This window comes from Rathayibacter sp. AY1F8 (genome assembly GCF_002932165.1).
In the GTDB taxonomy this organism is placed as follows: Bacteria; Actinomycetota; Actinomycetes; order Actinomycetales; family Microbacteriaceae; genus Rathayibacter.
Map to the genome: position 1 here is coordinate 286,846 of NZ_PSVB01000002.1, position 56,483 is coordinate 343,328.

Sequence of the window (56,483 nt, forward strand, 5' to 3'; positions counted from 1 at the left end):
CCCTCCTCCGCCCCCGTCACACATCGAGGAGGAGCATGGCTCGCAGCGGCCAGCGTCAGTCCGGTCAGACGCGACGAGCGTCGAACGCCGCCGGGAGCCGACCCCGATCGCGCTCGCGCGGCGTGGACAACGCGGGGATCATCCCGATCCTCGCCCGCCGCGTCCGCGAGGTGGAGGCGAAGGCCCAGACCGGCAAGGTCGGGCCGACCAACCGGACGAAGTTCCTGGTGATCGCCCTCCTGATGCGCGAGGAGCGCAAGCGGGTCAAGGTCGATCCCTCGCTCAGCGACGCGCAGCGCGCCGAGGAGATGAAGCGCCTCGACGGCATCGCCACGATCCTGGCCAAGACGGCCGCCCGCGACACCAGCCTGATCGCGCTGCTCGAATCGGAGGCCGGCGTCACGGCGGCCGCGCAGAAGCTCCGCCGCGACTGGCTGCTCGAGGCGGGCGCGGAGCTCAGCCCCGACGAGCTGCTCATCGTGACCGAGCCGGAGCCCAAGCCCGAGGTGCCGGTCAACCAGGTCGTGCCGCAGTCGGTGCGCGCCCGCCAGCTGGCGAACCCCTTCCTCCCGCCGGACTTCTCGATCGCCGAGGCCTCGGCTCCGGCGCCGCGCCGCAGGCTCGACGACTGGGAGCTGCTCGGGCCGCTCTTCAAGGCGTTCGAGTACGGAGCGGGCGGACGGGCCGCGAGCATGGAGCTCCCGGAGCCGCCGAAGCTCGACCGGGTCTCGCCGCGCGGCCGCGAGCTGATGCCGCACCAGGCGCGCTTCATCGAGAGCGCCCGCGAGGGGCACCGCAGCTTCCTGCTCGCCGACGAGCCGGGTCTGGGCAAGACCGCGCAGAGCCTCCTCGCCGCCTCGGTGGTCGGGGCGTACCCGCTGCTCGCGGTGGTGCCGAACGTGGTCAAGATGAACTGGGCGCGCGAGGTCGAGCACTGGACCCCGCAGCGGCGCGCCACGGTCATCCACGGAGACGGCGGCACGCTCGACGCGTTCGCCGACGTGGTCATCGTCAACTACGACATCCTCGACCGGCACATCGGCTGGCTCGGGAGCCTGGGCTTCCGCGGCATGGTCGTCGACGAGGCGCACTTCATCAAGAACCTCCGCTCGCAGCGCTCGCAGAGCGTGCTCGCGCTGGCGTCGAGGATCCGCGAGACCACTCCGGGGCACGATCCGCTGATGATCGCGCTGACCGGCACCCCGCTGATCAACGACGTCGACGACTTCCGCGCCATCTGGCGCTTCCTCGGCTGGATCGACGAGACCAAGCCGGGGCCGGAGCTGATGGGCCGCCTCGAGGAGACGGGCCTCACCCCCGCCGACACGGGCTTCTACCCGGAGGCGCGCGAGGCCGTGATCGACCTCGGCATCGTCCGGCGCAAGAAGATCGACGTCGCCGCCGACCTGCCGTCGAAGCGGATCGTCGACCTGCCCGTCGAGCTGGACGACGACCTCGGCCGCTCCATCCAGAAGGCCGAGCGCGAGCTCGGCGCCCGCATGCTGCAGCGCTTCAGGGCGGTCACCTCCTCGATCACGCACGAGCTCGACGACGACGAGCGCGAGCGGTTCATCCGCATCGTGGCGCAGAGCGAGCTCGAGGAGTCGAAGTCGGCCAAGACCGGCGAGAACGTCTTCACCATGGTGCGCCGGATCGGCCAGGCCAAGGCGGCGCTGGCCGCCGACTACGCCTCGCAGCTGGCCCGCTCGGTGGGCAAGGTCGTCTTCTTCGCGAAGCACATCGACGTGATGGACCAGGCGGAGGACACGTTCGAGAAGCGCGAGCTGACGTCCGTCTCCATCCGCGGCGACCAGACCGCGGCGTTCCGCCAGACGCAGATCGACGCCTTCAACGAGGACCCTGACGTCTCTGTCGCCGTGTGCTCGCTCACCGCGGCGGGAGTCGGCGTGAACCTGCAGGCGTCCTCCAACGTGGTGCTCGCCGAGCTGTCGTGGACCTCGGCCGAGCAGACGCAGGCGATCGACCGCGTGCACCGCATCGGCCAGGAGGAGCCGGTGACGGCGTGGAGGATCATCGCGGCGCACACGATCGACGCGAAGATCGCCGAGCTCATCGACGCCAAGGCCGGTCTCGCCGCCCGGGCGCTCGACGGCGCGGACGCCGAGACGGCCTCGGCCGACACGGTGCAGCTGGACGCCCTCATGCACGTCCTGCGCGAGGCGATCGGCTGAGCGCACCCGACCGGGCCGGCTGAGAGCTCAGCCGGTCCGGGCGAGCGGTGCGGCGAAGAAGTCCTTCTCGAACGAACTCGACCGCAGGAACGCGTCCCTCATCGCGGCGCGCTGCCTCGGTGAGGCGTCGCGGGCGGCCTGCTCCGTGAACTCGATCGCCCGCTCGGTGGCCGTCGCGAAGACCGGGTCGCCGTACGTGAGCAGCCAGTCCGCGTAGGGGTGCTCGGGGTGCCCGGAGGCGGCGAGGCGCGACCCGACGTCGGCGTAGAGCCAGAAGCAGGGGAGCAGGGCGGCGACGATCTCGCCGTAGCCGCCCCGCGCGGCGACCGCGAGCAGGTGGTCGGTGTAGCCGCGGGTCACGGGCGCGGGAGCCGCGTCCCTGGTCCCGAGCCGGTCGCGGTGCAGCTGCGCCTCCGCCGCGAGGGCGGACGCCGAGCCCTCGGCCCAGAAGACCTGCTCGGCGGTGGTCGGCGCGCGCTGCGCCGCCACGGCCAGGACGCGGGCGTACTCGGTGAGGTAGAGAGCGTCCTGCTCGAGGTACCACTCGAAGTCCTCCCGCCCGAGGGAGCCGTCGCCGAGGGCCCGCACGAACGGGAGCGCGTCGATCTCGTCGCGGAGGGTCCGGGTCCTCTCCCAGACGTCCGCGCAGAACGCCGGAGGACGTTGCCGGTGGAAGTGGTCGATCGGGCCGTTGCCGGTGCCGACCTCGAGAGCGTCGGCGGCGCGCAGGGCGCCGGTCAGCCACTCCTTGGCCTCCGTCAGCGCCTCGACCAGGGCGTCGGAGGAGGCGTCGCGCCCGGCCAGGAGCGTCGCCATCGCGGACGAGAGCGAGCACCCGGTGCCGTGCGTGTTCGAGGTGGCGACGCGCTCGCCGGGGACCTCGCGCACGAGGCCGTCGGGGGTGACGATCGCGTCCGGGGTGGCGGGGCCGTCGAGGTGGCCGCCCTTCACCAGCACGGCGGCGTCGAGGGCGCGGGCGAGCATCGCCCCCTGCGCGAGCGCGGCCGGCCAGTCGGAGGCGGTCGGCTCTCCGGCCAGCACGCCCAGCTCGGGGAGGTTCGGCGTCACCAGGTCGGCGCGGCGGAGCAGGTCGCGCACGGCGTCCTCCGCCTCGGGAGCGAGCAGCAGGTGACCGCTGGTCGCGACCATCACCGGATCCACGACCACGACGGGCGGGCGGAGCTCGTCGAGCCACTCGGCGACGACTCCGGCGTACTCGGCCGTGGCGAGCATCCCGATCTTCACCGCGTCGATCGTGACGTCGTCGCTCACCGCGTCGAGCTGCTCGCGGAGGAACGCGGCGGGCGGCAGGTGCACGGAGCGGACCCCGTGCGTGTTCTGCGCGACGAGCGCGGTGACGACCGCCATGCCGTAGCCGCCGAGCGCGCCGATCGACTTGAGGTCGGCCTGGATGCCGGCACCGCCGGTCGGATCGGTGCCGGCGATGCTGAGGACACGGGGGACGCGGGCGCCGGCGGTCATCGGTCCCACTCCGCTCGGATCAGGCGGGCGGCCGCCGCGGGGTCGGCGGCCGTGCAGAGCGCCGACACGACCGCGAGCCCGGCCGCTCCGGCGAGGCGGAGTGGCCCCGCGTCCGCGGCTCCGACTCCGCCGATGGCGACGCAGGGCAGCGCCGCGGCCGCGGCGAGGGCGGCGAACCCGTCGACACCGAGGGGAGCGGGGTGGTCGGGCTTGGTCGCGGTGGGCCGGATGACGCCGACGCCGAGGTAGTCGACCGTCCCCGCGGGCAGGGCGCGGACGGCGGCGAGGTGCTCGGGGGTGTTCGCGGTGAGCCCGATCACCGCGTCGGGTCCGAGCAGCGAGCGGGCGGCGGTGACGGGGAGGTCGGACTGCCCGAGGTGGACGCCGTGGACGCGGGCGCCCGCGAGGCGGGCGGCGAGGGCGACGTCGACGCGGTCGTCGACCAGCAGGGTCGTGCGCTCGTCGAGGACGGCGGCGACGGCCCGGGTCAGGGCGACGAGCTCGGCGGCGGGGGCGTCGTGATCGCGGATCTGCACGGTCGTGACTCCGCCCCGGACGGCGGCGGCGACCACCGCGGGCACGCCGCGCGGGCCGCACTGGGCGGTGTCCGTGACGAGGTAGAGCGAGAGGTCGAGGCTCATGCGATCCGCGCCCCGGCCTCGGCGTCGGCCGGCTGGAGGGCAGCGAGGGCGTCGAGGAGGCCGACGGCGAAGGACCCGGGACCGCTGCTCGCGGCGGCGGCCCGCTCGGCGGCGAGGCCCCAGACCGCGGAAGCGCTGACGGCCGCGTCGAGCGGGCGGGCGCCCGCGCCGAGGAACGCCGCCATCACGGCGCCGAGCGCGCAGCCGCCGCCGGTCACGCGGGTCAGCAGCGGGTGGCCCCCCGTGACCCGGACGATCCGCTCGCCGTCGGTGACGAGGTCGACCGCTCCCGAGACGGCGACCACGCCGCCGGTGCGGCGGGCGAGGTCGCGGGCGGAGTCGAGCGCCTGCTCGGCGGTGTCGACGGCGTCCACGCCGCGGCCGCCCGCACCGGCTCCCGCGAGGGCGAGGATCTCGGAGGCGTTGCCGCGGATGATCGCGGGCCGCGCCTCGAGCAGCTCCACCGCCAGAGCGGTGCGGACGGGCAGCGGGCCCACGGCGACCGGATCGAGCACCCACGGGGTGCCGGCGCGTCCGGCCGCGGCGACCGCCTCGCGAGCACCCTCGCGCTGCTCCGCTCCGGGCGTGCCGAGGTTGACGAGCACCGCGGAGGCGAGGCCCGCGAAGACGCCCGCCTCGCCGGGCAGGTCGCACATCGCCGGGCTGGCGCCGAGGGCCAGAAGGCTGTTGGCGGTGAAGCCGGTGACGACCGCGTTCGTGATGCACTGCACCAGGGGCCCGGCGGCGCGGAGCTCGGCGAGATCGCGACCCACGGACGCCGGGTCGGGCGCCGTGTCGGCGGGGAGGGTCGGGTGGACAGGCGTGCGAATGCTCATTCGCGACATCCCTTCGCTAGTACGAACTAGATCAGGTTCAACGGGTCTTCTCTCAGCCCTGGCGGGCACCCCGTGTCACTGCGCACGACCCTAGCAGCGGGCGCGGGCGCGCTCGCTGCTGCAGTGCGAGAGGAGGGAGCGGGCCGTCGCCGCCCCTTCGCCCGGGAGCGGCCGCTCAGCCGGTGAGGATCGTCGAGTCGCCGCGCGGCCCCACTGCGACGCGGAGGCCGATCGGCAGCCGCTCGCGCATCGCGTCGACGTGGCTGATCAGGCCGATCGTCCGACCGCCCGACCGCAGCTCGTCGAGCGTGCTGAGCGCCGTCTCGAGCGTCTCGGCGTCGAGCGAGCCGAAGCCCTCGTCGATGAACATGGTCTCGAGCGAGATGCCGCCGGACTGCGCCGTCACCACGTCGGCGAGGCCGAGGGCGAGGGCGAGCGAGGCGAGGAACGTCTCGCCGCCGGAGAGCGAGGCGGGCTGCCGGCGGACGCCGGTGAAGGCGTCGAGCACGTCGATCCCGAGGCCGGAGGCGGCGCCGCGGTAGGCGAGCGAGTCGTCGTGGGCGAGGGCGTAGCGGCCGCTGGTCATCGCGTCGAGGCGGAGGTTCGCCGCGGTCACGATCTCCTCCAGGCGTCCGGCGAGGGCGAAGGCCTCGAGGTCCATCCGGCGCGTGTTCTGCCCCCGGCCGGAGACGGTCTCGGCCAGCGCGCGCAGCTCCTCGTGGCGGTGGAGACGCTCACCCAGCACGGCGAGGCGGCCCGCGGCCGTCGCGGCGAGCTCGGCCAGGCGCTCCGAGCGGTGCTCGAGCACGGAGAGGCCGGCTCGCGCCTCGTCGCGACGGGCGGAGGCCTCGCGCGAGCGCTCCTCGGCGGCGGCGAGGTCGACGGCCGTGCCCGGCAGTCCGCGGAGCTCCGGGTCGGACAGCACCGCCTCCGTCGCGCTCCGCCGTCGCTCGTGCTCGGCGACGACGGCCTCGGCCCGAGCCCGGTCCCCGCTGGCGAGCGCGGCCGACTCGGCCTCCTCGGCGGTCGTGAAGCCGCGCTCGGCGAGGACCTCGGCGAGCTCCTCCCGGGCGGCGGCGGCGGCCTCGGACCGCGAGACGGCCGCCTCCTCGGCCTCGACCAGGGCGACGGCACGGCGGCGCTGGGCACTCAGCTGCTCGACCCGCGAGGCGACGCTCGTCGCGCCGTCGCGGAAGGCCTCGACGCGCTCCCGCAGCAGCCGCAACGCTTCAGCGGCGAGGGCGGACTCGTCGGCGCGGGCGCGGTGCTCCTCGCGAGCGGCGTCCCGTCCGGTCGTGAGAGCGTCGATCCGGGTGCGCAGCCGGGTGCGCTCGCGCCGCAGCTCCTCCATGCGGGCGGCGGCGCGGCGCGCCGAGGCGAGCCGCTCCTCGTGCGCCGGGCGGAGCGACTCCGGATCCGCGTCCTCGCCCACACGCTCCTCGAGCGCCGCGAGAGCCCGAGCCGCGGCTCCCTCGCGCTCGCGGGCGCCGTCGAGGGCGGCGGCGGCGCGCTCCACCGCGACGCGGGCCCGGTCGAGGTCGTCGGTGCCGACCGTCGTCGGGCCGTCGTGCTCGGCCGGGCGGGGGTGCTCGCACGAGCCGCAGACGGGGCAGGGCTCGCCCGGCTCCAGCCGCTCGGCGAGCTCCCCGGCGAACCCGGCGAACCGGCGCGCGATCAGGGCGGCCTGCTCCGCGGCGCGCTCGCCGTGGACCCGCGCCGCGTCGGCGTAGGCCGTGCCGAGCCGCTGCAGACCCGCCGCAGTGAGATCGCGCTCGAGGGCCGCGGCGATCCTCCGCTCGAGCGCGGCGAGCTCGTCGACGCGCGTGGGGACAGCGGCGGCCTCCCCGGCCAGGGACTCCTCCTCGGCGGCGAGCGCGTCGACGCGGGCGGGCAGCTCGCGCAGCTCCGCCTCGATCCCCGCGAGCGCGGTCGCCGCCGCCTGCTCGGCGCGTGCGGACCGCTCGGCGACGCGCTCCGCGTCGGGGAGCCGGCGCTCCTCTGCCAGCGCCTCGGCGAGGGCGCCGAGGACAGCGGCGAGCCGTTCGGCCGTCTCGGCGGCCGGGCCCCCGGACGCGTCCCCGTAGGCGTCGGCGGCGAGGTCGCGCTGCTGCCGGGCGGCCCGCTCCTTCTCGGCGGCTGCCCGGGCGGAGCGGAGCAGCGGCAGCACGCCGTCGGCCCGGCGCGCGCGCTCGATCGCGGCCCGCTGCTGCTCGACGTGCGCCTCGGCGACCACGAGCTCCTCCGCCTCGATGAGGGCGCGCCGGCGCCGCTCCTGGCCCCGGGCGGTGCGCCGGGCCTCGTCGAGAGCGGCGCCCGCGGCCTCGTGCGCCGCGTCGGCCGCGGCGGAGCCGGCCCGGGCCGCCTCGAGCGGAGCGGCGAGCCGCGCCGGCAGCCCGGCGAACCAGGCGGCGTCCGGCAGAGGCGGCTCGGCTCCGTCATCGAGGAGCCGGACGGCCTCGTCCGCGAGCGCCGTCACGGCCGCGCGCTCCTCCTCGAGCTCGACGGCGCTCGCGTCGCGCTGCTCGAGCAGGCGGCGGCGGAGCAGATCGAAGCGCTCGGTCGCGAAGAGCGTGCGCAGGAGCCGCTGCCGGTCGTCGTTCTTCGCGAGCAGGAACTCGTGGAAGCGGTTCTGCGCCAGCAGGATCACCTGGAGGAACTGGTCCTTCGTCAGGCCGACGATCCGGCCGATGTCGGCGCCCACCTCCTTCGCGCTCGACGAGAGCCCGACCCAGGTGCCGTCGACCTGCTCCAGCAGCTCGACCTTCGCCGGCTGGGTCGTGGTGCCGGTGCCGCGCCGTTTCGGCCGCTCGTACTCGGGCGAGCGCCGGACGCGGTAGACGCGCCCCGCCGCCTCGAAGTCGAGCTCGGCGAAGGTCTCGTCCTCGGGGCCGCTGTGGTCGCTCCGGAGGCGCGAGGCGGTGCCGTCGAAGCGGGGGACCGAGCCGTAGAGCGCGAACGCGATCGCGTCGAGGATCGTCGACTTGCCCGCTCCAGTGCGCCCGGCGATGAGGTACACGCCCACGTCCTCGAGCCGGTCGAAGTCGACGCACTGCTCGGCGCGGAACGGTCCGAGTCCGGCGAAGGCGAGTCGGCGGATCCTCACCGCAGAGCCTCGGCCTCGACGGCCGCGAGCGCGTCGAGGGTGAGGGCGCGCTCGGTCTCCGTGGCGCCGTGACCGCCGCGGACGTGGGCGAGGAAGTCGTCGACGACCTCCACGTCGCTCCGCCCGCGGATCCGCTCGGCGTACGCGCGCGGCTCGGCCGCGGCGTGCGGGGGCCGGTGCTCGAGCGTGGCGCAGCCGGGGAAGCGCGACTGCAGGCGCGCCATCGCGTCGAGCGGGCGCACGGGATCGGTGAGCACCGCCGAGACCCAGTCGCCCTCCACCTCGGCCAGGGAGGGATCGCGCAGCAGCTGCTGGAGCTCGCCCTCGATCACGCTGAGCCTCCTCGGCACGGGGAGCGGCGACCACTCGACGCCCTCGAGCCCCTCGGGCCCGATCGTCACCAGCCAGGCGCCGCGCGGCTTCGACGCCTCGCCGAACGAGTAGTGCAGCGGCGCTCCGGAGTAGCGCACTCCCGGCAGCAGCTCGGCGCGTCCGTGGATGTGCCCGAGCGCCGCGTAGTCGGCCGCGGCGAAGTGCTCGACCGAGACGTAGTCGAGCCCGCCCGCCGTGATGTCGCGCTCGAGGACCGCGGCCGGGGCTCCGACCGCGAAGCAGTGCGCGAGCACGACCCAGGGACGGCCCGCCGCCTCGGCGGCGGCGCGCACCCGCGCCATCGCGAAGGCGAGCACGTCCTCGTGGCGGCGCAGCTGCTCCTCCGGGTGCCGGTGGCGGTAGAGGGCGGGCTCGAGGAAGGGGATGCCGTGGACGCCGACCTCGAGCCCGGACGCGTCGCGCAGCACGACCGGCTCGGCGTACGCCTCGGGGTCGGTGAGGACGTGGACGCCCGCTCCGCGAAGGAGCCCCGCCTGGAAGCCGAGCCGGGCGGGGGAGTCGTGGTTGCCGCTGGTGAGGACGACCTCGGCGCCGGCCGCGCGGATCGCCTCGAGCGTGCGGGTGAGGAGGGTGTAGTGCTCCGCGGCGGGCACGGCGGAGTCGAAGACGTCGCCGGCGATCAGCACCGCGTCCACGCGCTCGGCCCGCACCGTCTCGACCAGGGCCTCGAGCACGGTCGCGAGCGCCGCCGTCGTGGAGTGCCCGTGGAAGGTGCGGCCGATGTGCCAGTCCGAGGTGTGCAGCAGCTTCACGGTCGTCCTTCCTCTGCGTCGTCCGGGGGAGCGACTCCAGGCTAGTGAGGCCCTCCGACACCGGCGGCGCAGCGGACACCTCCCGTTCACCGGGAGGTGCACAATAGGGCGTCGGTCGAGCAGAGGAGATGGTCGTGAAGCTGCCCCGCGTCCCCGCGACGATCCTGGGTCTGGGCTCGCGCACCCGCGCCGCCGCCGAGGACACCGCTCCCATCCAGCGTCTGCGCCCGGACGACGAGCCGGTCCGCACCAGCACGGTCGACAACGCGATCTACCAGGACGGCCGCCGGGTCGTCTCTCCCGGCAGCATCCCGGAGGCGCTCGCCGCCCTGCAGAAGCTGCCCGACGCGATGGCGTGGATCGGGCTGTACCGGCCGAACGCGGCCGAGCTCGCCGCGCTCGAGGACGAGTTCTCGATGCACCCGCTCGCCCTCGAGGACGCGATCAGCGCGCACCAGAGGCCCAAGCTCGAGCGGTACGGCAGCGACATGTTCGTGGTGCTGCGCGCCGCCAGCTACTCCGACCAGCGCGAGGAGGTCGACTTCGGCGAGCTCCACCTGTTCGTGGGGTCGAACTTCGTCGTCACGGTCCGCCACTCCGAGAAGCCCGACCTCTCGCTGGTGCGGCGGCGGATGGAGGCCGATCCGGAGCTGCTGCGCGTCGGCCCGGTCGCCGTGCTGTACGCGATCCTCGACGCCGTCGTGGATCAGTACTCGCCCGTCGTCGCCGGTCTCGAGAACGACATCGACGAGATCGAGGCGCAGGTCTTCGAGGGCGACCCGGCGGTGTCCCGCCGCATCTACGAGCTCAGCCAGGAGGTGCTGGACTTCCAGCGCGCGGTCGCTCCGCTGACCGGCATGCTCGGGCGGCTCGTCACCGACTTCGAGGTGTTCCAGTCGGATGTGGAGCTGCGCCGCTACATCCGCGACGTCGCCGACCACGTCGCGCTCGTCACCGAGCGGGTCGACGGCTTCCGCACCACGCTGCGGGAGATCCTGGCGGTGAACGCGACCCTCGTCGCCCAGCGCCAGAACGAGGACATGAAGAAGCTCGCGGAGGTGGGCAACCAGCAGAACGACGAGGTCAAGCGGATCTCCGCCTGGGCGGCCATCTTCTTCGCGCCGACCATGATCTCGAGCATCTACGGCATGAACTTCGACGTGATGCCCGAGCTGCACGTGGCGTGGGGGTACCCGGCGGCGCTCGCGGCGATGCTCGCCTCGAGCGTGGTGCTGCACCGGCTCTTCAAGCGGTGGGGCTGGCTCTGAGCCCGCGTCCCGCGACGTGTCAACACCGTGACGGTCCCGGAGGCTCCGCGTAGCGTCGCTCGCGGGCCGTCCGGCCCCTGAACGGAGGGACTCCCGATGACTCCGGAGGACACGACCACGACGGCCCCGCGGCCCCGCTCCCTCTGGCGGGCGGGCGCGGCTCCGATCCCCTCCGACGAGTTCGTGCCGGGCGCGCACTACGACGACGTCGTGGTCGGCGCCGGGCTCACCGGGCTGGTCACCGCGCTCCTCCTGCAGCGGACCGGCCGGCGCGTGCTGGTGCTGGAGGCGCGGGAGGTCGGCGCCGTCACGACCGGGAACACGACGGCGAAGCTCAGCCTCCTGCAGGGAGCGCACCTCTCCCGGATCGCGGAGCGCAACATCCCCGCGGTGACCGAGGCCTACGTCGCGGCGAACCTCGCGGGCTTCCGCTGGCTGCTCGACTACTGCGAGGGCGCGGGCGTGCCGGTGCAGAGGCGCACCGCCTACAGCTACGCGCAGACGCCCGAGGGCGTGGACGCCGTCCTGAAGGAGCATGCGACCGCGCGCCGCTTCGGCCTCGCGACCCGCCTCGTCGGCGAGCTCGACGTGCCGTTCCCCAGCACGGCGGCCGTCGCCCTCGACGACCAGGCCCAGTTCGACCCGATGGACGTCCTCACCGCGCTCGCCGCCGACTTCCGCGCCGCCGGGGGCAGCCTGGTGCAGGGCGTCCGGGCCCTCGGGATGCGAGCGACCGCTCCCGTCCGGGTCCGCACCAGCGCGGGCCCGGTGACCGGGGACCGGGCCTACCTGCTCACGGGGGCGCCGATCCTCGACCGCGGCCTCTACTTCGCCAAGATCGCCGCGCTGCGCTCGTACGCGGTCGCGTTCCGCACCGACGCGCCGATCCCCGACGGCATGTACCTCTCGGTCGACGAGCCGTCCCGCTCGGTGCGCGACGCCGAGCGCGACGGCGAGCGGCTCCTCCTGATCGGCGGCAACGGCCACCCGGTGGGGCGCAGGCCCGTCACCTCGGAGGCGGTGGACGACCTGGTCGCCTGGACGCGGCGGTCCTTCCCGGGGGCGGAGCCGGTCGCGCAGTGGAGCGCCCAGGACTACGAGCCGTTCCACCGCGTGCCGTTCGTGGGCTGGCTGCCGCGGGGCCGCGGACGGATCTTCCTGGCGACCGGCTACGACAAGTGGGGGATGACCAACGCGGTGCAGGCCGCGCTGACGCTCGTCGCCGACCTCGAGGGCGCGACGCCGGCCTGGGCGAGGACGCTGCACCGCCGGCCCACGCTGCCGCGGGTGATGGCGGAGGGGCTCGGCGCCGGGCTGGCGGTGGGCGCCTGGTACGCCCGCGGCTGGTCGGCAGCGCTCCGCGCGCCCCGCTCGGCCGGGGTGGTGCCGGCGGAGGGCCAGGGCTCGCTCGCCCGCGACGGCCTGCAGCCCGTCGCGGTCTCCACCGTGGAGGGGCGGCGCTGCGCGGTGTCGGCGGTGTGCCCGCACCTGGGCGGGATCGTCACCTGGAACGACTCGGAGCGCAGCTGGGACTGTCCGCTGCACGGCTCCCGCTTCGCAGCCGACGGGACGGTGCTGGAGGGGCCGGCGGTCGAGCCGCTCGCCCCGCTGCGCTAGTCCGGCCGTCGGCTCCGCGGAGCCGAGCCGACGGCCGGCCCCGCAGAGCAGGCGGCTCAGTCCTCGTTCGCTCCGGGCTCCGCGACCTCGTCGCCGTCCGCGCCCGAGGCATCGCCGGTCGTGTGCAGATCGGTGTCGCCCGGGATGCTGAAGTCGCTCAGCGGGTCCAGGGGCTTCTTGTCGTCGGTGTCGTCGCTCATGCCTGCCACCCTACGAGCGTCCGGCGAGGCGCTGCACCGCGGCGACCGGGATCGACAGCCACTCCGGCCGGTTGCGCGCCTCGTAGATCGCCTCGTAGACGGCCTTGTCGAGCTCGAACGCGTCGAGCACCGCCCGGTGCGCGGTGACCGCGTCGCCCGCCTGCTCGGCGTAGCCCTCGAGGAACGCGGCACGGCTCGCCGCCGCCCACGCCGCCCTCGAGGCGCCCGGCTCGGCCTGCTCGTGCGCACCCGCCGCGTAGTCGAAGGAGCGCAGCATCCCCGCCACGTCGCGGAGCGCCACGTCGGGAAGACGGCGCTCGTGCATGGGCCGCAGCGGCTCGCCCTCGAAGTCGAGGAGCACCCAGCCGCGATCGGGCACGGACAGGACCTGCCCGAGGTGGTAGTCGCCGTGGATGCGCTGGAGCCTCGGCCACGGCGCGGTCTCGGCGGCGCGGAACACGGCCTCGATCGCCTCCGAGTCCTCGGCGATCACGGGGACCTCGGCCGAGGCGATGCGCAGGCGACGGCGCATGGCCGCGACCATCCGCTCGACGACCTCGGACGTGGTGTCCTCGGTCGGCATGACCTCCGCCAGCGTCGCGTGCACCTCGGCGGTGGCGCGGCCCAGCTCGCGGGCGGGTCCGGTGAAGTCGGAGTCGGCGGCGACCGCCTCGAGGGCGACGCGCCACGCGTCCTGGACCCCGGGGAGGAACTCCTGCGCGAAGGCGAGGTGCCCGAAGGCGCGGCCCGTCTCCTCGCCCTCGTCGTCCCACTCGCCGGTCACGTTGCCGATCACGGGCGGGACGAGGGCGCTCCCGGCGGCGTTGAGCGCCGACTGCACCGTCACGTCCGGATTGTCGCCGTGGTGGAGGGCGCGGAAGACCTTGACGATCACCGGGGTCGCGTCGGATCCGTCGTCGGCGGTGGTGCGGACGATCACCGAGGTGTTCGACTGCTCGCCGCTGAGCACCTTCGAGGACGCGAACGCCCCGATCGCGGCACCCGGCTGCCGGTGGCCCTCGGCGCGGGCGCCGCCCTGGGCGCCGTCCTCGTCGGAGCGGCCGCCGTCGGCGATCATGCCGAGCAGGGCGCGGGCGAACACCGGGTCGCGCGGAGCGTCGTACACGTAGTGCGCGTCGTCGGAGTAGACGAGGGCGTCCTCGAGCCCGGGCACCGGAGCCGCGTGGACGGTCACCGGCACCTGGTACAGCACCGGGCTCGTGCCTGCCCGGTCGATGAAGAGGTGGTCCACCACCTCCGCCTCGCCGGGGTGCAGCGACCAGGCGCCGCGGACCTCCAGCTCGGGGCGCCGCCCCTTGCTCGCGTACCACCTCTGGTCCGCCACCCATGCGGCGATGCGGTCGATCGACAGGCCTGCGCTCATGCTCTTCCCTCCGTCGGCACCCCGAACCCTACTGGCCGCGGACGACGGGCGGAGGGGCTTGCGGCGGGGCGCTCAGGCCAGCTCGAGCACGTCCAGCGTCCAGGCGTACTCGAACGCGATCTCGCGCCAGCGCTCGTAGCGTCCGCTCACTCCGCCGTGTCCCGCTGTCATCTCGGTGCGCAGCAGCGCGGGAGCGCCGACCTCGCGGAGCCTGGCCACCCACTTCGCCGGCTCCACGTACAGCACCCGGGTGTCGTTGAGGCTCGTCGTCGCGAGGATCCGGGGGTACTGCACGCCCTCGCGGACGTTCTCGTAGGGCGAGTACGACTTCATGTAGGCGTAGACCTCGGCGTCGTGCAGCGGGTCGCCCCACTCGTCCCACTCGATCACCGTGAGCGGGAGCGACGGGTCGAGGATCGAGGTGAGCGCGTCGACGAACGGGACCTGCGCGAGGACGCCGGCGAACGCCTCCGGGGCGAGGTTCGCGACCGCGCCCATCAGCAGGCCGCCGGCCGACCCTCCCTGCGCGACCAGGCGGTCCGGAGTGGTGAAGCCCGCGTCGACCAGGTGCCGCGCCGCGGAGACGAAGTCGGTGAAGGTCGTCCGCTTCGCCAGCGTCTTCCCGTTCTCGTACCAGGAGCGGCCCATCTCCCCGCCGCCGCGGACGTGCGCGACGGCGAAGACGACGCCGCGGTCGAGCAGCGAGAGGCGCGCGATCGAGAAGCCCGGGTCGATGCTCGCCTCGTACGAGCCGTAGCCGTAGAGGAGGAGCGGCGCGGGGGCCGAGTCCGGATCGGCGGCGTCGCGGCGCCAGACGAGCGAGAGGGGCACCCGCGTGCCGTCCTCCGCCACGGCCCACTCCCTCCGCTGCACGTAGAGCGCGGGGTCGTAGTCGCCGAGCACCGGCTGCTGCTTGAGCACCGTGCGCTCGCCCGTCGCGACGTCGAGCGCGAGCACGGTCGAGGGGGTGACGAACGAGGTGTAGGCGAGGCGGAGGGAGGGCTGCTCCCACTCCGGGTTGCCCGCCAGGCCCGCGTCGTAGAGCGGCTCGTCGAAGACGATCTCCTCGAGCCGCGCTCCGGCGCCGTCCTCGCGGAGCAGCCCGAGCCGGGTGGCTCCGTCGGCCCGGTAGGAGACGACGACGTGCCCGGCGAAGGCGTCGACGCCCTCGATCCGGCGGCCCTCGCGGTGCGGCACCACCACGCGGCGCTCGCGGGCCCGGGCGTCGGCGTCGAGCGACAGGTCGGCCGGCTCCTCGACGATCTCGAAGTCGAGGGCGCCGTCGTTGTGCACGATCAGCAGGCGGTCGCGTCCGTCGACGACGGCGTGCTCGACCTCGTACTCCACGCCCTCGCGGCGCGGCCACACCGAGCGGAAGGAGCCGGTCGGGTCGGACGCGTCCAGCAGCAGGCACTCGCTCGTGATCTTGCTGCCGATCTCGATGACGAGGAAGCGGCGGCTGCGGGTGAGGCCCACGCCGATCCAGTAGCGCTCGTCGGGCTCGGCGAAGACGACCTCGTCCGGGGTCCCGGCGCCGACCTCGTGCCGCCAGATCGTGTCGGGGCGCCAGGACTCGTCGACGGTCGGGTAGAAGACGAAGCGCGCGTCGGCGCCGAAGGTCGCTCCGCCGCCGGTGCCCTCGATGACGTCCGGCAGATCCTCGCCGGTCTCGAGGTCGCGGATGCGGAGGGTGTAGCGCTCGTCGCCCTCGACGTCGGTGCCGAAGAGCAGCCGTCGGCCGTCGGCCGAGACGTCGAAGCTGCCGAGCGAGAAGAAGTCGTGCCCCTCCGCCTCCGCGTTGCCGTCCAGGACGACCTGCTCGCCCTCGAGCGGACCGCCCTCGGCGATCGACGGCGGCGTCCAGTCGTCCGGCCCGCTGATCGGCGCCCGGCAGTGCACGGCGTACTGGCGGCCCTCGTAGGAGCGCGAGAAGTACCACCAGGAGCCCTCCCGGACGGGCACCGAGAGGTCGGTCTCCTTCGTCCGCGAGCGGATCTCCTCGAACAGGCGCTCGCGCAGCGGAGCGAGAGGAGCCAGCACCGCCTCGGTGTACGCGTTCTCAGCCTCGAGGTGCGCGATCACCTCGGGGCTCTCCTTCTCGCGCAGCCACTCGTAGTGGTCGACCACCACGTTGCCGTGGTGGCGGCGCTCGAGGGGGACGCGGCGGGCGACGGGCGGAACGGGCGCGGTCATCGCTCCAGCCTAGGGCGAGGGCGCCCCTGGCCGCCCGGGGTGCCGCAGCGGCGCCGGGCGTGATCACAATGGAGCATGGCCAGCGGTGCGGAGAACGAGTCGGCGACGTCCCGGGCGGGCGGTGCGCGGAGAGTGCAGACCGAGGTCGAGCGCAAGTACGACGTCGACGCGGGCACCCGGCTGCCCGACCTGACCGGCACCGGGAGCGTCGCGAGCGTCCGCACCGAGGAGCCGGTGACCCTCCGCGCCGAGTACTTCGACACCGCCGAGCGCGCTCTGTCCCGGGCGCGGATCACGCTGCGCCGCCGCGAGGGCGGATCCGACCAGGGCTGGCACGTCAAGCTGCCCGGCTCCTCCGGCCGCACCGAGATCCACGCGGAGCTCACGGCCTCGCGCACGGTCCCGTCCGCCGTCCGCGAGCCGGTGCTCGGGCAGGTGGGGCGCGCGCCGCTCGAGCCGCTGGCGCTGCTCGAGACGGTCCGCTCGATCACCCGCGCCCTCGACTCCCACGGGCGGGAGCTCGCCGAGATCGCCGACGACCTGGTGACCGCGCGCGACCAGCGCACCGGCCGCGAGCGGCGCTGGAGGGAGTGGGAGGTCGAGCTCGTCGACGTCCCTGGGGACGAGGGCGAGCGGGTCCTCGACGCGATCGAGCAGCGCCTCCTCGCCGCGGGCGCCCGCCCGGCCGCCAGCGCCTCGAAGCTCGCCCGGGCCACCGGCGGCCCGATCGAGGAGACGGTCCCGGATCCGCGGAACGGCGGGGAGGCGGCGCTCGCCGCGGTCCGCTCGCTCCTGCGCGAGCTGCGCGCCGTCGACCCGCGGGTGCGCCTCGAGGCCGACGACGCCCTGCATCGGATGCGCGTGCTCGCGCGCCGGCTCCGGTCCGTCCTCGCCGCCTCCCGCTCCGTGCTCGACCGTGCGGCGACCGACCCCGTGCGGGACGAGCTGCGCTGGCTGGGAGGGGTCCTCGGCGCGGCTCGCGATCAGGAGGTGCTCGCCGAGCGGTTCCGCGCCTCCCTGGCGGCCGTCGAGGGCGCCCCGAGCTCCCCCTCCGCCCTGCTGGAGGAGATCGAGCACCGGCACGCCGCGGCGCTGCGCCGCGTCGACCGCACTCTGCGCGGCGGCCGCTACCTCGCGCTCCTCGCCTCGCTCGACGCCCTGCTCGCGGACCCGCCCCGCACCGCGCGGGCGGGCTCGAGCGCGACGGCGCTGGTGCGCCGCTCCGTCGCGAAGGACCTCGCGCGCATCTCCGCAGCGGGCTCCGCGGCGGCCGGCGGCTCGCTCGAGGCCAGACACGACCTGCGGAAGGCGGCGAAGCGTCTCCGCTACACCGTGGAGGCGTGGCGGGCGGTCGTCCCCGAGGCCGTCGGCGCCCGGCGCCGCTCGCTCGCCGAGGCGGGCGAGGACCTCGCCGACGCCCTGGGGGAGGAGCGCGACGCGCTCGCCGCCCGTGCGCTGATCCTGAAGGAGGCCGATCGCAGCGGGGAGGGGGCCTTCGCGCTGGGGGTCGTCGCCGCCGAGGAGCGGCACCGCGCCAGGCGGGCCGCGAAGGCCGCGAAGAAGGCGGGGGACCGTCTGGGGTCGCTCTCGCGCTGACCGTGCGGCCCCGCGGTCGCTGTCAAGCCGACGGCCCGGTCACACGGACGAAATCCACGGCGGATAATGTGAATCATGCCTTCCGTCCGTGCTCTTCCGTCACCGCTCCTGCGCCCGCGCCACTTCGACCGCGACGACGTCGTGGTCCATGCCGGCCTGTTCTCGCTGGTGAACTCGAGTACGACGCCCCGCGCGGCCTGGACCGAGGACCTGATCGCCATCGGCGAGGTCCTCGACGCCGCCGAATTCCCCTACCGCCTCATCCGCGGCACCGACGGCTCGCCCTTCCTCGCGGTGGACCGCGTGCTCGGCGCCGAGCTGGCCACGCTGCTGGCGCGTGCCTTCGCGACCGAGCCCTTCTACGCCAAGACGGTCGACAAGCGGGGCACCCCGCCCCAGCTCCTGGCCGAGGGCGTGCTCGCGCCGTACCCGCGCGCCTCCGTCTTCAAGCTCTTCCGCCCGCGCGTCTCCTCGACGGGATCGCTGCGCTACGGCGCCCGCAGCGGCGTCCGCCTCGAGCTGTGGAAGGTGGGCGAGGAGGAGATCATCACTCCCGCCGAGAACGCGCTCATGCGCAACAGCCTCCCCGTCGCCGAAGCCATCGACGCCCACGTCGAGGCGTACGGCCGCACCTGGCCGACGTTCGAGGGCATGTTCGAGCCGCTCGTCAGCGACATCCGCTTCGAGGTGGACATCGTCTTCTCGTGGGTCGACGGCACCGACCTGGAGTTCCAGCGCGCCCGTGCGGCCCGCATGGCGAGCTACGTGGTGGGCGAGGGCGACGACGCTCCGGCGCGCTTCCGCCAGATCGACGAGCTCAAGTACGCCCTGCGCAGCGTCTACATGTACGCGCCGTGGATCCGGCACATCTACATCGTCACCGACTCCCCGCGCCCGCGCTGGCTGGACGAGCACCCGGACGTCACCCTCGTGCGCAGCGAGGACCACTTCCGCGACCTCTCGGTGCTGCCGACGCACAACTCCCACGCGGTCGAGAGCCAGCTGCACCGCATCCCGGGGCTGGCGGAGCACTTCCTCTACTCCAACGACGACATGTTCTTCGGGCGCCCGGTCGACCCGTCGATCTTCTTCTCGCCCGGGGGCATCACGAAGTTCATCGAGGCGACGACGCGCATCGGCATGGGCGACTCCAACGCCTCCCGCAGCGGCTTCGAGAACGCGGCCCGCGTCAACCGGCGCCTGCTCCGCGAGCGCTTCGGCGCGATGACGACCCGTCACCTCGAGCACGCCGCCACGCCGCTCCGCAAGACCGTGATGGCCGAGCTCGAGGCCGAGTTCGAGCCGGAGTTCACCGCGACCGCCGCGAGCCGCTTCCGCTCCGCGAGCGACGTCTCCGTCACCAACTCGCTCTACCACTACTACGCGCTGATGACCGGCCGCGCGGTCGTGCAGGAGAACGCCTCGGTGAAGTACGTCGACACGACGATGCACCAGGGGCTGAAGGACATGCGCAAGCTCCTCAAGAACCGCGGAGTCGACTTCTTCTGCCTCAACGACGGCAGCTTCCCCGAGATCTCGGCGGAGGCGCGCACCAAGGCCGTCATCGGGTTCCTCGAGGAGTACTACCCGATCCCGGCTCCGTGGGAGCGCGAGGACTGACCGTGGGCTGGGCCGTCGGGGGAGCGGTGGCCGGGCTGCTGCTCGGCCTGGCGAGCTCGCTCGTGTTCCCGGGCATCGGAGTGGGAGCGGGCGTCGGCGTGGGCGTCGCGCTGGCCGCGGCGCTGGCTTTCGCCGGATGGCTGTTCGCGCGGGACCGCGCCGGCGGGCGCTGACACCGCCGGCCGTGTCCGAGGACGCGGTCGACGCGGCGCCCGGTGGCGTCGGGGCGACCCCGACGCCCCGTCGCGTCGCTACGCGCTGACGCCCACCCGCTCCACGAGCGGCGGGTAGAGCTCCTCGTCCCGGGCGACCGGGGCCGCCGTCGCCGCGGCGATCTCGACGCCGTGGTCCGCGAGGATCCGCTGCGTCTCGTTCGCCGAGACGTAGGACACCTCGGTCGAGGCGCCGATCGGCACCACCGAGTGCAGCACCGTGCCGTCGTAGACGTGGATCAGGTTGAACGCCTGGGCGCCGTTGCGGGCGCGGGTCGCGCCCACCGGCACGTTGAGGTCCTGGGTGTAGCAGGTGGCCGACGCGACCGAGACCGGGATGCCGGCGAACATCGCCGTCGACGAGTAGTGCAGGTGGCCCGCGATGATGCTGCGGACGTCGGAGCCCTCGAGCACCTCCGCGAGGGCGGGCTGGTCGCGCAGCTCCACGAGGACCGAGAGGTCGAGCACGCTCGGCACCGGCGGGTGGTGCAGCGCGAGGATCGTGCCGTGCGGGGCCGGGCTGGAGAGCTCCTCCGCCAGCCAGTCGAGCTGCGCGTCCGAGATCTCGCCGTAGTGGGCGCCGGGCACGGTGGAGTCCAGCGCGATGATCCGGAGCCCGTTGACGTCGTGCACGCGGTCGATCGGCTGCGTGGTCGGGAGCTGGTCGAGCAGCCCCGAGCGGAACGCGCCGCGGTCGTCGTGGTTGCCCATCACCCAGATCACCTCGGCGCCGAGGCGTGCGGCCGCGGGCTCGACGACGGCGCGCAGCTTCGCGTACGCCTCCGGCTCGCCCTTGTCGGCGAGATCACCCGTGATGACGATGGCCTCCGGACGTCCGCCGGACGCCTCCAGCTCGTCGAACAGGAGCCGCAGCTGGGCCTCGCTGTCGACGTCGGAGCCGTACAGGCCGCCGTCTCCGGCGATGAAGTGGGTGTCGCTCAGGTGAAGGATGAAGTGGTTGGGCCGGGGGTACTCGGCCTGGCGGAGGGACATGATCCTCGGGTTCCACGATCGGCGGGAGCCGGATCACGCGACCCGGCGTCGGCACTTGCGCACTGCTCCAGCGGAGGCGACCCCGCTGCGACCAGTCCATCATCGCGGGGTGAACTCCGGGCCAACACCGGTCGGCGCGTCATCGAACGGTTCTCCCAGGTTGCCGGTCGCTGCGCGGTCCTCCCGGACCCCGGAGGACCGCCGCGATCAGAGCCGGGCGAGCAGGCGCGCGTAGAAGGCGATCGCGCGCTCGAACTGGTCGGCCTCGACCGACTCGTCGACCCCGTGGATCCCGAGCTGCTGCCGCGGGCTGATCTCGAACGGGATGAAGCGGTAGACGTGGTCGCTGATCGCGTGGAAGTGCCGCGCGTCGCTGCCGCCGGTCTGCACGTAGGGGGCGACGACCGCGTCCGGGAACGACTCCTGGACGACCGCGCGGAGCAGGTCGTACGGCCCGCCGTCGCCGCGCTCGCCGGTGGGGGAGACGGGGGAGGGCTCGTGGGCGACCTTCACCTCGACCTCGACCTCCGGGTCGTCGATGACGGCGCGGATGCGCTCGACCACGCCCGCCACGGTGCCGCCCGGGTTGATCCGCACGTTCGCGGTGGCGCTGGCGCTGGAGGCGAGGACGTTCGCTCCGGTGCTGCCGCGCAGCTCGGTGATCGCGACCGTCGTCCGCAGCATCGCGGCCGAGCGGTTGGAGTGGGCGGCGAGCGCGCCGACGACGGCGTCCGGGTGCTCGTGCGGGCGGGCGTACCAGACGGCGTGGGCCGCGTCCGCGTGGTCGGCCGCCGCGCGCACCAGCTGGGCGATCGGCTCCGGGAGGGTCGAGGGGAACGGGTTCTCGGTCAGGCGGTGGATCGCCCTCGCGAGCCGCTGGGTGGCGAGCAGCCCGGGCGGGGGCGGCGGAGCGGAGGCGTGGCCGCCGACGTCGCGGCAGGTCAGCTCGAGGTTCATGATCCCGCGCTCGGTGACGCCGATCACGGCGATCGGGGTGGTGACGCCGGGCAGGATGCCGCGCCGCACGTTCCCGCCCTCGTCGAGCACGAGGCGCGGGCGGACCCCGCGCGCGCCGAGCAGGGCGACGACCGAGGGGGCGCCGTCGCCCGCCGTCTCCTCGTTGTGCGTGGAGAGGAGGTACACGTCGTGCCGGGGCCGCTCGCCCCGCAGGACGGCCGCCTCGACCGCCTCGAGGAGGGCGACGAGGGAGCCCTTGTCGTCGAGGGCGCCGCGCGCCACGACGGAGGTGCGGCCGTCCGCGGCGACGACCGTCTCGGCCGCGAACGGGTCGTGCGACCACTCCGCCGCCGTCACGCTGACCACGTCGTAGTGGGCCATCAGCACGGCCGGCTCGCCCGGCTCCTCACCGCGCCAGCGCCAGAGGAGGGAGTGGCCGGCGACGGTCTCGGACTCCAGCGCCGCGTGCAGCGCCGGGTAGAGCTCGGCGACGAGTTCCCGGAAGGCGTGGAAGCGGCTCCAGTCGGTCGCCGACTCGTCCGAGTGGGACACGGTGTCGACGCGCAGCAGGGCCTGGAAGCGCTCGAGCGCGGTCGTCGTCACCGGGCTAGCCTACGACGGCGGTGCCGGGCCCCCGGCCCGTCGGAGCGGAGGTGCGCGGTGGGGCTGCCCGAGGTCTGCGTCGTCTACGTCCTCCGCGACGGCCCGCGGGGCGCGGAGGTGCTCCTCGGCTGCAAGCGCAGGGGCCTCGGCGAGGGCCGCGTGGTCGCCCCCGGCGGCAAGCTCGAGCCCGGGGAGTCGCCCGTCGACGCGGCCGTCCGCGAGCTGGAGGAGGAGGCGGGGCTGGTCGCCCTCCCGGCCGACCTGGAGCCGCGCGGCGTGCTCGACTACTCCTTCCCCCACCGGCCGGCGTGGAGTCAGCGCTCGCACGTCTTCCTCTGCCGCCGCGTCACCGGCGAGGTCACCGAGTCGAGCGAGCTAGCCGCCGCGTTCGTCCCGGTCGAGGAGGTGCCGTTCGAGCGGATGTGGGATGACGCCCGCCTCTGGCTGCCGGGCGTGCTGCGCGGGGGCGCGCCCGTGCGCCTCCGGGTCGAGTTCGGCGCCGACCTCGCGAGCGTGGCCTCGTGGGGGCCGGCCGACGCTCAGACGAACGTTCCCGCCACCAGCAGCGCCAGCAGCGAGATCACCGAGGCGATCGAGAGCGTCAGCGAGTAGGCGGTGAACGTGCCCCGCACGGTGAGGCCGAGCACGGACTTGAAGAGCCAGAACGCGTTGGCGTTGACCATCCCGAGGAAGAGCGCGCCGGAGCCGGCGGCCAGGGCGATCAGCGCCGGGTTCACGTCGAGCACGGGGATCAGCGGGGCGACGATGCCGACCGCGGTGATCGCGGCCGTCGAGACCGAGCCGATCGCCGCGTGCAGCACGGCCGCGACGACCCAGGTGAGCAGGATCGGCGAGAGGGCCCGCCCGTCGAAGGCGCCGGCGAGCGCGTCGCCGACCCCGGTTCCTCCGACCACGGCGGCGAGGCTGCCGCTGACCCCGGTCAGGACGACGATCGGGCCGCTGCGGGTCAGTGCTCCGCCCAGTGCCGTGGCCACGGCGCCCTTCGGGAGCGTCCGCAGTGCCGTCGCGTAGGCCAGCACCAAGCCGGCCAGCAGCGCGATGTGCGCGTCGCCGAGGAACCGCAGAAGGGGGACGTCGAGCTCGGCCAGCTGGGTGAGCGAGTTCGCGGCGATCAGCACGATGGTGAGGGCGATCGGAGCGACGGCCAGCGCGAGCGGCACCCGCCGCGTCGCGAGCGCCGTGCCTCCCGTGGCCGCGCCCGCCTCGGGCTCGAGAGCGGGCCCCGGGACCGCCCCGCCCTCGAGGTCGCGCTCGTCCCGCCAGCCGCCGCGCTTCACCAGGGCGCTGTACACCAGCACGGTCAGCACGATGGTGACGATGCCCAGCGGGGCGCCGATGGCGACCATCGACGGCAGGGGAGCGCCCGCAATGCCTGCCGTGGCCAGCGCGGCGGCTCCGGGGACGACGAAGACCACGCCCACGATCATCCCGACGATGGAGGAGCCGGCCAGCAGCCCGTAGCCACCGGCACCGAGCCCCCGCGAGGCCAGACGAGTCAGCGGTGCGCTCATCACGACCAGCACGTCGGAGTAGATCGAGGGGAAGGCGACGCCCAGGGTCAGCGCGTAGGCGACCGGGAGCGCGCGCCGACCGAAGCGCTTCACGAGCCAGCGGGCGAGCAGCGGGGCCACGCCCAGCGCCTCCAGGAGCGATCCGAGCAGCAGGCCGAGCGCGATCAGCAGGCCGATGTCGCCGAGGACCGCGCCGAATCCGGACGTCATCGCGGTCACCGTCCCCTCGCCGCCCTGCCCCGAGACGAGGCCGAGCCCGAGGGCCGAGACGAGGAGGGCGATCACCGGCTCGACCTTCAGCACGACGATCAGGACCACGACGGCCACGATCGTGAGCAGGATGAGGAGCGCGGGCCAGTAGTCGGTCATGGGCGGTCCTTCTGTCGAGGAGCGGGAGGGCCCGGAGACCGGGTCGCCGCGAGCCGTCCAGCCCCGGCCGTGGTGCGCCGCCAGACGGACGATCGCGCGGATCCGCGGAGCCGGGAGAACGCCGCGGAGATGCGGCGCGTCAGCGGAACATACCGATCCCCGACCCTGCTCCCCGACGTCGACGACTTCTTTCGTCATGCAGCGTCGCGAACACGAAGGGGCCGGATGCGCACCGTGCTACTTTCACCGGGCAGACGTCCTCGGGGGGAGGACGCAGCCGCATCTCTCCTCCGTGGTCACCCGCATCCGGACGGCCTCCGCCGTCCGACCCGCCAGGCGCCCTCCGTGGGGCGCCGCCGTCAGCGGGCCACACGACAGCGACGCGATCCGGCCCCGCCCGGACGCGCCCGAGCGCAGCAGGAGCACTACCCATGACGGCACAGATCATCGACGCGACCGATCTCGACGAGCTCCGGCGCGTCGGGCAGGAGCTCCGCGAGGGCGCGACCGTCATCGCGCAGACCGACACGAACTACGGCGTGTTCGCCAGCCCCTTCTCGCGCAGCGCCTGCTTCCGCCTCTACGACATGAAGAAGCGGGACGGCGCGAAGCCGCTCACCCTCTTCGTCTCCGCGCCCCGCGACTGGGCGACCTGGGCCTTCGCCCCGGAGACGGCCGACATGGACGCGCTCGTCGCAGCGTTCTGGCCGGGGCCGCTGAACGTCATCCTGCGCCGCAAGCCCGTCGTCCCGGACTGGGTCACCTCGGGCCAGGACACGGTGTCGGTCGTGCACAACCTCAGCGCCCCGATCAACCTGCTCTCGATATTCGCGGGCCTGCCGCTCGCGGCCACCTCCGCCAACATCAGCGGCACGGTGTCGACCGGACTCGTCGACTTCGACCTCGCCGCGGAGCACCTCGGCGGCGACAGCGACTACCTGATCCGCAGCACCACCGCCCCCGACTCCACGATGAGCAGCACGATCGTCTCCCTCGTGGGCGGCGCGTCGATCGTCCGTCAGGGCGACGTGGGCGCCGACGCACTGCGCGTCGTCGTGCCCTCCCTTGTCTGACCTCGGGCGCGGGGACGCCCCGCGCGGCCGCAGCGCCGCCGGGCTGATCACGGTCTACCGGATCGTCTCGCGCGCCTACTTCCACCTGCCCGTGGTCGCGGTGTTCCTGCTGGCGCGGGGCTACCCGATCCTGGCCGTGGCGCTGCTGCTGGCGCTCTACGGAGTGGTGGCGGCGCTCGCCGACGGCCCGCTCTCGCCGCTCACACGCCGCCTGTCCTCGGCGGGCGCGCTCGTCGTCGGCGAGGGCGTGAAGGCACTGGGCCTCGTCGTGATCGTGCTGGACGCGGATCCGGTCGCCGTCGTGATCAGCCAGCTGCTCGCCGGCTGCGGCTTCTCGCTGACGGCCGGGCGGGACGCCGCGCTGGCCTCCTCGCTGCGCGCCGGAGCCGATGCTCGCCGCCAGGAGACGCGGGTGCAGAGCGGAATGTTCCTCGCCTCCTTCGGCGCGGGAGTGCTCGGGGCCGCCTCGCTCGCGCTCTGGGACCGGCTGCCGTTCCTCCTCAGCGCGCTCGTGTCGTGCGCCGCGCTGGCCGTGGTGCTCCTTGCCCGCCTGCCGCTCGGCGCGAGCGCCGCCTCGGGAGTGGCGGCGCGCGCCGTGCGGCCGGCCGTCCTGCCCGCCGCGGTGCGCTTCTGGTCCCTCTACTACTCCGTGAACCGCGCCGTCCTGCTCGCCGCTTACACCTTCGTGATCCCGCTGCTGCTGTTCCAGGAGCTGCGTCTGACGCTGCCCGCGTTCGGCCTGGTGCTCGGCCTCTACACGCTCGCCGGCCTGGCCGCCGCCCGGCTCTCGCCGCTCATCGCCGGCACGCCCCTGGTCTTCCGGCTGACGGCGCTCACCCAGGTGCTGGGCCTCGCCCTGACCACCCTCGGGGTGCTCGGCGCCGCGATCGCCGGCCTGGCCCTGCTCGGGATCGCGGGCGGCTTCGTGCGGCCCGCGACGATGATCGCCCTGGCGCCGGCGATGAACGGGCTCGAGGACGGCGCCCGGGTCGCGGTGATGCGCGGACTGGAGCGCAACCAGGGGATCCTCCAGGCCGTCCTGCTCGTCGGCGCCGGGATACTCGTCCCCCTCACGGGAGGGACCGCGCCGACCCTCATCGTCCTCGTCGTCCTCGCGGTCCTCGCGCAGACGATCGGGGCCGTCTCGATGCGACGACAGGAGAGGAGGGCCGTCACCGCGGAAGCGGAGTGACAGAGGAAGTCCGGGACGAGCCCGCCGGCGGCGTCCCCCATCCACGTGCAAGGAGTGGAGCAATGCAGCCCATCTACACGTTCTCCGATTCCGACAGATCGACCCTCCAGCAGTCGCTGCTGGCGGTCGCCATCGACCCCTACAAGGACTACGACCGCTTCCGCGACGCGATCGCCGCGCTGATCGACAGCGGCGACGTCCCGCAGGGCTTCGTCGACGCGCTCGCCCGCATCCGGCGCGAGCGCGACGAGAAGATCACCTACGCGCACCTGATCTCGAACAACCCGGTCGACGACGAGATCCCCTGGCTCGACCAGGACGACGCGCTCGAGGACAAGTACCGCAAGAAGCTGACGTTCGTCGGCGAGGGCCTGCTCGAGCTGCAGTCGCAGTACCTCGGCTCGCCGCTGCTCGCGTACGCCACCCGCAACAACGGCGACTTCTTCCAGGACGTCTACGCCGACAACCGCTTCTCGAACACCCAGACGCAGAAGACCGACGGCGAGCTGTACTGGCACAACGAGCGGACCGCGCACCCGGTGCGCGCCGACTTCATCTCGCTCCTGGGACTGCGCACGCCCGAGACCGACCTCGTCTACACGAAGTACGTCGACGGCCGCGAGATCCTGCGCTTCATCTCACCCGAGAACCAGGCGCTCCTGCGCGAGGCGGTCTACATCACCCCGTTCGACGAGCTCTCGCGCGCCCAGAACAAGAACCAGATCGTGTCGGACCAGCACGCTCTGCTCGAGAACGAGCACAGCTTCCGCTACTACGACACCCGGACGGTGCCGGCCGACCCGGACGACCTGCCGCACCTGTGGGCGCTCTGGCAGTTCCGCGATGCGCTCTCGAAGGTCAGCGAGCAGTACCACCGGATCCGCGACGCGGACCTGCTGATCATCGCGAACCAGGACGGCCTGCACAGCCGTCAGCTCGTCGACGTCCAGGACCGCGACAAAACCCGCTTCCGCTGGCTGCTGAAGACGTACTCGTTCCGCGACGCGGCGACCGCGGACCGCCACTCCGACTACTGGCTCGACGGCGTCCGCGGCCGAGTCACCGACTGAGAGAGAAGGAGAACGACATGACCGATCTGACCAGGAGCACGCCCCCGCACCCGCTCGACTTCCTGCCCGCGACGGCGCCCCTGGAGGTGTCCAGCGACGACGTGACCGACGGCGAGCGGCTCGCCGAGGCCCAGGGGAGCGGCGACACCAGCCCGTCCCTGCGCTGGAGCGCCGGCCCCGAGGGCACGCAGTCGTACGCCGTGACCGTGTTCGACCCCGATGCGCCGACCCTCGGCGGCATCCACCACTGGGTCCTGGTCGACATCCCGAAGGAGGTCACCGAGCTGGCCGCCGGCTCGACGGAAGTGGGGCGCCCGGCGCTCAACGACCTCGGGTCGCTCGCCTACGCCGGTGCGGCCCCGCCGCCCGGTGACCGCCCGCACCGCTACCTCTTCACGGTGCACGCGCTCGGAGTGCCGACGCTGCCGGTCGACGAGTCGACTCCGGCCTCGCTGGTCGGCTTCCATCTGACCGTCAACACGCTCGCGCGAGGCTCGCTCACGGCCCTCGCCTGAGCCGTCCCGTCGGCGCGCGCGGCGCGGACGGGCGCGCACCGGGCACCGGAGTCGATCCGGAGCCCGGTGCGCGTCCGTTCGCGGCATCACCGCCGCGGACGACGGGAGGCGATCCGCTAGGCTTCCGCTCGGCCGGGGCCCCGCCCATGGCGTCTCTGGACACCACGAAAGGGAAAGAATGACCAGCACGACGGTGATCGAATGGCGTGAGCAGGCTCCTGCGGAAGCGGTGGACGCGCTCTACGCCCCCGGTGGACTGGTCGTCTGCGCGACCAAGGTCGGCTACATCCTGATGACGACCGACGGTGCAGGCCTCGAGCGCAAGTTCTCGGCCAAGCAGCGCAACCGCAACAAGCCCGGCGTCGTGCTCTGCTCCAGCATCGAGCAGCTCGTCGAGCTCGCGGAGCTCAACGACGAGGTCCTCGCCTTCTACCAGAAGCACTGGGACCAGGACGTCCTGCTCGGCTGCATCCTCCCGTGGAAGGCCGAGGCCGTCGACCTGATCGACGAGGACGCCCGCGAGCTGGTCCGCGACGGACGGGGCACCAGCTGCTTCGTCATCCGCTTCGGCCGCCCGGCCGAGCAGCTGGTCGCCACCATGTGGGAGCGCGACCGCACCCTCACCTTCGCCAGCTCGGCCAACCCCTCGGGCGTGGGCAACCGCGGCCGCGTCGCGAACATCGGCGAGCGGATCGAGAACGAGGCCGACGTCATCGTCTCGGCCGACTCCTACGTCTCCTCGATCCAGCCGGACAAGGACGAGGACTCCCGCCACGAGCAGGGCGTCATGGTCTCGATGGTGGACGCCTCGGGCGCCCTCATCCCCGTGCAGGGCGGCGAGCGCTCGATCACCCCGGGCCCCGTGCTGATCCGCCGCGGCCTCGACTACGAGCGCATCATGCTGAACCTCGCCGAGCAGTTCAACTCCTGGGACTACCGCCAGGGCGAGTACTACTGATCCGGTAGCGGATCGCGACGACGGCCGGGCCGGGGCTCGCCCCCGACCCGGCCGTCGTCGTCCCCGGCGTCAGAGCTCGAGCACGTCGCCGGGCTCGAGCGCGTGGTACTCCCCGCCCCCCTCGCGCACGGCCCAGCCGAGCCGGTCGTGGCCGAGCGCGCGTCCCGCCTCCGAGAGGACCTGCTCGTGGGTCGCGAAGGCGTGCCGCGGCGCGATCTCGAGCACGTAGTCCATCGCCTCGGCGATCTTCATCCACGGCGCGCCCGACGGGGCCGCGAGGACCTCGACGTCGACGCCCTCGGGGACGGTGAAGGAGTCGCCGGCGTAGTAGACGCGGCCGTCGACGAGGACGCCGACGTTGTCGATGACGGGGATGCTCCGGTGGATCACCGCGTGGCGGGCGCCGAAGAAGCGCAGCTCGAATGGGCCGACCGTCACCAGGTCGCCGTCGGCGACCGTCTCGACGTCGAAGCCCTCGGCGGCGGCGGCGACCCCGGCCGGGCCGAGGATCCGCAGCGACGGGGCCGCGTCGCGCAGGCGCTGCAGCTGCTCCGGGGTCCAGTGGTCGGCGTGCTCGTGGGTGAGCACCACGGCGACGGTGTCGGTCGTCCCCTCGACGGGCCGGGTGAAGGACCCCGGATCGATCACCAGCCGGGCGCCGTCCTCCTCGATCAGGACGGCGGCGTGCTCGAGTTTCGTCAGTCTCATGCCCCGAGCCAACCGCCTCGGCGGGCGGCGGGCAAGGCCGGGGCCGAGCGGAGACCGGATGGGCCGGGCGCTCGATTTGCGTCGATGCGGATCCGTGTGCAACACTCTTCGAGTTGCAAAAACGCGGCCCCATCGTTTAGCGGCCTAGGACGTCGCCCTCTCACGGCGGTAACGCGGGTTCAAATCCCGCTGGGGTCACCACGGCAACACGAGAAGAACCCCCGGTCTGACCGGGGGTTCTTCTCGTTTAACACCCGGGTGCTCGCCACGCGGCACCCGCTCGACGCATCGCGCCGATCGCCTCGTTCCCGCTCCGCCTCCCCGGGGCCGCATCCCGCCGGATCGGCGCTAGGATCGCATCCGCGAAGGGGAGTATCCCGCCTTTCCGCTCCCGTCAGTACGCACCGCCCCTGCGCGGCGCCGGGGGCGGGACGGGTGACGCGGACCGGCACGGCCGTCCGCTCCCCGGGGAGAGACTTTCGGCCCCCACCCACTCGGAAGGCCCTCATGCTCGATCTGCCCGTCTGGTTCGTGATCGGCTCGTTCGTCGTCCTGAGCCTGATCCTCGCCGCCGACCTGCTGCTGGTCTACAAGCGCCCGCACGTGCCGAGCCTGAAGGAGTCGGGGCTGTGGGTCGGCTTCTACGTGTCGCTGGCGCTCGTGTTCGCGCTGCTGATGCTGATCCTCGGCGGCGGCGAGCTGGCCGGCCAGTTCGTCGCAGGCTGGCTGACCGAGTACAGCCTCTCGGTCGACAACCTGTTCGTCTTCGTCATCATCATGGGCCGCTTCGCGGTGCCGGCGAAGCTCCAGCAGGAGGTGCTGATGGTGGGCATCATCATCGCGCTGGTCTTCCGCGGCGTCTTCATCCTGCTCGGCGCGCAGCTCATCGAGAGCTTCAGCTGGATCTTCTACCTCTTCGGCGCGTTCCTGGTCTACACGGCCTGGAACCAGGCGTTCGGCGCGGAGGACGAGGACGAGGGCACCGACAACCTGCTCATCCGGCTCCTGCGCCGCCGCGTCAAGATCTCGGACTCGTTCGACGGCTCCAGGATCCGCACCACGATCGACGGCACGCGCCACTTCACGCCGATGCTGATCGTGTTCCTCGCGATCGGCTCGACCGACCTGCTCTTCGCGCTCGACTCGATCCCGGCGATCTTCGGCATCACCGAGAGCCCCTTCATCGTGTTCACCGCGAACGTCTTCGCGCTGATGGGGCTCCGCCAGCTCTACTTCCTGCTCGGCGGGCTGATCGACAAGCTCGAGTACCTCAAGTACGGGATCGCGTTCATCCTCGCCTTCATCGGCGTGAAGCTCGTCCTGCACGCCCTGCACGAGAACGACCTGCCCTTCCTCAACGGGGGCGAGCCGGTGCCGGTGTGGGACATCGACACGATCACCTCGCTCGTGGTCATCCTGCTGAGCATGACCGTGGCGACGCTGGCGAGCCTGGCGAAGATGCGCCGCGAGCACCGCCACATCCAGCTGCACGACGGGCACCCCGAGGTCGTCGCGGACGACGCCCGGTCCTCCGCCGAGGAGAAGTGATCCCGCGATGACGACGACCACGGTCGACCTGCCCCAGGGGGCGCTGCGGCTCGCCGTCAGCAGCAGCACCGACGTCGGCGCCGTCCGCCGCGTCAACGAGGACGCCCTCCTCGCCGACGAGCTGCTCCTGGCAGTCGCGGACGGGATGGGCGGGCACGCACGAGGGGACCTCGCGAGCGCAGCCGCCGTCGAGGCGCTGCGCGAGAACCGGCCGACGAGCCTGGGTCCGGTGGACGCGGTGTTCGACCTGGTGGAGGGCGCCAACACGGCCGTGCGCGCGCTCGACGTGGGCGGTGCGCTCTGCGGCACGACGCTGACCGGGCTGATGCTCGTGCTCCCCGAGCCCGCGGGCCCGGCCCGCTGGGCGCTGTTCAACGTCGGGGACTCCCGCGTCTACCGCTGGGACGGTGCCGAACTCCAGCAGCTGACGGTGGACCACTCCGCCGTGCAGGAGCTCGTCTCGGCCGGCCTGCTCACCCCCGAGTCGGCGGAGTCGCATCCCGACCGCAACATCGTCACCCGCGCCCTCGGCGCCGACGAGGAGGTCGAGACGGACGTCTGGACGCTGCCCGTCGTGCCGCGCGCCAGCTACCTGCTCTGCTCCGACGGGCTGACGAAGGAGCTCTCCGACCAGCGGATCGCCGCCCTGTTCGCCCGCCGCGACTCCGGCGACCCTGCAGACCTCGCTCAGGCGCTCGTGCGTGCGGCGGTCGAGGCCGGCGGACGGGACAACGTCACCGTCGTCGTCGTCGACGCCGTGCTCGACGCCCGCGCCTGAGCCGGGCGACTCCGTGCCTCGCCCGCCCGGGAGGCGGGGGAGCGCGGTGCTATTCTCGGTCCATGCTGAGTGGCCCGCGCCTCCTTCCGTGCCGCGACGAGACCTCGAACTGACGGCCTCCCTCGTCGCGGTGCCTCGCCCGGCCGAGCAGCGACTCCAGGAGGAGAAGGAACCGTCATGATCGAGACCACACCCGGCACAGCCGCGCCCGCGTCGAGTGGAGCAGGGACCGGCAGGAGAGCCGAGAAGCCGCGCACCCTCGCCGAGAAGGTCTGGGACGACCACGTCGTCGTCGCGGGCGAGAACGGCGCTCCCGACCTGCTCTACATCGACCTGCACCTGCTGCACGAGGTGACCAGCCCGCAGCCGTTCGACGGCCTGCGTGCCGCGGGGCGCCCGCTGCGCCGGCCGGACCTCACCATCGCCACCGAGGACCACAACACGCCGACCCTCGAGATCGGACGCCCCATCGAGGATCCGATCAGCCGCACCCAGATCGACGCGCTGCGCCGCAACGCCGGCGAGTTCGGCGTCCGCCTGCACTCCCTGGGCGACGTCGAGCAGGGCATCGTGCATGTCGTCGGCCCCCAGTTGGGCCTGACGATGCCCGGCGTCACGGTGGTCTGCGGCGACTCGCACACCTCCACGCACGGCGCGTTCGGCGCGATCGCCTTCGGCATCGGCACGAGCGAGGTCGAGCACGTGATGGCGACGCAGACGCTGCCGCTGCAACCCTTCAAGACGATGGCGATCACGGTCGAGGGCACGCTGAAGGAGGGGGTGACGGCCAAGGACATCATCCTCGCGGTCATCGCCCGCATCGGCACCGGCGGCGGCCAGGGCTACATCCTCGAGTACCGCGGCTCCGCGATCCGCGCGCTCTCGATGGAGGGCCGGATGACGATCTGCAACATGTCGATCGAGGCGGGTGCGCGGGCCGGCATGGTCGCGCCGGACGAGACGACCTTCGCCTACCTGCACGGCCGCCCGCACGCTCCGGCGGGCGAGGACTGGGACGCCGCGGTCGCCTACTGGCGGACGCTGCCGAGCGACGAGGGCGCCGTGTTCGACGCCGAGGTCGTGATCGACGCCGACGCGCTCGAGCCGTTCGTCACCTGGGGCACGAACCCCGGCCAGGGCGTCTCGCTCTCGCAGGCGGTACCGGACCCTGACGTCCTCGACGATCCGAACGAGCGCGCCAGCGCTCTGCGAGCGCTGGAGTACATGGCGCTGGAGCCCGGCACGCCGATGAAGGAGATCCCGGTCGACGTGGTCTTCATGGGCTCCTGCACCAACTCGCGGATCGAGGACCTGCGGGCCTTCGCTGCCGTCGTCGAGGGGCGCACCAAGGCCCCCGGCGTCCGCGTGATGGTCGTCCCCGGCTCCGCCCGGGTGCGGCTCGAGGCCGAGGCCGAGGGGATCGACCGGATCGTCACCGCGTTCGGCGCGGAGTGGCGCTTCGCCGGCTGCTCGATGTGCCTCGGGATGAACACCGACCAGCTCGTCCTGGGGGAGCGCGTGGCCTCCACGTCCAACCGCAACTTCGAGGGTCGTCAGGGCAAGGGGGCGAAGACCCACCTCGTCTCGCCCCTCGTCGCCGCGGCCACGGCCGTGCGCGGCACCCTCTCCAGTCCCTCCGATCTGGAGCCGGTCCGCGAGAGAGCAGGAGTCTGACCGTGCAGAAGTTCGAGACCGTCACCGCGATCGCCGCGCCCCTGAAGCGCGCCAACGTCGACACCGACCAGATCCTCCCCGGCATCTACCTCCGCCGCATCACGAAGACCGGCTTCGAGGACGCGCTCTTCCACGGCTGGCGGCAGGACGCGGACTTCGTCCTCAACCAGGAGCGCTACCGCGGCGCCGGCATCCTCGTCGCCGGCCCCGACTTCGCCATCGGCTCCAGCCGCGAGCACGCCGTCTGGGCGCTGCGCGACTTCGGCTTCCGGGTCGTCATCTCCCCCCGCTTCGGCGACATCTTCCGGGGCAACGCCGGCAAGCAGGGACTGCTCGCGGCCGTCGTCTCGGAGCCCGACGTCGAGCGGCTGTGGGAGATCATCGAGGGCACCCCGGGAATAGAACCGACGGTGGATCTGGTTGCGCGTACGGTCACCGCCGGTGGCGAGACCTTCGACTTCGAGATCGACGACTACACTCGATGGCGCCTGATCGAGGGCCTGGACGACATCGGCCTGACCCTGCGCGACGAAGCGCTCATTTCCGAATTCGAGACCCGCCGCGAGAGCTGGCGGCCCAAGACATTGCCGGTGAAATAGCGTGAACACACTTCTTCAGGACGCCAAGGCCCTGCAGGACGCCAAGGCGTCGGGAGCACGGGTGGGAATGACGACCGAGCGGATCACCATCAACGGCGGGCGACCGCTGGTGGGCCGGATCGAGCTCAAGGGGGCCAAGAACCTGGTCACCAAGGCGATGGTCGCGGCGCTGCTCGGCGAGACCGCCTCCACCCTCCGCGACGTGCCCGACATCAGCGACGTCCGCGTCGTGAAGGGCCTGCTCGAAGTCCACGGCGTCAAGGTGAAGCAGGGCGCCGAGGTGGGCGAGCTGATCCTCGACCCCTCCAACGTCGAGTCCGCGCACTTCGCCGACATCGACGCGCACGCCGGCTCCAGCCGCATCCCGATCCTCTTCTGCGGCCCGCTGCTGCACCGCCTGGGCGAGGCGTTCATCCCCGACCTCGGCGGCTGCCGCATCGGTGACCGCCCGATCGACTACCACCTCGAGGTCCTCCGCAACTTCGGCGCGGTGATCGAGAAGCTGCCCTCCGGCATCCGGATGTCGGCCCCCGAGGGCCTGCACGGCGCCAAGGTGTCGCTGCCCTACCCGAGCGTCGGAGCGACCGAGCAGGTCCTCCTGACCGCGGTGCGCGCCTCCGGCATCACCGAGCTCTCGGGCGCGGCGATCGAGCCCGAGATCATGGACCTGATCAACATCCTGCAGAAGATGGGCGCCATCATCTCGGTCGACACCGACCGGGTGATCCGCATCGAGGGCGTGGACCGGCTCACCGGCTACTCCCACCGCGCGCTCTTCGACCGCAACGAGGCGGCCTCCTGGGCGGCCGCGGCCCTCGCGACCGACGGCGACATCTTCGTCGGCGGCGCCCGCCAGCAGGAGATGACCACCTTCCTCAACGTCTTCCGCAAGGTCGGCGGCGCGTTCGAGATCGCCGAGGACGGCATCCGCTTCTACCACCCGGGCGGCGAGCTCAAGCCGGTCATCATCGAGACCGACGTGCACCCCGGCTTCATGACCGACTGGCAGCAGCCGCTGGTCGTGGCGCTCACGAAGGCCAAGGGCGTCTCGATCGTGCACGAGACCGTCTACGAGCAGCGCTTCGGCTTCGTCGACGCGCTCGTCGAGATGGGCGCGACCATCCAGATCCACCGCGAGTGCCTCGGCGGGCAGGCCTGCCGCTTCGGGCAGCGAAACTTCATGCACTCGGCCGTGATCTCGGGACCCTCGAAGCTGCACGGCGCCGACATCGTCGTGCCGGATCTGCGCGGCGGCTTCTCGCACCTGATCGCGGCGCTCTCGGCCGAGGGCACCTCGACGGTCTCGAACGTCGGCATCATCAGCCGCGGCTACGAGAACTTCCTCACCAAGCTCGAGCTGCTGGGCGCCGACTTCTCGCTCGACGCGTAGCCGCCCACCGGGACCCCGGTGCCGCTGAGGACGACCGTCCTCAGCGGCCCGGGGTCCTGTCGCGCCCGGGCGCGCCCCACGCGGGCAGTTCCGCGTCCTCCTCCAGGCGTCCCCGGATCCGCTTCTCGAGGAGCGCGAGCGTCGTCTCCGGCGCGGGCCGGAGGCTCAGCGGTCCGGGCGACTCGACCAGGACCAGCGTGAGGCGTCCGCGCCGCGTGCCGGCCAGGACGACCTCGAGGGCCTCGCGCGGACGCAGGCCCACCAGCACCCACCGGCGCTCCAGCCGCGCGATCCGCGCCCAGGGCACGACGACGCCCCAGTCGCCGAAGGAGACGGTCAGTCCCCGGCGGCGCGGCACGACCACCGCGTAGGGCCGCAGCGTCGGCAGCGGGAACCGCGGCTCGACACGACGGGGCCCGCTCCGAGCCGGCCGCGTCCGAGGACCGCGACGCCGCCGGTCGCCTCCGCCTCGACGTGGGCGAGCGGTGCCACCGCCACGCGCCAGAGGGCGTCGACCCCGCCGATCACGAGGGCGACGGCCGCCGAGCCGCCGACGAGGACCGCGAGCGTCAGCAGGAGGCCGTCGCCGAGCGCGGCCGCGTCGCGTCCGGCCTGCGTGGCGAGCAGCACGACTCCCCACACGAGCAGGAGCACCAGGCCGGACTGCGCGATCGGCGAGTCGGCGAGGCGGCCGAGCGCTCGGCCGACGGCGTCCCACGGCGACGGGCGGCGACGCGGACGGGGCGTGCCGGTACCGTACCCGGCGGCCGGGCCGCTCCTCCCACCGCGGGGCCCCGCTGCTCCCGGGCGTGGGGACGCGGCCCCTCCGATGCGGGATGCGAGGATGGGCGGGTGTCTGAGCGAAGCCGTCCGTCCATCTTCTGGTTCCTCGCGGCGGCGGTGATCCCCGTGATGACCGCCTCGGTCGACCTGCGGATCCGGAACGGCGACAGGATCCCGAGCACCGGAGCCTTCGTGTTCGCGCCGAACCACTACAGCGAGATCGACCCGATCATCACGGGCTGGACCCTGTGGCGCGCCGGCCGCGCACCGCGCTTCCTCGCCAAGGCCTCGCTGTTCTCGGTGCCCGTGCTCGGCTCGATCCTGCGCGGCTCCGGGCAGATCCCCGTCGAGCGCTCGGGCTCGGTCCGCGGCAGCGAGCCGCTGAAGACCGCCAAGGCTCTCGTGGACGAGGGCCGCTCGGTCATCATCTACCCCGAGGGCACCCTCACCCGCGACCCCGAGCTCTGGCCGATGCGCGGCAAGACGGGAGCGGTGCGGATGGCGCTGCAGTACGGCCTGCCTGTCGTCCCGGTCGCGCACTGGGGCGCGCAGCAGCTGATGGGCCGCTACTCCAAGCGGATCACCCTCTTCCGCCGCAAGCGCGTCGACGTGATCGTCGGCGACCCCGTCGACCTGTCCGCCTTCCGCGGACGCAGCCTCGACTCCGCCACCCTCAACGAGGCCTCCGCGGTCGTGATGGCGGCGATCACCGCCCTGCTCGAGGAGCTGCGCGGCGAGGCGGCGCCCGAGAAGCGCTGGAACCCCTCCGAGCACAACCAGAAGGGCACGGGTCGCTTTGAGTCCGAGAAGTAGGAAGGCGCCCATCCCCGTGCCCCGCCGCGTCGCCGTCCTCGGCGCCGGCAGCTGGGGCACCACGTTCGCGAAGATCCTCGCCGACGGCGGCTCCGACGTCGTGATGTGGGCGCGCCGCGCCGAGCTGGCCCGCGAGATCACCGAGGCCAAGCGCAACAGCGACTACCTCCCCGGCATCAACCTCCCGCGCAACATCCGGGCCACGCCGCGCATCGAGGAGGCGCTGGAGGGCGCGGACCACGTCTACCTCTCCATCCCGTCGCAGTCGCTGCGGAGCAACCTCGAGGCGATCACGCCGTTCCTCACCGAGCGCACGGTGCTGGTGAGCCTGATGAAGGGCGTCGAGAAGGGCACCGGCCAGCGGATGAGCGAGGTGATCGCGCAGATGCTGCCGGTCTCTCTCGACCGGATCGCCGTCGCCTCCGGGCCAAACCTCGCCCTCGAGATCGCCAAGGAGCAGCCGACCGCGGCGGTCATCGCCTCCGAGAGCCTCGTCACCGCGCAGGAGGTGGCTCTCGCGGCGACCAACCGCTACTTCCGCTCCTACGTCAACACCGACGTGATCGGCACCGAGTTCGGCGGCGTGCTGAAGAACCTCATCGCCGTGGCGATCGGCATCGTCGACGGCGTCGGCTACGGCGAGAACACGAAGGCATCGATCATCACGCGCGGTCTCGCCGAGATGACCGACTTCGCGGTCGCGTACGGCGGACGGGCCGAGACGATGGCCGGACTCGCTGGGCTCGGCGACCTCATCGCGACGTCGAGCTCGTCCCTCTCGCGCAACAACACGGCCGGGCGCCTGCTCGGCCAGGGCTACAGCTTCACCGACGTGGTGAAGTCGATGCAGCAGACGGCGGAGGGGCTCGCCTCCGTCGCGCCGGTCCTCGAGCTGGCGCGCGCCAGGGGAGTCGACATGCCCATCGTCGAGCAGGTGTCGCAGGTGCTCGCCGGTACGCTCGATCCGAAGGACATCGCGCCGCACCTGACCACGGATTCGGACGAGCCACAGGGTGAGAGGAACCTCGATGACCAGCAAGCTCCGCGTGGCCGTTCTGTTCGGGGGGCGCTCCAGCGAGCACTCGATCAGCTGCGCAACGGCGGCCGGGGTGCTGCGGGCGATCGACCGTGACCGCTTCGAGGTGATCCCCGTCGGGATCACCTCCGACGGCGCCTTCGTGCTCGAGGAGGACCGTCCTGAGAAGTTCGCTCTCGATGCCGCGTCGCTGCCCCGCGTCGAGGACGACGGCTCCCGTGTGCGCTGGCCGGAGTCGGCCCTCTCGCGTGAGCTCACCGTGACGACCGAGGACGGCGCGACGCGCTCGCTCGGCGAGGTCGACGTGGTGCTGCCGATCCTGCACGGCCCGTGGGGCGAGGACGGCACCGTCCAGGGGATGCTCGAGCTCGTCGGGCTGCCCTACGTCGGCTCGGGCGTGCTCGCGTCGGCGCTCGGCATGGACAAGCACTTCACCAAGACGGTGCTGCGGGCCGCGGGCCTCGCGGTGGCGCCCTGGTACCTCGTGACCGAGGCGGAGTGGCGCGCGGACCCGGGCGACGCCTCCTCGGCCCTCGACGAGCTGGGCCTGCCCGCGTTCGTGAAGCCGGCGCGGGCCGGCTCGAGCGTGGGCGTCAGCCGGATCGACGAGCGCGAGCAGCTCGAGGCCGCGCTGGAGGAGGCGTTCGCGCACGACTCGCGGGTGCTGATCGAGTCGGGCATCGTCGGCCGCGAGGTAGAGATCGGCGTGCTCGGCGGCCGCCGCGGTGCTCCGGCCCGCGCCTCCGTCGCCGGCGAGGTGGTCGTCACCGGCCGCGGCTTCTACGACTTCGAGGCGAAGTACCTCGGGGCGTCCGGCATCGAGCTGGTCTGCCCGGCCGATCTCACCGACGGCGAGCTCTCCGAGATGCGGTCCCTCGCGATCCGCGCCTTCGACGCGATCGGAGCCGAGGGCCTCGCCCGGGTCGACTTCTTCCTCACCGCCGACGGCTTCGTCGTCAACGAGATCAACACCATGCCCGGCTTCACGCCGGTCTCGATGTTCCCGCGCATGTGGGGCGCGAGCGGCGTGGACTACCCGGACCTGATCAGCGAGCTGCTCGACTCGGCGCTCGACCGCGTCCCGGTCGCCGCCCGATGACGTCGGCGCTCGCGTTCCGCGTCGAGGCGGGCGCGGCCGCGGCGCCCTTCGAGCAGATCCGTGAGCAGATCACCGCTCTGATCGCCGCGGGCGAGCTGCCGGTCGGCACGCGGCTGCCGCCGGTGCGCGCGCTGGCCGAGACGCTGGGCGTCGCCGCGGGGACGGTCGCCCGCTCCTACCGGGAGCTGGAGTCGGCGGGCCTGGTCGAGACGCGCGGCCGGGCGGGCACGGTCGTCGCGGGAGGCGTGGACGCGCTGGAGCGCGAGCTGCAGGCCGCGGCCGCCGTGTTCGCGTCCCGCGCGCGCGAGCTGGGGGCGACCTCCGATGGTGCGCTCACCGCAGCGAGTCGAGCCCTCGGCGTCTGACGCTGAAGCTCAGCCGGTGGGCGTGTCCGTCGGATCGAGGGTGTCGGCGTCCGAGACGTCGGTGCACTCGCGCGTCTGCGGGACGTAGGAGACGGCGTTCGCCAGGTCGAGCGCGGCGGAGGATCCGGACGCGCGGCTCTGGTCGACGGTGATCTCCACCGCGGGATCGCGACCGTAGGTGGTCAGCGTGTAGATGTCCTCGTCCTTCTGCGTCTCGTCGATGATCCAGTCGACTCCGCTGACGTTCACGCAGAGGTCCGTCGTCGGGCCGGGCACCTCGACTCCGCAGTGGAGGATGACGGCGGCCGGGGTGCCCCAGGCGGCGGTGCCCTGAGCGTTCGTCTCGCGCTCGGGCTGCTCCGCGACCACGTCGGGCAGGCGCACCGAGACCTCCGCGCAGCCGGTGCTCGTCGCATCGGCGGCGGGCTCGAGGGCGACGCTGGCCGAGCAGCCCGAGAGCAGCAGGACGGCGGCGGCGGCGAGAAGGGGGGAGCGGAGTCGGCGGGGGGACATCGCCGTCAACGCTAGCGTGTGAACCATGGCAGAGGATCGGAGTCCCACCCTGGCCGAGCTCAGCGAGGGCGAGGTGCTCGCGAGGGTGCTGGCCCGGCTCGGCGGCCCGGGAGCGGAGACCCTGGTCGGGCCCGGCGACGACTGCGCGGTGCTGCGCGCTCCCGACGGCCGCTTCGTGGTGACCACGGACATGATGGTGCACGGCCCCGACTTCCGGCTGGCCTGGTCGCGCCCGGCGGACCTGGGCTGGAAGGCGGCGGCCTCGAACCTCGCCGACGTCGCGGCGATGGGGGCCCGTCCCACCGGGCTCGTCGTCGCGCTCGCGGCACCCCAGTCGCTGGGCGTCGACGTGCTGGAGGGGATCGCGGGCGGCCTCGCCGCCGGCTGCGCCGCGATGGCGCCGGGATGCGGAGTCGTCGGGGGAGACCTGTCCGCCTCCGCGACGCTGACGCTCTCGATCACGGCGTTCGGCTCGCTCGACGGACGACCGCCGGTGCTCCGCAGCGGTGCGAGGCCGGGGGACGTGCTCGCCGTGGCCGGTCCGCTGGGACGAGCGGGGCTCGGGCTGCGCCTGCTGTTCGAGCAGGCGCGGCGGGACGGGGAGCCGTCGGCCGACCTCGCCGCCCGGCTCCGCGAGCGGCATCCGTCCCTCCTCGAGGCGCAGCTGCGCCCGACCGCGCCGATCTCCGCGGGCGAGGCCGCGGGCGGGACCGCCACCGCGATGATGGACGTCTCGGACGGCGTGGTGCTCGACGCCCGTCGGATGGCGCGTGCGAGCGGAGTGGCGATCGACCTCGATGCCGCGGCGGTCGACGTGCACGCGCGCGGGCTCACGGGCGTGGAGGGCGTGGACCTCGACCTGGCGAGGGCGTTGGTGCTGGGAGGCGGCGAGGACCACGCGATGCTCGCGTGCTTCCCGCCCGCCGCGGCGCTGCCGGAGGGCTTCGTCCCGCTCGGGGTCGTCCGCGAGGGGGACCCGGAGGTGCGCCTGGGCGGGGTCGCGCTCGAGGGGCGCGGGGGCTGGGACCCGTACCTCGGCTGGGACGGCGCGGCGGGCTGAGGCCGGTCAGCCGGCCGCGGAGGAAGCGGGCGAGGCGGCCGGCGCGGGCGACGCAGGCGAAGCCCACCAGATGGTGGTCTCGCCGTAGTCCTTCCTCCGCTCCCGGTCCAGACCCGCGGGCCAGCGCGGCTCCGGGCTGCGGGAGCTCCGCTCCACGACGACCACCGCGTCCTCGCGCAGCAGCGGCAGCACGCCGGCGAGATCGGCGGCGAGGTCGTCCTCGCCGAGGTCGTAGGGCGGGTCGAGGAACACCGTGTCCGTGTTGAGGGCCGGGGACCCGTCGAGGAAGGAGCGGACCGAGCCGGTCACCACCTCGATCCGCGGGGCGGGCCGCTTGTTCTTGGCAGCCGCGGTCACGATCGCCCGTGCGTTCTCGCCCGCGGTCCGGGCGGCCTTCGGGTCGCGCTCGACCAGGACGACCGCGCTCGCTCCGCGGCTGGCCGACTCGAGCCCGAGGGCGCCGGAGCCCGCGTAGAGGTCGACCACCGTCGCGCCGTCGAGGGCGTCCCGGGCCTCGAGGGCCGAGAAGACGGCCTCGCGCACGCGGTCGCTGGTGGGGCGGGTGCCCGCGCGCGGGACCCGGAGGGTGAGCGAGCCGGCGAATCCGGCGATGATCCTGGTCACCGGATCGAGCATAGGGCGGCACCCCTGCCCACGGCGTCCGGCGGCCGCCGCGCGCTCCCGCCTGGCGGCACACTGCGAACTCTCGGAACCTGGACCCTTTTCCCGTCAGGACTGCGAGAATCCCTAGCTATGACGTCGCTCGAAGACACCCGCTCCGCTGTCGGCCGCCGAGCGGCTCCCGAGACGCCCCTGACCCGCGAGGAGTTCACGGCGCACTGCGGCGCCGTCCTCGGGAACCTCACCCGCGTGATCGACGGCAAGTCGGCCGAGGTCTCGATGGCGCTGACGGTGTTCCTCGCCGGTGGGCACCTCCTGATGGAGGACGTCCCCGGCACCGGCAAGACGGTCCTGGCGAAGTCGCTGGCGGCCTCGGTCGGCGGCAGCGTCGCGCGCATCCAGTTCACGCCCGACCTGCTCCCCTCCGACGTCACGGGGGTCTCGGTCTACAACCAGGCGACCCGCGACTTCGAGTTCAAGCCGGGCCCGGTCTTCGCGAACATCCTGATCGGCGACGAGATCAACCGGGCCTCGCCCAAGACGCAGTCGGCGCTGCTGGAGTGCATGGAGGAGCGCCAGGTCTCGGTCGACGGCACGACCCACCTCCTCCCGCGCCCCTTCGCCGTGATCGCGACGCAGAACCCGGTCGAGATGGAGGGCACCTACTCGCTGCCCGAGGCCCAGCGCGACCGCTTCATGGCCCGCCTCTCGCTCGGCTACCCCGATGAGCGCGCCGAGCTCGAGATGATCCGCACCCGCGACTCGGCCAGCCCGCTCGAGGAGCTGCGGCCCGTCGTGGGCCTCGCCGAGCTCGAGCGGATGATGGCCTACGTGCGCTCCGTGTACGTCGCACCACCCGTGCAGGAGTACGTGGTGGCGATCATGCAGGCCACGCGGGTCGACCCCGAGCTGCGGCTCGGGGGGAGCCCGCGCGCCACGCTCCAGCTGATCGCCGCCGCGAAGGCTCTCGCCGCCCTCAGCGACCGCGACTTCGTGGTGCCGGACGACGTCGACGCGCTCGCCGTCCCGGTGCTCGGCCACCGCCTCCTGCCCGCCACGCGCCTCCCCGGCCGCTCCGGCGCCGGATCCTCGCACTCGGTCGCCGAGATCGTGCAGCGCATCGTCGCGGCCACCCCCGTCCCCTTCGGCAACCGTGGCGACTGAGGCCCGCGCCGCCGAGACGCCGTCGTCCCGTCTCGGCGGTCTGCCCGCGCTCCGCGGGGTCGCGCTGACGCTGCGCGGCTGGGCGCTCGTTCTGCTGGGCGTCGCGGGAGTGGTGATCGCGCCGCTGACAGAGTTCCGCGAGCTGCTGTTCGTCGGCCTGGTGCTGCTGGGCCTGCCCCTGGGCGCGCTCGTCTCCCTGCTCCTGGCGCCGGCGTCGTTCCGAGTGCAGCGCCGCTTCGCTCCCCAGACCGTCGCGGCCGGCGACGTGGTGGAGGTCGACGTGCTGCTCGAGAACCGCGGCCGCGCCGTCCGCAGCGGGGCGCGCGCCCACGACCGGCTCGAGCGCGTGGAGCGCGGGGTCGTCGTCGGCCGGCCGGTCGCCGAGGGCGTCTTCGGGCTGCCGGGCGTCCCGTCGGGCGGCCGCGTGCGCGCCCGCTACCGTCTGCCCGCCGAGCGGCGCGGGATCCACCGCATCGGCCCGCTGCGCCTGGTGCGCGGCGACGGCCTCGGGCTCGCGCTCCGCGAGAGCGTCGTGGGGGCTGCGCAGCCGTTCGTCGTGACTCCGCGGGTCGTGCCGCTCCAGAGCGACGTCCTGGACGCGCACGGAGCAGGCGGATCGAGCCCGGTCGCGCACGCGACGGCCGGCGCCGGCACGGACGACGTGATCCCGCGCGACTACCGCCCGGGGGACGCCATGCGCCGGGTGCACTGGCGGGCGAGCGCCCGCTCCGGTGGGCTCATGGTCCGCCAGGACGAGCAGAACACCGATCCGCACGCGTGGATCCTCCTCGAGACCCGGGCCGAGCGCGTGCTCGAGCGGCGCGGCGACGACCGGCTCGAGTGGGCGGTGTCGATGACGGCCTCCCTCGCCGTGCACCTGCTCGACCGCGGCTTCGAGACCCACCTCGTCGAGACGGGTGCGGACGGCGAGCCGGAGCACTCGGAGGACGAGCGCGAGGTGGCGCACGACGTGCTGCTGCGCCTGGCCGAGCTGGCGCCCTCGCGCGAGTCGGTCGACGCGGTGACCCGGATCTCGGCCGACATGCGCGACACCGGGGGAGTGCGACCGGTCTTCGCCGTCCTCACCCGACTCCTCGAGTCGGACCTCGACGCCCTCGGCTCCCTGGCCGCGCAGTCGCGCCCCGCGATCGCCTTCGTCGTCGCCGGCACCGCTGAGGAGGAGGCGGCTCTCGCCTCGCTCGGCTGGTACGCGGTGTCCGTCGACCCGAGTGCCTCCGTCGAGGAGGCGTGGGCGCAGGCTCTCGCTCTGCGGGTGGTGGCGTGAGCCGCCGCGTCGAGAGCGATCCGCGCGCCGGGTCGGCTCCTCTGAGCGGTCTGCTCTTCCTCGCGATCACGGCCGCCGCCGCCGGGATCGGGCGGCTCCTCGTCGGCGTCGACTGGCTGGTGCTCCTCGCGAGCGCGGTTGCCGTGGTGCTCGGCGTCCCGGCCGCCGCCCGGGCTCTGCGCGTGCACCCCGTCGTCCCGCCGATCCTCGGCACGCTGACGATGGTCGGCGTGCTGACCGCGATGTTCGTGCCCGGTCGGGCCCTGCTGTTCGTGATCCCCACGCCCGGCGCCGTCGCGCAGGCGGAGGCGCTCGCGCAGGGCGGCTTCCAGTCCATCGCCCAGCAGGGGCTCCCGGCCATCGCCGACGACGGCATCTCGTTCCTCCTGATCGGCGGGGTGGTCGTGCTCGCCTGGGCGGCCGACCTGTTCGCCTTCTCCGTCCGCCTCCCCGCCCTGGCCGGTCTGTTCCCTGCGGCGCTGCTCGCGGTGCCGGCGATCGTGGACCCCTCCGAGGTGTCCTGGGCGAGCCTCGTCGTCACTGCGCTCGCCTACGCGGGCGTGCTCGCCGCCACGGCCGCCCCTCGCCGCCCGAGCGGCCCGAGCGCGGCCGCGGCCGTGCTGCCCGCCTTCGCGGCCGTGACCGTCGTCGTCCTGGGCGCGGGAGTCGTCGCCGGGTCGGCGGCAGGCTACGCGCGCACCACCGCCCCCTCGGGCGTCTCCGGCAGCCTCTTCAACGGCGCGATCGACCCGGTGGTCGCTCTCGGCGCGGACCTGCGCCGCCCGAACCCCGTGACCGTGCTGCGCTACGCCACCGACTCCGACCTGCCCGTCTACCTCCGCGTGCTGACCGTCTCGGACTTCGACGGTGACGACTGGGCGCCGAGCGAGACGGAGCAGACCGCTCCGATCGAGGCGCCGATCGCGCCCGAGGGGCTCTCCGAGAGCGTGCCGCGCGAGGCGGAGGAGGTCGACGTCTCGGTGGAGACGCTGCGGAGCCAGTGGCTCCCCGTGCCGTATCCGGTCTCGTCGCTGACGGGCGTCGGCGACGGCTGGCTCCAGGACGTGCAGGACGGCTCGATCCGCGGCGACGCGACGACCCGCTCCGGAGACGACTACCAGGTGCAGGCGCTGCGGCTCGAGCCCGACCCGCAGCAGCTGCTCGCCGCGCCCGCGCCGTCCGGCGTCGACCGGTACCTCTCGCTCCCCGACGACGTGCCCGAGATCGTCCGCACCACCGCCGAGGAGGTCACGGCGGAGGCTCCGACCGCCTACGACCGGGCGCGCGCGCTGCAGACGTACTTCCGCTCGTCCGAGTTCCGCTACTCCGAGGACACCCCCGCGGAGGAGGGCTACGACGGCGACGGAGTCGGCGTGCTCTCGGCGTTCCTGACGACGAAGGAGGGCTACTGCGTCCACTTCGCCTCGGCGATGGCGGTGATGGCGCGCGAGCTCGGGATCCCGTCGCGGCTCGCCATCGGCTACCAGCCCGGCTCCGTCGTGCCCTCCGGCGGCAGCGACCTGACCACCTACCGCGTCCTCTCCTCCGACCTGCACGCCTGGCCCGAGCTGTACTTCGAGGGAGTCGGCTGGCTGCCCTTCGAGCCGACGCCCAGCCGCGGCGCTCCGGCCTCCTACACCCTGCCGAGCGCGACGGCGTCCTCGGGCCCCACCGCCCCGGGCTCGACCGCGACCACCGCGCCCGGTGCGACCAGCGCTCCCGCCGCGACACCCACTCCGACGGCCGCGTCGGCGACGCCGACCCCCGGTGCCGTCGGCGCCTCGAGCACCACGGCGGCTCCCGCGGCCACGCTCTGGGTGCTGCTCCTGCTGCTCGTGCTCGTCCCCTGGCTGATGCGCGCCGTCCAGCGCGCGCTGCGGCGCCGGTCCGCGCGCTCCGGCTCCGTCGAGGCCGCGTGGGCCGAGCTGCTGGCGACCGCCCGCGACCTGGGCGTCCCCGTGGAGGACACGGAGTCTCCGCGCGCGCAGGAGGCCCGCATGGCTCCCGCCCTCGACCCCGGAGCGGCGGCACGTCTGCAGGGGCTCCGGGAGCGCGTCGAGCGCCGGCGCTACTCGCCGTCCGCGAGCGAGTCGGAGGCGTGGGACGACGCGACCGCCGTGGCCGCCGCGCTCCGCGGCTCCGCGAGTGCCGGTCGTCGGGTGCTCGCGTCGGTCGTGCCCCGCTCGGCGCTGGACCCGGTCGCCCGGCTCGCGCGTCCGAGGTCCGACCTATGATCGCTAGGTGATCCCGGACCCCCTCGACGCCTCGCTCGCGCCGCTGATCGGGCCGCGCACGGCGAGCGCGGTCGAGAAGGCCTTCGGGTACCGCACGGTCGGCGAGCTCCTGGGCCACTACCCGCGCCGTTACGCGAAGCGGGGCGAGCTGACGGCGCTCTCGCGTCTCCCCGTGGGAGAGAGCGTGACGATCGTGGCGGAGGTGCGCGAGGTGCGCGAGCGGCCGATGCGCAACCGGCGCGGCACCCTGCTCGAGGTCGTCATCTCGGACGGCTCGGGCACGCTCTCGCTGACGTTCTTCGGACAGCCCTGGCGCGCGGCGAAGCTCCACCGCGGCGTGCGCGGAATCTTCGCGGGTACGGTCTCGATGTTCCGCGACACCCCGCAGCTCACGCATCCCGACTACCGCCTGTTCGACGACGAGGAGGCCGCCGCGACGGAGACGGGAGGCGGTGAGCTCGCGAAGGACTGGGCCGAGCGGCCGATCCCGATCTACCCGGCGACCAGCGCGATCTCGAGCTGGCAGCTCCAGGCCGCGATCGGCGTGCTGCTGGACGGCTTGCGCGACGTGCCCGACCCGATGCCCGAACAGGTGCGCGCCGGCCGCTCGCTGCTGGGCCTCGGCGAGGCGCTGGAGCTGATCCACCGCCCGCAGCGGGAGGGCGAGGAGGCGCAGGCGCGCGAGACGCTGCGCTTCCACGAGGCGTTCCTCCTGCAGCTCGCCCTGCTCGAGCGCCGGGCCTCGGCGCGCAGCAGCCCCGCGACCGCCCGCGTGCCCGGCCCCGGCGGGCTGCTCGAGCGCTTCGACGCCGCGCTGCCCTTCGCCCTCACCGGCGACCAGACCGCGGTGGGGCACGAGATCGCCGCCGACCTGGCCGCTGAGAGCCCGATGACCCGGCTGGTGCAGGGCGAGGTCGGCTCCGGCAAGACCCTCGTCGCGCTCCGGGCGATGCTCGCCACGGCCGAGAGCGGCGGGCAGGCGGCTCTGCTCGCTCCCACAGAGGTGCTCGCGGGGCAGCACCTCCGCTCGATTGCGAGGACCCTCGGCCCGGAGCTCGCGGCCGAGCTGGTGCCGACCCTCCTCACCGGCGGGCTGGGGGCGGCGCAGCGCCGTGCGGCCCTCCTCCGGATCGTCTCGGGCACGGCGAAGATCGTCGTCGGCACGCACGCCCTCCTCGGCGACGCGGTCTCCTTCTACGACCTGGGCCTCGTCGTGATCGACGAGCAGCACCGCTTCGGCGTGGACCAGCGGGACGCTCTGCGCCGGAAGGGCGCCACCCCGCCGCACGTGCTGGTGCTGACGGCCACGCCCATCCCGCGGACCGTCGCCATGACGGTCTTCGGCGATCTCGACACCTCGACCATCCGCGAGCTGCCCGCCGGGCGCCCCGGCATCACGAGCCACGTGGTCCCGCTCGCCGACCACCCCGCGTGGATCGCGCGGGCCTGGGAGCGCGCCGAGGAGGAGATCCGCTCGGGCCACCAGGTCTACCTCGTCTGCCCGGCGATCGAGCCGGGGGAGCCCGCCGAGGGCGCGCAGCCGCCCGAGGAGGACGCCGCCGCGCCGCTCACGACCGTCGCGGCCACGCTGGAGGGCGTGGGCGCTCATCCGCTGCTCGGGAAGCGGCGGTCGGCCGCGCTGCACGGGCGGATGACGACGGAGGAGAAGGACGCCGTGATGCGCTCCTTCGCCGCGGGGGAGATCGACGTCCTGGTGTCGACGACGGTCATCGAGGTCGGCGTGGACGTGCCGAACGCCTCGATGATGGTCGTGCTCGACGCGGAGCGGTTCGGAGTGTCGCAGCTGCACCAGCTCCGCGGGCGCATCGGGCGCGGCGGCGTCGCGGGGGTGTGCCTGTTCGTGACGGCGGCGGAGGCGGGGACGGTCGCGCGCGAGCGGGTGGAGGCGGTCGCCGCGACGCTCGACGGCTTCGCGCTCGCCGAGGTCGACCTGGAGCTGCGCCGCGAGGGCGACGTGCTGGGCGACTCGCAGTCCGGCGGGCGCTCGTCGCTCCGCCTGCTGCGGGTGGTGCAGGACGCCGACGTGATCGTGGAGGCGCGGGCGCTGGCCGAGCGGCTCCTCGCGGAGGACCCGTCGCTCGCCGCGCACGACCGGCTCCGTGCCGCGCTCGAGCGCCGCGTGCAGGACCGCGACCGGGAGTTCCTCGCCAAGAGCTAGGCGGTGCCCGCCCGCTACTCTGTCGGCATGGCCCGCATCGCCGTCGTCCCCGGCTCCTTCGACCCCGTGACCCTCGGTCATCTCGACGTGATCGAGCGGGCCGCGCGCCTCGTCGACGAGCTGCACGTCGTGGTGGTGCACAACCCCGCCAAGACGGCGCTGCTGCCGATCGCCCAGCGCGTCTCGCTCATCGAGCAGTCGATCGCGGAGGCGGGGGTCGAGGGGCGGATCGTCGTCGCCTCGTGGAGCATGGGCCTGCTCGTCGACTACTGCACCGACGTCGGCGCGAGCATCCTGGTGAAGGGCATCCGCTCGCAGGTCGACGTGGCGTACGAGACCCCCATGGCGATCGTGAACCGCAACCTCGCGCACGTCGAGACGGTGTTCCTCCTGCCCGATCCCGCGCACGCCCATGTGTCGAGCTCGCTGGTGCGGCAGGTCTCCTCCCTCGGCGGCGACGTCGCCCCCTACGTGCCGCCCGCGGTCGCCGCGTACCTCGCCGCCGGCTGAGGCGCCGCCGATCGTCCACCCGGGCGATCCCGGGCCGTGGACCCGTGCGCCCGCGGCAGCCGGGAGAATGGACCGGTGAGCGAGACGCGCGTGCAGGCCTGGGCCCTCGACGGCATCCCGGAGGTGACTCCCGGTGACGACCTGCTCGAGCTGATCCTCGCGGCCGTCGCCGCCGCCGCCGAGGAGGACCGGCCCGCGGACGGCGACATCCTTGTCGTCACGAGCAAGATCGTCTCGAAGGCGGAGGGGCGCGTCGTCGCCGCGGCCGACCGCGAGGACGCGATCACGGCCGAGACCGTCCGCGTCGTCGCCACCCGGGCGCACGGCTCCGGCGTCACCCGCATCGTGGAGAACCGCCTCGGGATCGTGCAGGCGGCGGCCGGAGTCGATGCCAGCAACGTCGCGGAGGGGACGGTCCTCCTCCTCCCCGTCGACCCGGACGCCTCGGCGCGGGCCCTCTGCGCGGGCCTCCGGGAGCGGCTCGGCGTGCAGGTGGGCGTGCTCGTCAGCGACACCCTGGGCCGCGCCTGGCGCGTCGGACAGACCGACGCGGCCATCGGAGCCGCGGGAGTCCTCGTGATCGACGACCTCCGCGGCGGGGTCGACGCCCTGGGGCGCACGCTCGGAGTGACCATGCCGGCCGTGGCGGACGAGATCGCCGCACTCGGCGACCTGGTGAAGGGCAAGGCGAGCGGTCGCCCCGTCGCCGTCGTCCGCGGGCTCGCCCGCCTGGTGACGGGGGTCGAGAGCCCGGGCGCCCGCACGCTGACCCGCACGGGCCCCGACGACATGTTCCGCCTCGGCGCCGACGAGGCCTTCGCCGAGGGCTTCGCGGCCGGAGCAGCCTCGCGCGAGGAGCGCGCGTGACCGGCTGGAGCGCGGTCGTCGTGTTCAAGGGCCGCGGCGGCTCGAAGACGCGCCTCGACGTGCCGGGCCGCGCGGCGCTGGCCGAGGCGTTCCTCCTGGACACACTCGCCGCCGTGGCCGCCGCGGAGCCGGTGGCGAGCCTTCTCCTGGTCACCTCCGACGCCGGTGCGGCCGACCGCGCACGGGCGGAGCACCCGCAGCTGGTGGTGGTGCCCGACCCGGGGACCCTCGACGCCGCCGTGTCCGGGGGAGCCGAGGCCGCCCTCCACCGCCGGCCGGGCGCCCCGGTCATCGTGCTGACCGGGGACCTGCCCGCCCTGCTGCCGTCGGACCTCTCCGAGGCGCTCGCGACGCGGTCGCTCCCGGCCGTCGTCCCGGACCGCGAGGGGAGCGGCACCACGGCGCTCCTGCTGGCGGCCGGGGCCCTCGTCGCTCCGGCGTTCGGCCCGGGCTCTCTGGCCCGGCACCGCGACGCGGGCTGCGCCGTCGTCGTGCTGCCAGGCTCGTCGACGCTGAGGCTGGACGTCGACACGCTCGCCGATCTCGGAGACGCGGAGGAGGCCGGCGTCGGCCCGCACACCTCCCGCGCGCTGGCCGCAGCGGCCTGACGCGCAGGGAGTCCGAGCCGCGGACGCGATCAGCCGGCGAGCAGCCCCGCCTCGAACGCCGCCGTCAGACCCGCGTCGATCGCGAGCGGTGCGCCGTCGACCGAGCGGACGGGGATCGCCCGCCGGGTGCTCGACACCAGCCACGCCGCATCGGCACCGGTGAGCGCCGAGACCGGCAGCTCGCGGCGCGACGACGCGAGCCCGCGGCGCTCGCCCAGCGCGAGGACCCGCTCGACCGTCGTGCCGGCGAGCACGCTGTCCGAGAGCGGCGTCGCGAGCACCCCGTCGCCGAGGAGCACCAGGCTCGACGTCGCCCCCTCGAGGAGAAGCCCGTCGCTCGTGCGCCAGACCACGTCGTCCGCGCCCCGGGACGCCGCCTCGCGCAGCGCCGCCCGGGTGACGGCGCCCGAGGTGGTCTTGACGCCCGGGAGCAGCCACGGCGCGAGCGGACCGCTCGCGTACCCGCGGTCCAGCACGACGACGGCCGCGCCCTTCTCCCGGAGCGCGCTCGAGTCGGGAGTCGGAGCCGCGCGCACGGTGCACCGGGCGGAGTCGCTCGAGCCGTGGGCGGCGATGAAGCGGACCGTCAGGTCGTCGACCCGGTCGTGCTCCGCCACGGCGAGGTCGACCGCTCGGGACCAGAGGGGCGCCTCCGGGATCGTCAGCCCGACGGCCCGGGCCGATCCGGCCAGCCGCGCGAGGTGCTCGCCGAGCGCGCGGGGACGTCCGTCGAGGACCGCGACGGTCTCGAAGACCCCGTCGCCGCGGAGGTAGCCCGCCTCGTCGACGCGGACGAGCGGACCCTCCGGGTCGCGGAGGACGACGGCGCCGGAGGTGATCTCGACCAGGACGGGGGTGCTCATCCGCCCATCCTGCCCCCGGCGGAGCCTCAGCGGGGGAGGAGGCCGCTCGCCACGTCGGACGGCTCGACGATCTCGCGCCACGGCTCCGGCCGGAGTCCTGCCGAGCCGAGCACGTCGGCCCCGGCGAGAAGGTCCACGTCGAGACCTGTCAGCTCGCCGATCGCGGCGACCGGCAGCTGGAACGTCCTGAAGTCGCCGATCGGCACCAGGCCCTCGCGCACCCGCTCCACGAGCTCGCTCTGGTCGAGCAGGTACGCGCTCGTCGCGAGCGTCGATCCGTCCGGGCTCCACGCCGCGATCTTCCAGAAGCGGCGGGGGATGCCCGTACCGCGGTAGACCGGGTCGTCGTCCGCGAGCACGGGCCCGGTGAAGACGCTCAGGCGCGTGCGCCAGGTCTGCGCGTACTCGAGCACCAGCGTCTCGAGCCCGAGCCACAGCTCCTGCGACTGGTTGAAGCCGCTCGTCTGGGGCGCGGCGTTCGTGTAGCAGAAGCTGTCGCGGTTGGCCGCGGCGGCCTCGTCCCGGTCGCCCCAGACGGGGTCGCGGCGGCGGACCAGGTGGCCGCGGTCGAGGTCGTTGCGGGCGTACACCTCCGGCCCGGTCTGCTCGGAGGCGGGGATGCGGTCGTCGAGGTGCCAGTCGTCGCCGCGGCCGAGCTCGACCAGGCGCGCGCCGTCGATGTTCACGGCCGTCGAGACGGCCAGGCGCCGCTCCGGATCCAGCAGCACCTCGAAGTGCGTGTACGGCAGGAGCCGCACCGGGCGCTCGACCCTCAGGCGCGGCGCACCCGCGGGGACGCCGAGGAAGTCCGCGTCGAAGCTCACTCCTCGACCTCCGCCGTCGGAGTCGCCGTGGCTGTCGCTGTCGGGGTCGCCGTGGGCGTCGCCGGGGGAGCCTCGGTCGCGGGGACTCCCGTGCCGGTCGGAGCCGGAGCCGGTGCCTGGGTGGCGGGAGCCGGGACCTGCGAGCCGTTGCTGATCAGCAGGGCGATGTCGGAGTAGCGCGCGACGGTCGTGCCCGCGGCCGGGTCGGTGCCCGCCACCACGCCGGCCGGGAGCGACGAGTCGATGGTCGCCCCCTCCTCGACGTCGAAGCCGAGGTCCTCCAGCGCCTCCGTGGCGTCGTCGACCGAGCGGCCGGAGACGGTCGGCACGGCGATCTGGCGGCCGTTCAGCAGGGCGCTGCTGGGCTCCTCGAAGTCGTCTCCGCCGTACTTCTGGTCGGCGCGGGTCATCACCGAGTTCCAGATGTAGTGGCGGATGTTGGAGGCGTACGGGCGGCTCTCGAGCTCCGAGTTCGGGAAGCGGACCTCGCGCATCGAGGTGTGGCCGTCGATGTTGCCCACCCAGACCACGGTCGCGACGCGCGAGCTCGCCCCGTCCATCCAGGTCGACTCCGCGTTGTCGGTGGTGCCCGTCTTGCCGATGTGCTCGATGCCGTCGTCCGGGTCGGACTGGGCGGCCGTGCCGCCGGTGACGACGCGCTGCAGGGCGTAGTTCGCGACCGCCGTCAGCTCGGGGCTGAGGGCCTGGTTGCAGGTGGAGGTCGGCGGCTGGACGGCGGCGCCGGTCGCGTCGGTGATCGAGTCGATGGCGATCGCGGAGCAGGCGGTGCCGTTGTTGGCGAAGCCGGCGAAGGCGGTGACCATCGAGAGGGGGGAGATGAGCGTGTCCGAGCCGAGGACGGCGGACGGCTTGTAGTCGACCTCGCCGCCGTCGGCCGCCTTCACGCCGAAGCCGACCGCGCGGTCGCGGATCGCGCAGAGGTCGAGCTGCTGCGCCATCGAGACGTAGACGGTGTTGATCGACTGCATCGTGCCGGTCAGCACGCTGTAGCTGCCGTTCTCGCTGTCGTCGTTGTTGACCTCGTAGGAGGTGTCGAGCTCGCCGCCCGGCGCGCAGCTGGCGGGGAAGCCCGAGAAGGTGCGCTCGCGGCCGTTGATCGTCTCGTTCAGGGTGCGTCCGCTCGCGAGCCACTGCGCGAGCGTGAACACCTTGTAGGTCGATCCGACCTGAAACCCGGCGGAGCCGCCGTAGGCCGTGTCGGTGTTGAAGTTGACGGCGGAGAAGTTCGCGCCGTTGACGGCGCCGGCCGCGTCGTAGTCCTTGTTCTGCACCATCGCCAGGATCCGGCCGGTGCCGACCTCCATCGAGACGGTCGCGCTGCCGATGTTGGTGTCGAGGGTGGGGACCTTGGGGACGGCGTTGTTCGTCGCGTTGGCCGCGGTGTCCTGCAGGTCGCGGTCGAGCGTCGTGTAGATCTTGTAGCCGCCGCGCTGGAAGTTCGCGAGGCGGGTGTCCGCGTCGTCGCCGAACGCCGGGTCGTTCTGGACGACGCGGGTGATGTAGTCGCAGAAGAAGGCCGCGTTGCCGGCGGTCTGGCAGCCCGTGGGCGTCTGCGTGATCGCGGGGACGACCTCCTCGGCGACGGCGGCGTCGTGGTCGGCCTGCGAGATCTTCCCCTCCTGCAGCATCTGGTCGAGGACGTAGTCGCGGCGGATCTTGTTGTCCGGGATGTTCTCGGGCTGGTCGATCCTGAGGCCGTTGGGGTTGTTGACCGTGGCGATCAGGCTCGCGGCCTGCGCCAGGCTCAGGTCGGCCGCGGTGGTCGAGAAGTAGTACTCGGCCGCCGCCTGGATGCCGTAGACCTGCCCGCCGAAGCCCGCGATGTTGAGGTAGCCGAGGAGGATGTCGTCCTTGCTGTACTTCTTCTCGAGGTCGACGGCGAGCTTCATCTCCTTGAGCTTGCGGCTCGGAGTGGTCGCGGTCGCCTCCTCGTAGGCGGCCTCGGAGGCCGCCTCGTCGGTCGCGCTCAGCGACTCCGCCTTCTGCACGAGGACGTTCTTGACGTACTGCTGAGTGATGGAGGATCCGCCCTGGAGGTCCCCGCCGACGATGTTGCTGAGCACCGCGCGGATCGTGCCCTGCAGGTCGACGCCGCCGTGGTCGTAGAAGCGCGGGTCCTCGGTCGAGACCGCCGCGTCCTTCACGGACTGGCTGACCTGGTCGAAGGCCACCTCCTCGCGGTTCTGCGCGTAGAAGGAGGCGAGCAGCTCGTCCGAGCCGTCGGTGCGCTTGGCGTAGATCTCGGTCTTCTGGGCCAGCTGGCCGAGCTCGAGGTACTCCGGCACCGTCTCGAACAGCCCGATCGGGTTGTTCTCGGCGAGACCGGTGACGGCGAGGGCGGGAGTGACCCCGACCGTGATCAGCAGGCCCCCGGCGAGGCTGGCTCCGACGATCCCGAGGACCCGGGCGAGCACGCCGCCGCGGGCGGTTCCTTGCGCAGACATGGCTACGAGAGTAGGCGACGAGTCTGGATCCGTCGTGCGGCCGCGCTCGCGGGCCCTGATGCCCGCCCTCCCGGCCCCGGGAACGGCGGCCGCCGGTACGGTGAGCGGGTGACCAGAGCCCGAGCATGACCGCCTCCGCCGACCCCGCCGAGACGCGCCGCCGCGCGGTGCTCGTGGTGGCCGTCCTCGCCTCCTTCGTCGCCTTCCTCGACGGCACCGTCGTCAACGTCTCCCTGCCCGCCATCACCCGCGAGCTCGGCGGCGGGCTCGCGGTGCAGCAGTGGGTGGTCGACGGGTACCTGATCACGCTCGGCGCGCTGATCCTCGTGGCCGGCTCGCTCGCCGACCGCATCGGCCGGGCCCGCAGCATGACCATCGGCCTGATCGGCTTCGGCGTCACCTCGCTGCTGTGCGCGCTGGCCCCCACCGCCGAGGTCCTCATCGTGGCGCGGATGCTCCAGGGCGCCGCCGGCGCGATCCTCGTGCCCAGCTCGCTCGCCCTCATCATCGCGACCGTCCACGGCGCCGCGCAGGCCCGGACCATCGGCGCGTGGACGGCCTGGACCGGCACGGCGACGATCGCCGGCCCCGTGCTCGGCGGCCTGCTGGTGGACGCGGGCTCGTGGCGGTACGTCTTCGCGCTCAACCTGCTGCCGATCGCGGTGACGCTGGTCCTGCTGCGCAGGCTCGGCGCGGTCGACTCGGGGACCCGGGTGCCGATCGACGGCGTCGGCGCGGTGCTCGGGGTCATCGGCCTGGGAGGGCCGGTGTTCGCGCTGATCGAGCAGGAGCGGCTCGGGATCCAGCATCCGCTCGTGCTGACCGCCCTGATCGGGGGAGTCGCCGCCCTCGTCGCGTTCGTCGTGTGGGAGCGGCGCGCGGCGCATCCGATGCTGCCGCTGTCGCTGTTCGCGTCGCGGAACTTCACCGTCGGCAACGTCTCGACGGCGTTCGTCTACGGCGCGCTCTCCTTCGGCTTCTTCGCGCTGGGCCTGTTCCTCCAGCAGACCCTGGGCTTCTCGGCGACCCTGGCCGGGCTCGCGACGCTCCCGCCGACGATCCTGCTGCTCCTGCTCTCGCAGATCTCCGGGTCGCTGTCGGCGCGGTTCGGCCCGCGGCTCTTCATGGGCGTCGGACCGCTGATCGCCGCGGCCGGGTTCCTCCTGCTCTCCTTCGTCGACGAGGGCGCCGACTACGCCACGCAGCTGATGCCGGGGATCCTCCTCTTCGGCTTCGGCCTCGCGGTGACGGTCGCTCCGCTGACCTCGACGATCCTCGGCGCGGTGGAGGACGGGCACAGCGGAGTCGGCTCCGCCGTGAACAACGCCGTCTCGCGCATCGCCGGGCTGGTCGCCATCGCCGCGACCTCGCTCGTGGTCGGCGACTCGCTCGATGTCGAGGGCTTCTCCCGTGCCGCCGTCGCGACCTCCGCCCTCCTGGTAGCCGGGGGCGTCGTCTCCCTCCTCGGCATCCGCAACCCGGCTCCCGCCGACCGCTGACGACTGCTCGGGTGCGTCTCCGACCCCCGTCCGGGGTGCGGCGCTCCGTGTTCACGCGGTGTCCGCCGATCCTTCGACGGAACGTGGATGAAATAGTTGTCGCTACATGGAATACTGATCGACGTCGATGCGCTTGCATACATCGGACGGGGACGCTCTCCCCGCGACGACCGTCACACTCGAGGAGAAACCATGACCGACACCGTCACCATCCCCGGCTACAAGGCCGGCACCTGGGTCATCGACC

The 56,483-nt window shown here is 73.6% G+C and carries 50 protein-coding genes, 1 tRNA gene and 1 riboswitch (1 of these 52 running past the window's edge); of the genes, 32 read left to right on the plus strand and 19 right to left on the minus strand.

Going from position 1 to position 56,483, the window contains the following annotated elements; translation table 11 throughout:
* Positions 1-35: 35 nt before the first annotated feature.
* Positions 36-2,192 (plus strand): DEAD/DEAH box helicase, encoded by a 2,157-nt coding sequence (locus C5C35_RS02935; RefSeq protein ID WP_104225603.1) that lies wholly within the window; start codon positions 36-38, stop codon positions 2,190-2,192.
* Positions 2,193-2,219: 27 nt separating this feature from the next.
* Here C5C35_RS02935 and thiD read toward each other — a convergent pair whose 3' ends face one another.
* The 5 genes from thiD to C5C35_RS02960 all read right to left on the minus strand — a co-directional run bounded on the left by thiD (position 2,220) and on the right by C5C35_RS02960 (position 9,399).
* A complete protein-coding gene (gene thiD, locus C5C35_RS02940; protein ID WP_104262513.1) occupies positions 2,220-3,674 on the minus strand; it encodes a bifunctional hydroxymethylpyrimidine kinase/phosphomethylpyrimidine kinase in 1,455 nt (484 codons plus the stop codon).
* On the minus strand, positions 3,671-4,315 hold the full coding sequence (thiE, locus tag C5C35_RS02945) for a thiamine phosphate synthase (protein ID WP_104262514.1): 645 nt from the start codon (positions 4,313-4,315) through the stop codon (positions 3,671-3,673). Before thiE ends, thiD begins: the two co-directional genes overlap by 4 nt.
* Positions 4,312-5,151, minus strand: a complete 840-nt coding sequence (thiM, locus tag C5C35_RS02950; protein ID WP_104262515.1) for a hydroxyethylthiazole kinase — start codon at positions 5,149-5,151, stop codon at positions 4,312-4,314. Before thiM ends, thiE begins: the two co-directional genes overlap by 4 nt.
* A riboswitch (TPP riboswitch) is annotated at positions 5,143-5,234 on the minus strand. Its footprint overlaps the gene before it by 9 nt.
* 92 nt (positions 5,235-5,326) lie before the next feature.
* Positions 5,327-8,254: an AAA family ATPase gene (locus C5C35_RS02955; RefSeq protein ID WP_104262516.1), complete on the minus strand. Its 2,928-nt coding sequence runs from the start codon at positions 8,252-8,254 to the stop codon at positions 5,327-5,329.
* Positions 8,251-9,399 carry an exonuclease SbcCD subunit D gene (locus C5C35_RS02960; protein WP_104255110.1) on the minus strand — a complete coding sequence of 383 codons (1,149 nt, stop codon included), beginning with the start codon at positions 9,397-9,399 and terminating at the stop codon, positions 8,251-8,253. The genes C5C35_RS02955 and C5C35_RS02960 overlap by 4 nt, the downstream gene beginning before the upstream one ends.
* A gap of 128 nt (positions 9,400-9,527) precedes the next feature.
* Here C5C35_RS02960 and C5C35_RS02965 point away from each other — a divergent pair, with 128 nt between their 5' ends.
* Entirely contained in the window at positions 9,528-10,667 is a 1,140-nt protein-coding gene (locus tag C5C35_RS02965; RefSeq protein WP_104262517.1) for a magnesium and cobalt transport protein CorA, read from the plus strand.
* A 96-nt stretch (positions 10,668-10,763) separates the two neighbouring features.
* Positions 10,764-12,284 carry an FAD-dependent oxidoreductase gene (locus C5C35_RS02970; RefSeq protein WP_104262518.1) on the plus strand — a complete coding sequence of 507 codons (1,521 nt, stop codon included), beginning with the start codon at positions 10,764-10,766 and terminating at the stop codon, positions 12,282-12,284.
* A gap of 56 nt (positions 12,285-12,340) precedes the next feature.
* On the opposite strand, the gene C5C35_RS16865 is transcribed toward C5C35_RS02970, so the two are convergent.
* From C5C35_RS16865 to C5C35_RS02980, 3 genes are all read right to left on the minus strand, one after another.
* The gene (locus C5C35_RS16865; RefSeq protein ID WP_181134070.1) at positions 12,341-12,484 is read right to left on the minus strand and encodes a hypothetical protein; all 144 of its coding nucleotides are present in this window, start codon (positions 12,482-12,484) and stop codon (positions 12,341-12,343) included.
* 10 nt (positions 12,485-12,494) lie between these two features.
* On the minus strand, positions 12,495-13,868 hold the full coding sequence (locus C5C35_RS02975; protein ID WP_104262519.1) for a phosphotransferase: 1,374 nt from the start codon (positions 13,866-13,868) through the stop codon (positions 12,495-12,497).
* A 72-nt stretch (positions 13,869-13,940) separates the two neighbouring features.
* The gene (locus C5C35_RS02980; protein WP_104262520.1) at positions 13,941-16,061 is read right to left on the minus strand and encodes a S9 family peptidase; all 2,121 of its coding nucleotides are present in this window, start codon (positions 16,059-16,061) and stop codon (positions 13,941-13,943) included.
* Between the two features lie 75 nt (positions 16,062-16,136).
* Between C5C35_RS02980 and C5C35_RS02985 the strand changes: the two genes are divergently transcribed.
* From C5C35_RS02985 to C5C35_RS16870, 3 genes are all read left to right on the plus strand, one after another.
* The gene (locus tag C5C35_RS02985; protein WP_104262521.1) at positions 16,137-17,657 is read left to right on the plus strand and encodes a CYTH and CHAD domain-containing protein; all 1,521 of its coding nucleotides are present in this window, start codon (positions 16,137-16,139) and stop codon (positions 17,655-17,657) included.
* A gap of 75 nt (positions 17,658-17,732) precedes the next feature.
* Positions 17,733-19,277 (plus strand): stealth family protein, encoded by a 1,545-nt coding sequence (locus tag C5C35_RS02990; protein WP_104233778.1) that lies wholly within the window; start codon positions 17,733-17,735, stop codon positions 19,275-19,277.
* A 2-nt stretch (positions 19,278-19,279) separates the two neighbouring features.
* A complete protein-coding gene (locus tag C5C35_RS16870; protein WP_159939285.1) occupies positions 19,280-19,450 on the plus strand; it encodes a hypothetical protein in 171 nt (56 codons plus the stop codon).
* 78 nt (positions 19,451-19,528) lie between these two features.
* Here C5C35_RS16870 and C5C35_RS02995 read toward each other — a convergent pair whose 3' ends face one another.
* Positions 19,529-20,482: a phosphodiesterase gene (locus C5C35_RS02995; RefSeq protein WP_104262522.1), complete on the minus strand. Its 954-nt coding sequence runs from the start codon at positions 20,480-20,482 to the stop codon at positions 19,529-19,531.
* 207 nt (positions 20,483-20,689) lie between these two features.
* On the minus strand, positions 20,690-22,042 hold the full coding sequence (locus C5C35_RS03000; RefSeq protein ID WP_104262523.1) for a M20/M25/M40 family metallo-hydrolase: 1,353 nt from the start codon (positions 22,040-22,042) through the stop codon (positions 20,690-20,692).
* Between the two features lie 57 nt (positions 22,043-22,099).
* Between C5C35_RS03000 and C5C35_RS03005 the strand changes: the two genes are divergently transcribed.
* Positions 22,100-22,654 carry an 8-oxo-dGTP diphosphatase gene (locus tag C5C35_RS03005; protein WP_181128716.1) on the plus strand — a complete coding sequence of 185 codons (555 nt, stop codon included), beginning with the start codon at positions 22,100-22,102 and terminating at the stop codon, positions 22,652-22,654.
* Here C5C35_RS03005 and C5C35_RS03010 read toward each other — a convergent pair.
* The gene (locus C5C35_RS03010; protein ID WP_104225615.1) at positions 22,582-23,943 is read right to left on the minus strand and encodes a GntP family permease; all 1,362 of its coding nucleotides are present in this window, start codon (positions 23,941-23,943) and stop codon (positions 22,582-22,584) included. The two genes, C5C35_RS03005 and C5C35_RS03010, sit on opposite strands and share 73 nt — an antisense overlap.
* Positions 23,944-24,374: 431 nt before the next feature.
* On the opposite strand from C5C35_RS03010, the gene C5C35_RS03015 reads away from it, so the two are divergent.
* The 5 genes from C5C35_RS03015 (at position 24,375) to C5C35_RS03035 (ending at position 28,751) form a co-directional block, all read left to right on the plus strand.
* On the plus strand, positions 24,375-25,016 hold the full coding sequence (locus C5C35_RS03015; RefSeq protein WP_104225616.1) for an L-threonylcarbamoyladenylate synthase: 642 nt from the start codon (positions 24,375-24,377) through the stop codon (positions 25,014-25,016).
* Positions 25,009-26,208: a hypothetical protein gene (locus C5C35_RS03020; protein ID WP_104225617.1), complete on the plus strand. Its 1,200-nt coding sequence runs from the start codon at positions 25,009-25,011 to the stop codon at positions 26,206-26,208. The genes C5C35_RS03015 and C5C35_RS03020 overlap by 8 nt, the downstream gene beginning before the upstream one ends.
* 62 nt (positions 26,209-26,270) lie before the next feature.
* Positions 26,271-27,278, plus strand: a complete 1,008-nt coding sequence (locus tag C5C35_RS03025) for a TauD/TfdA family dioxygenase (protein WP_104223082.1) — start codon at positions 26,271-26,273, stop codon at positions 27,276-27,278.
* 17 nt (positions 27,279-27,295) lie between these two features.
* On the plus strand, positions 27,296-27,793 hold the full coding sequence (locus tag C5C35_RS03030) for a YbhB/YbcL family Raf kinase inhibitor-like protein (RefSeq protein WP_104223083.1): 498 nt from the start codon (positions 27,296-27,298) through the stop codon (positions 27,791-27,793).
* A 178-nt stretch (positions 27,794-27,971) separates the two neighbouring features.
* A complete protein-coding gene (locus tag C5C35_RS03035) occupies positions 27,972-28,751 on the plus strand; it encodes an L-threonylcarbamoyladenylate synthase (RefSeq protein WP_104262525.1) in 780 nt (259 codons plus the stop codon).
* A gap of 69 nt (positions 28,752-28,820) precedes the next feature.
* On the opposite strand, the gene C5C35_RS03040 is transcribed toward C5C35_RS03035, so the two are convergent.
* A complete protein-coding gene (locus tag C5C35_RS03040) occupies positions 28,821-29,459 on the minus strand; it encodes an MBL fold metallo-hydrolase (RefSeq protein ID WP_104262526.1) in 639 nt (212 codons plus the stop codon).
* 125 nt (positions 29,460-29,584) lie between these two features.
* Here C5C35_RS03040 and C5C35_RS03045 point away from each other — a divergent pair.
* The 6 genes from C5C35_RS03045 (at position 29,585) to murA (ending at position 35,448) form a co-directional block, all read left to right on the plus strand.
* A tRNA-Glu gene (locus tag C5C35_RS03045) sits at positions 29,585-29,660 on the plus strand.
* A 306-nt stretch (positions 29,661-29,966) separates the two neighbouring features.
* The gene (locus C5C35_RS03050) at positions 29,967-31,007 is read left to right on the plus strand and encodes a TerC family protein (protein WP_104262527.1); all 1,041 of its coding nucleotides are present in this window, start codon (positions 29,967-29,969) and stop codon (positions 31,005-31,007) included.
* 7 nt (positions 31,008-31,014) lie between these two features.
* A complete protein-coding gene (locus tag C5C35_RS03055; protein WP_104223087.1) occupies positions 31,015-31,785 on the plus strand; it encodes a PP2C family serine/threonine-protein phosphatase in 771 nt (256 codons plus the stop codon).
* A gap of 177 nt (positions 31,786-31,962) precedes the next feature.
* Positions 31,963-33,459: a 3-isopropylmalate dehydratase large subunit gene (gene leuC, locus C5C35_RS03060; protein WP_104223088.1), complete on the plus strand. Its 1,497-nt coding sequence runs from the start codon at positions 31,963-31,965 to the stop codon at positions 33,457-33,459.
* Positions 33,460-33,461: 2 nt separating this feature from the next.
* Positions 33,462-34,058: a 3-isopropylmalate dehydratase small subunit gene (gene leuD, locus C5C35_RS03065; protein ID WP_104223089.1), complete on the plus strand. Its 597-nt coding sequence runs from the start codon at positions 33,462-33,464 to the stop codon at positions 34,056-34,058.
* A gap of 67 nt (positions 34,059-34,125) precedes the next feature.
* On the plus strand, positions 34,126-35,448 hold the full coding sequence (gene murA / locus C5C35_RS03070) for a UDP-N-acetylglucosamine 1-carboxyvinyltransferase (protein WP_181027099.1): 1,323 nt from the start codon (positions 34,126-34,128) through the stop codon (positions 35,446-35,448).
* Positions 35,449-35,488: 40 nt separating this feature from the next.
* Here murA and C5C35_RS03075 read toward each other — a convergent pair whose 3' ends face one another.
* On the minus strand, positions 35,489-35,806 hold the full coding sequence (locus C5C35_RS03075) for a hypothetical protein (RefSeq protein ID WP_146084558.1): 318 nt from the start codon (positions 35,804-35,806) through the stop codon (positions 35,489-35,491).
* Positions 35,785-36,102, minus strand: a complete 318-nt coding sequence (locus C5C35_RS03080) for a hypothetical protein (protein ID WP_104223092.1) — start codon at positions 36,100-36,102, stop codon at positions 35,785-35,787. The genes C5C35_RS03075 and C5C35_RS03080 overlap by 22 nt, the downstream gene beginning before the upstream one ends.
* 258 nt (positions 36,103-36,360) lie before the next feature.
* On the opposite strand from C5C35_RS03080, the gene C5C35_RS03085 reads away from it, so the two are divergent.
* From C5C35_RS03085 to C5C35_RS03100, 4 genes are read left to right on the plus strand one after another with little or no spacing between them, the layout of a single operon-like run.
* On the plus strand, positions 36,361-37,044 hold the full coding sequence (locus C5C35_RS03085) for a 1-acyl-sn-glycerol-3-phosphate acyltransferase (protein ID WP_104262547.1): 684 nt from the start codon (positions 36,361-36,363) through the stop codon (positions 37,042-37,044).
* A gap of 16 nt (positions 37,045-37,060) precedes the next feature.
* Positions 37,061-38,176 carry an NAD(P)H-dependent glycerol-3-phosphate dehydrogenase gene (locus C5C35_RS03090; protein WP_181027083.1) on the plus strand — a complete coding sequence of 372 codons (1,116 nt, stop codon included), beginning with the start codon at positions 37,061-37,063 and terminating at the stop codon, positions 38,174-38,176.
* Positions 38,073-39,179, plus strand: coding sequence for a D-alanine--D-alanine ligase family protein (locus C5C35_RS03095; RefSeq protein ID WP_104223094.1), 1,107 nt, complete (start codon positions 38,073-38,075; stop codon positions 39,177-39,179). The genes C5C35_RS03090 and C5C35_RS03095 overlap by 104 nt, the downstream gene beginning before the upstream one ends.
* Positions 39,176-39,544, plus strand: coding sequence for a GntR family transcriptional regulator (locus tag C5C35_RS03100; protein ID WP_104262529.1), 369 nt, complete (start codon positions 39,176-39,178; stop codon positions 39,542-39,544). Before C5C35_RS03095 ends, C5C35_RS03100 begins: the two co-directional genes overlap by 4 nt.
* Positions 39,545-39,553: 9 nt before the next feature.
* Here the strand turns inward: C5C35_RS03100 and C5C35_RS03105 are convergent, their stop codons facing one another.
* On the minus strand, positions 39,554-40,057 hold the full coding sequence (locus C5C35_RS03105; RefSeq protein ID WP_104223096.1) for a DUF3515 family protein: 504 nt from the start codon (positions 40,055-40,057) through the stop codon (positions 39,554-39,556).
* A 25-nt stretch (positions 40,058-40,082) separates the two neighbouring features.
* On the opposite strand from C5C35_RS03105, the gene thiL reads away from it, so the two are divergent.
* On the plus strand, positions 40,083-41,117 hold the full coding sequence (gene thiL, locus C5C35_RS03110) for a thiamine-phosphate kinase (protein WP_104225623.1): 1,035 nt from the start codon (positions 40,083-40,085) through the stop codon (positions 41,115-41,117).
* A gap of 6 nt (positions 41,118-41,123) precedes the next feature.
* On the opposite strand, the gene C5C35_RS03115 is transcribed toward thiL, so the two are convergent.
* Entirely contained in the window at positions 41,124-41,741 is a 618-nt protein-coding gene (locus tag C5C35_RS03115; RefSeq protein ID WP_104262548.1) for an RsmD family RNA methyltransferase, read from the minus strand.
* Between the two features lie 129 nt (positions 41,742-41,870).
* Here C5C35_RS03115 and C5C35_RS03120 point away from each other — a divergent pair, with 129 nt between their 5' ends.
* The 7 genes from C5C35_RS03120 (at position 41,871) to cofC (ending at position 50,585) form a co-directional block, all read left to right on the plus strand.
* Entirely contained in the window at positions 41,871-42,902 is a 1,032-nt protein-coding gene (locus C5C35_RS03120) for a MoxR family ATPase (protein ID WP_104262530.1), read from the plus strand.
* Complete coding sequence (locus tag C5C35_RS03125) at positions 42,892-44,187, plus strand: DUF58 domain-containing protein (RefSeq protein ID WP_104262531.1); 1,296 nt, start codon at positions 42,892-42,894, stop codon at positions 44,185-44,187. Before C5C35_RS03120 ends, C5C35_RS03125 begins: the two co-directional genes overlap by 11 nt.
* Positions 44,184-46,421, plus strand: coding sequence for a DUF3488 and transglutaminase-like domain-containing protein (locus tag C5C35_RS03130; RefSeq protein ID WP_104223100.1), 2,238 nt, complete (start codon positions 44,184-44,186; stop codon positions 46,419-46,421). Before C5C35_RS03125 ends, C5C35_RS03130 begins: the two co-directional genes overlap by 4 nt.
* Positions 46,422-46,428: 7 nt before the next feature.
* Positions 46,429-48,600, plus strand: a complete 2,172-nt coding sequence (locus C5C35_RS03135) for an ATP-dependent DNA helicase RecG (protein WP_374953111.1) — start codon at positions 46,429-46,431, stop codon at positions 48,598-48,600.
* Between the two features lie 27 nt (positions 48,601-48,627).
* Positions 48,628-49,110 carry a pantetheine-phosphate adenylyltransferase gene (gene coaD / locus C5C35_RS03140; protein WP_104223138.1) on the plus strand — a complete coding sequence of 161 codons (483 nt, stop codon included), beginning with the start codon at positions 48,628-48,630 and terminating at the stop codon, positions 49,108-49,110.
* Between the two features lie 75 nt (positions 49,111-49,185).
* Positions 49,186-49,977 carry a coenzyme F420-0:L-glutamate ligase gene (locus C5C35_RS03145; protein ID WP_258066307.1) on the plus strand — a complete coding sequence of 264 codons (792 nt, stop codon included), beginning with the start codon at positions 49,186-49,188 and terminating at the stop codon, positions 49,975-49,977.
* Positions 49,974-50,585, plus strand: coding sequence for a 2-phospho-L-lactate guanylyltransferase (gene cofC / locus C5C35_RS03150; protein WP_104225626.1), 612 nt, complete (start codon positions 49,974-49,976; stop codon positions 50,583-50,585). Before C5C35_RS03145 ends, cofC begins: the two co-directional genes overlap by 4 nt.
* Before the next feature lie 29 nt (positions 50,586-50,614).
* Here cofC and C5C35_RS03155 read toward each other — a convergent pair whose 3' ends face one another.
* Genes C5C35_RS03155 through C5C35_RS03165 form a run of 3 tightly spaced genes read right to left on the minus strand, consistent with a single transcriptional unit; the run spans position 50,615 to position 54,737 of the window.
* Complete coding sequence (locus C5C35_RS03155; RefSeq protein ID WP_104262532.1) at positions 50,615-51,448, minus strand: aminotransferase class IV; 834 nt, start codon at positions 51,446-51,448, stop codon at positions 50,615-50,617.
* Positions 51,449-51,474: 26 nt separating this feature from the next.
* The gene (locus C5C35_RS03160) at positions 51,475-52,272 is read right to left on the minus strand and encodes a DNA/RNA non-specific endonuclease (protein ID WP_258066308.1); all 798 of its coding nucleotides are present in this window, start codon (positions 52,270-52,272) and stop codon (positions 51,475-51,477) included.
* A complete protein-coding gene (locus C5C35_RS03165) occupies positions 52,269-54,737 on the minus strand; it encodes a transglycosylase domain-containing protein (protein ID WP_104255131.1) in 2,469 nt (822 codons plus the stop codon). Before C5C35_RS03165 ends, C5C35_RS03160 begins: the two co-directional genes overlap by 4 nt.
* A 125-nt stretch (positions 54,738-54,862) precedes the next feature.
* Between C5C35_RS03165 and C5C35_RS03170 the strand changes: the two genes are divergently transcribed.
* Positions 54,863-56,236 (plus strand): DHA2 family efflux MFS transporter permease subunit, encoded by a 1,374-nt coding sequence (locus C5C35_RS03170; protein ID WP_104262533.1) that lies wholly within the window; start codon positions 54,863-54,865, stop codon positions 56,234-56,236.
* Positions 56,237-56,428: 192 nt separating this feature from the next.
* Positions 56,429-56,483: the 5' end (the start) of a YceI family protein gene (locus tag C5C35_RS03175; RefSeq protein ID WP_104223105.1), read on the plus strand. Its footprint extends 500 nt past the window's final position; the window shows 55 of its 555 coding nt (coding positions 1-55); it begins with the start codon at positions 56,429-56,431; its stop codon lies beyond the right edge, outside the window.

What these genes read in the sequence shown, in the direction of transcription:
- C5C35_RS02935 (WP_104225603.1), top strand. Translation starts at nt 36, where the DNA reads ATGGCTCGCAGCGGCCAGCGTCAGTCCGGTCAGACGCGACGAGCGTCG.
- thiD (WP_104262513.1), bottom strand. Translation starts at nt 3,674, where the DNA reads ATGACCGCCGGCGCCCGCGTCCCCCGTGTCCTCAGCATCGCCGGCACC.
- thiE (WP_104262514.1), bottom strand. Translation starts at nt 4,315, where the DNA reads ATGAGCCTCGACCTCTCGCTCTACCTCGTCACGGACACCGCCCAGTGC.
- thiM (WP_104262515.1), bottom strand. Translation starts at nt 5,151, where the DNA reads ATGAGCATTCGCACGCCTGTCCACCCGACCCTCCCCGCCGACACGGCG.
- C5C35_RS02965 (WP_104262517.1), top strand. Translation starts at nt 9,528, where the DNA reads ATGGTCGTGAAGCTGCCCCGCGTCCCCGCGACGATCCTGGGTCTGGGC.
- C5C35_RS02970 (WP_104262518.1), top strand. Translation starts at nt 10,764, where the DNA reads ATGACTCCGGAGGACACGACCACGACGGCCCCGCGGCCCCGCTCCCTC.
- C5C35_RS16865 (WP_181134070.1), bottom strand. Translation starts at nt 12,484, where the DNA reads ATGAGCGACGACACCGACGACAAGAAGCCCCTGGACCCGCTGAGCGAC.
- C5C35_RS02975 (WP_104262519.1), bottom strand. Translation starts at nt 13,868, where the DNA reads ATGAGCGCAGGCCTGTCGATCGACCGCATCGCCGCATGGGTGGCGGAC.
- C5C35_RS02980 (WP_104262520.1), bottom strand. Translation starts at nt 16,061, where the DNA reads ATGACCGCGCCCGTTCCGCCCGTCGCCCGCCGCGTCCCCCTCGAGCGC.
- C5C35_RS02985 (WP_104262521.1), top strand. Translation starts at nt 16,137, where the DNA reads ATGGCCAGCGGTGCGGAGAACGAGTCGGCGACGTCCCGGGCGGGCGGT.
- C5C35_RS02990 (WP_104233778.1), top strand. Translation starts at nt 17,733, where the DNA reads ATGCCTTCCGTCCGTGCTCTTCCGTCACCGCTCCTGCGCCCGCGCCAC.
- C5C35_RS02995 (WP_104262522.1), bottom strand. Translation starts at nt 20,482, where the DNA reads ATGTCCCTCCGCCAGGCCGAGTACCCCCGGCCCAACCACTTCATCCTT.
- C5C35_RS03010 (WP_104225615.1), bottom strand. Translation starts at nt 23,943, where the DNA reads ATGACCGACTACTGGCCCGCGCTCCTCATCCTGCTCACGATCGTGGCC.
- C5C35_RS03015 (WP_104225616.1), top strand. Translation starts at nt 24,375, where the DNA reads ATGACGGCACAGATCATCGACGCGACCGATCTCGACGAGCTCCGGCGC.
- C5C35_RS03025 (WP_104223082.1), top strand. Translation starts at nt 26,271, where the DNA reads ATGCAGCCCATCTACACGTTCTCCGATTCCGACAGATCGACCCTCCAG.
- C5C35_RS03030 (WP_104223083.1), top strand. Translation starts at nt 27,296, where the DNA reads ATGACCGATCTGACCAGGAGCACGCCCCCGCACCCGCTCGACTTCCTG.
- C5C35_RS03035 (WP_104262525.1), top strand. Translation starts at nt 27,972, where the DNA reads ATGACCAGCACGACGGTGATCGAATGGCGTGAGCAGGCTCCTGCGGAA.
- C5C35_RS03040 (WP_104262526.1), bottom strand. Translation starts at nt 29,459, where the DNA reads ATGAGACTGACGAAACTCGAGCACGCCGCCGTCCTGATCGAGGAGGAC.
- C5C35_RS03050 (WP_104262527.1), top strand. Translation starts at nt 29,967, where the DNA reads ATGCTCGATCTGCCCGTCTGGTTCGTGATCGGCTCGTTCGTCGTCCTG.
- C5C35_RS03055 (WP_104223087.1), top strand. Translation starts at nt 31,015, where the DNA reads ATGACGACGACCACGGTCGACCTGCCCCAGGGGGCGCTGCGGCTCGCC.
- leuC (WP_104223088.1), top strand. Translation starts at nt 31,963, where the DNA reads ATGATCGAGACCACACCCGGCACAGCCGCGCCCGCGTCGAGTGGAGCA.
- murA (WP_181027099.1), top strand. Translation starts at nt 34,126, where the DNA reads ATGACGACCGAGCGGATCACCATCAACGGCGGGCGACCGCTGGTGGGC.
- C5C35_RS03085 (WP_104262547.1), top strand. Translation starts at nt 36,361, where the DNA reads ATGACCGCCTCGGTCGACCTGCGGATCCGGAACGGCGACAGGATCCCG.
- C5C35_RS03095 (WP_104223094.1), top strand. Translation starts at nt 38,073, where the DNA reads ATGACCAGCAAGCTCCGCGTGGCCGTTCTGTTCGGGGGGCGCTCCAGC.
- C5C35_RS03100 (WP_104262529.1), top strand. Translation starts at nt 39,176, where the DNA reads ATGACGTCGGCGCTCGCGTTCCGCGTCGAGGCGGGCGCGGCCGCGGCG.
- C5C35_RS03105 (WP_104223096.1), bottom strand. Translation starts at nt 40,057, where the DNA reads ATGTCCCCCCGCCGACTCCGCTCCCCCCTTCTCGCCGCCGCCGCCGTC.
- thiL (WP_104225623.1), top strand. Translation starts at nt 40,083, where the DNA reads ATGGCAGAGGATCGGAGTCCCACCCTGGCCGAGCTCAGCGAGGGCGAG.
- C5C35_RS03120 (WP_104262530.1), top strand. Translation starts at nt 41,871, where the DNA reads ATGACGTCGCTCGAAGACACCCGCTCCGCTGTCGGCCGCCGAGCGGCT.
- coaD (WP_104223138.1), top strand. Translation starts at nt 48,628, where the DNA reads ATGGCCCGCATCGCCGTCGTCCCCGGCTCCTTCGACCCCGTGACCCTC.
- C5C35_RS03155 (WP_104262532.1), bottom strand. Translation starts at nt 51,448, where the DNA reads ATGAGCACCCCCGTCCTGGTCGAGATCACCTCCGGCGCCGTCGTCCTC.
- C5C35_RS03165 (WP_104255131.1), bottom strand. Translation starts at nt 54,737, where the DNA reads ATGTCTGCGCAAGGAACCGCCCGCGGCGGCGTGCTCGCCCGGGTCCTC.
- C5C35_RS03170 (WP_104262533.1), top strand. Translation starts at nt 54,863, where the DNA reads ATGACCGCCTCCGCCGACCCCGCCGAGACGCGCCGCCGCGCGGTGCTC.